This window comes from Streptomyces sp. NPDC002499 (assembly GCF_053595415.1).
Genome location: NZ_JBSFXO010000006.1, coordinates 169488 through 225671, shown reverse-complemented (window position 1 = coordinate 225671; position 56184 = coordinate 169488). Strand labels below are relative to the sequence as shown.

54 protein-coding genes and 1 pseudogene (1 of these 55 cut by a window edge) are annotated in these 56184 nt (G+C 70.2%); 32 read left to right on the top strand and 23 right to left on the bottom strand.

All coding sequences use genetic code 11. The features are described from left to right. The 3 genes from ACWD5F_RS18210 to ACWD5F_RS18200 form a co-directional block, all read left to right on the top strand. Positions 1 to 262, top strand: partial view of a protein kinase domain-containing protein gene (locus ACWD5F_RS18210; RefSeq protein WP_451255429.1) — the end only. The gene continues 1670 nt to the left of window position 1, outside the view; 262 of the gene's 1932 nt are visible here — the last part of the coding sequence; its start codon lies beyond the left edge, outside the window; it ends in the stop codon at positions 260 to 262. Further along, entirely contained in the window at positions 262 to 1056 is a 795-nt protein-coding gene (locus ACWD5F_RS18205) for an FHA domain-containing protein (RefSeq protein WP_401719570.1), read from the top strand. Before ACWD5F_RS18210 ends, ACWD5F_RS18205 begins: the two co-directional genes overlap by 1 nt. Before the next feature lie 161 nt (positions 1057 to 1217). Continuing rightward, positions 1218 to 1742, top strand: coding sequence for a hypothetical protein (locus ACWD5F_RS18200; RefSeq protein WP_451255427.1), 525 nt, complete (start codon positions 1218 to 1220; stop codon positions 1740 to 1742). A 214-nt stretch (positions 1743 to 1956) separates the two neighbouring features. Here ACWD5F_RS18200 and ACWD5F_RS18195 read toward each other — a convergent pair whose 3' ends face one another. After that, positions 1957 to 3258, bottom strand: coding sequence for a helix-turn-helix domain-containing protein (locus ACWD5F_RS18195; RefSeq protein ID WP_451255425.1), 1302 nt, complete (start codon positions 3256 to 3258; stop codon positions 1957 to 1959). A 214-nt stretch (positions 3259 to 3472) separates the two neighbouring features. Between ACWD5F_RS18195 and ACWD5F_RS18190 the strand changes: the two genes are divergently transcribed. Next, positions 3473 to 4225, top strand: coding sequence for a DUF4232 domain-containing protein (locus ACWD5F_RS18190; RefSeq protein ID WP_451255423.1), 753 nt, complete (start codon positions 3473 to 3475; stop codon positions 4223 to 4225). Between the two features lie 76 nt (positions 4226 to 4301). Here the strand turns inward: ACWD5F_RS18190 and ACWD5F_RS18185 are convergent, their stop codons facing one another. The 3 genes and pseudogenes from ACWD5F_RS18185 to ACWD5F_RS18175 form a co-directional block, all read right to left on the bottom strand. Beyond that, a complete protein-coding gene (locus tag ACWD5F_RS18185; RefSeq protein WP_451255975.1) occupies positions 4302 to 5084 on the bottom strand; it encodes an amino acid ABC transporter ATP-binding protein in 783 nt (260 codons plus the stop codon). 90 nt (positions 5085 to 5174) lie between these two features. Further along, positions 5175 to 5828, bottom strand: a pseudogene (locus tag ACWD5F_RS18180) (amino acid ABC transporter permease); the annotation flags it as partial. A gap of 6 nt (positions 5829 to 5834) precedes the next feature. Then, positions 5835 to 6653, bottom strand: a complete 819-nt coding sequence (locus tag ACWD5F_RS18175) for an ABC transporter substrate-binding protein (RefSeq protein ID WP_451255421.1) — start codon at positions 6651 to 6653, stop codon at positions 5835 to 5837. Positions 6654 to 6835: 182 nt separating this feature from the next. Between ACWD5F_RS18175 and ACWD5F_RS18170 the strand changes: the two genes are divergently transcribed. Further along, positions 6836 to 7546 carry a GntR family transcriptional regulator gene (locus ACWD5F_RS18170; protein WP_401719551.1) on the top strand — a complete coding sequence of 237 codons (711 nt, stop codon included), beginning with the start codon at positions 6836 to 6838 and terminating at the stop codon, positions 7544 to 7546. Next, complete coding sequence (locus tag ACWD5F_RS18165; RefSeq protein ID WP_451255419.1) at positions 7543 to 8427, top strand: urea carboxylase-associated family protein; 885 nt, start codon at positions 7543 to 7545, stop codon at positions 8425 to 8427. The genes ACWD5F_RS18170 and ACWD5F_RS18165 overlap by 4 nt, the downstream gene beginning before the upstream one ends. 96 nt (positions 8428 to 8523) lie before the next feature. On the opposite strand, the gene ACWD5F_RS18160 is transcribed toward ACWD5F_RS18165, so the two are convergent. Then, on the bottom strand, positions 8524 to 10785 hold the full coding sequence (locus ACWD5F_RS18160) for an MMPL family transporter (protein WP_451255417.1): 2262 nt from the start codon (positions 10783 to 10785) through the stop codon (positions 8524 to 8526). Positions 10786 to 10913: 128 nt separating this feature from the next. Between ACWD5F_RS18160 and ACWD5F_RS18155 the strand changes: the two genes are divergently transcribed. The 4 genes from ACWD5F_RS18155 (at position 10914) to ACWD5F_RS18140 (ending at position 13941) form a co-directional block, all read left to right on the top strand. Then, positions 10914 to 11567, top strand: coding sequence for a TetR/AcrR family transcriptional regulator (locus tag ACWD5F_RS18155; protein ID WP_451255415.1), 654 nt, complete (start codon positions 10914 to 10916; stop codon positions 11565 to 11567). Positions 11568 to 11629: 62 nt separating this feature from the next. Continuing rightward, entirely contained in the window at positions 11630 to 12202 is a 573-nt protein-coding gene (locus ACWD5F_RS18150) for an RNA polymerase sigma factor (protein WP_451255973.1), read from the top strand. Continuing rightward, positions 12199 to 12858, top strand: a complete 660-nt coding sequence (locus ACWD5F_RS18145) for a hypothetical protein (RefSeq protein WP_451255413.1) — start codon at positions 12199 to 12201, stop codon at positions 12856 to 12858. Before ACWD5F_RS18150 ends, ACWD5F_RS18145 begins: the two co-directional genes overlap by 4 nt. 252 nt (positions 12859 to 13110) lie before the next feature. Then, entirely contained in the window at positions 13111 to 13941 is an 831-nt protein-coding gene (locus ACWD5F_RS18140; RefSeq protein WP_451255411.1) for an alpha/beta fold hydrolase, read from the top strand. Positions 13942 to 14221: 280 nt separating this feature from the next. Here the strand turns inward: ACWD5F_RS18140 and ACWD5F_RS18135 are convergent, their stop codons facing one another. Next, on the bottom strand, positions 14222 to 14824 hold the full coding sequence (locus tag ACWD5F_RS18135; protein ID WP_451255409.1) for a TetR/AcrR family transcriptional regulator: 603 nt from the start codon (positions 14822 to 14824) through the stop codon (positions 14222 to 14224). A 124-nt stretch (positions 14825 to 14948) separates the two neighbouring features. Here ACWD5F_RS18135 and ACWD5F_RS18130 point away from each other — a divergent pair, with 124 nt between their 5' ends. Further along, complete coding sequence (locus ACWD5F_RS18130) at positions 14949 to 17213, top strand: MMPL family transporter (RefSeq protein WP_451255407.1); 2265 nt, start codon at positions 14949 to 14951, stop codon at positions 17211 to 17213. A gap of 50 nt (positions 17214 to 17263) precedes the next feature. Here the strand turns inward: ACWD5F_RS18130 and ACWD5F_RS18125 are convergent, their stop codons facing one another. Beyond that, positions 17264 to 17911 (bottom strand): Lrp/AsnC family transcriptional regulator, encoded by a 648-nt coding sequence (locus tag ACWD5F_RS18125; RefSeq protein WP_451255405.1) that lies wholly within the window; start codon positions 17909 to 17911, stop codon positions 17264 to 17266. 206 nt (positions 17912 to 18117) lie between these two features. On the opposite strand from ACWD5F_RS18125, the gene ACWD5F_RS18120 reads away from it, so the two are divergent. The 7 genes from ACWD5F_RS18120 to ACWD5F_RS18090 all read left to right on the top strand — a co-directional run bounded on the left by ACWD5F_RS18120 (position 18118) and on the right by ACWD5F_RS18090 (position 25184). After that, a complete protein-coding gene (locus ACWD5F_RS18120) occupies positions 18118 to 19704 on the top strand; it encodes an ABC transporter substrate-binding protein (protein ID WP_451255403.1) in 1587 nt (528 codons plus the stop codon). Positions 19705 to 19741: 37 nt separating this feature from the next. Beyond that, positions 19742 to 20830, top strand: a complete 1089-nt coding sequence (locus ACWD5F_RS18115) for an ABC transporter permease (RefSeq protein WP_451255401.1) — start codon at positions 19742 to 19744, stop codon at positions 20828 to 20830. Next, the gene (locus ACWD5F_RS18110; protein ID WP_451255399.1) at positions 20827 to 21717 is read left to right on the top strand and encodes an ABC transporter permease; all 891 of its coding nucleotides are present in this window, start codon (positions 20827 to 20829) and stop codon (positions 21715 to 21717) included. Before ACWD5F_RS18115 ends, ACWD5F_RS18110 begins: the two co-directional genes overlap by 4 nt. Further along, on the top strand, positions 21714 to 22499 hold the full coding sequence (locus ACWD5F_RS18105) for an ABC transporter ATP-binding protein (RefSeq protein ID WP_451255397.1): 786 nt from the start codon (positions 21714 to 21716) through the stop codon (positions 22497 to 22499). Before ACWD5F_RS18110 ends, ACWD5F_RS18105 begins: the two co-directional genes overlap by 4 nt. After that, positions 22496 to 23458: an oligopeptide/dipeptide ABC transporter ATP-binding protein gene (locus ACWD5F_RS18100; protein ID WP_451255395.1), complete on the top strand. Its 963-nt coding sequence runs from the start codon at positions 22496 to 22498 to the stop codon at positions 23456 to 23458. The genes ACWD5F_RS18105 and ACWD5F_RS18100 overlap by 4 nt, the downstream gene beginning before the upstream one ends. Before the next feature lie 82 nt (positions 23459 to 23540). Then, on the top strand, positions 23541 to 24668 hold the full coding sequence (locus tag ACWD5F_RS18095) for a M24 family metallopeptidase (protein ID WP_451255393.1): 1128 nt from the start codon (positions 23541 to 23543) through the stop codon (positions 24666 to 24668). A 57-nt stretch (positions 24669 to 24725) separates the two neighbouring features. Next, entirely contained in the window at positions 24726 to 25184 is a 459-nt protein-coding gene (locus tag ACWD5F_RS18090; RefSeq protein ID WP_451255391.1) for a DUF4440 domain-containing protein, read from the top strand. A 5-nt stretch (positions 25185 to 25189) separates the two neighbouring features. Here the strand turns inward: ACWD5F_RS18090 and ACWD5F_RS18085 are convergent, their stop codons facing one another. Further along, positions 25190 to 26359, bottom strand: coding sequence for a serine hydrolase domain-containing protein (locus ACWD5F_RS18085; protein ID WP_451255389.1), 1170 nt, complete (start codon positions 26357 to 26359; stop codon positions 25190 to 25192). Positions 26360 to 26651: 292 nt separating this feature from the next. On the opposite strand from ACWD5F_RS18085, the gene ACWD5F_RS18080 reads away from it, so the two are divergent. Continuing rightward, the gene (locus ACWD5F_RS18080; RefSeq protein ID WP_451255387.1) at positions 26652 to 27878 is read left to right on the top strand and encodes a serine hydrolase domain-containing protein; all 1227 of its coding nucleotides are present in this window, start codon (positions 26652 to 26654) and stop codon (positions 27876 to 27878) included. Between the two features lie 13 nt (positions 27879 to 27891). On the opposite strand, the gene ACWD5F_RS18075 is transcribed toward ACWD5F_RS18080, so the two are convergent. The 7 genes from ACWD5F_RS18075 to ACWD5F_RS18045 all read right to left on the bottom strand — a co-directional run bounded on the left by ACWD5F_RS18075 (position 27892) and on the right by ACWD5F_RS18045 (position 36544). Continuing rightward, on the bottom strand, positions 27892 to 28467 hold the full coding sequence (locus ACWD5F_RS18075) for a hypothetical protein (RefSeq protein ID WP_401719500.1): 576 nt from the start codon (positions 28465 to 28467) through the stop codon (positions 27892 to 27894). A gap of 56 nt (positions 28468 to 28523) precedes the next feature. Then, positions 28524 to 29924 (bottom strand): hypothetical protein, encoded by a 1401-nt coding sequence (locus ACWD5F_RS18070; protein ID WP_451255971.1) that lies wholly within the window; start codon positions 29922 to 29924, stop codon positions 28524 to 28526. A gap of 50 nt (positions 29925 to 29974) precedes the next feature. Further along, on the bottom strand, positions 29975 to 30784 hold the full coding sequence (locus tag ACWD5F_RS18065) for an ABC transporter ATP-binding protein (protein WP_451255385.1): 810 nt from the start codon (positions 30782 to 30784) through the stop codon (positions 29975 to 29977). A 55-nt stretch (positions 30785 to 30839) separates the two neighbouring features. After that, on the bottom strand, positions 30840 to 31685 hold the full coding sequence (locus tag ACWD5F_RS18060; RefSeq protein WP_451255383.1) for a zf-HC2 domain-containing protein: 846 nt from the start codon (positions 31683 to 31685) through the stop codon (positions 30840 to 30842). Positions 31686 to 31702: 17 nt separating this feature from the next. Continuing rightward, the gene (locus tag ACWD5F_RS18055; RefSeq protein WP_451255381.1) at positions 31703 to 32263 is read right to left on the bottom strand and encodes an RNA polymerase sigma factor; all 561 of its coding nucleotides are present in this window, start codon (positions 32261 to 32263) and stop codon (positions 31703 to 31705) included. Between the two features lie 118 nt (positions 32264 to 32381). After that, positions 32382 to 33152 carry a polysaccharide deacetylase family protein gene (locus ACWD5F_RS18050; RefSeq protein ID WP_451255970.1) on the bottom strand — a complete coding sequence of 257 codons (771 nt, stop codon included), beginning with the start codon at positions 33150 to 33152 and terminating at the stop codon, positions 32382 to 32384. A 167-nt stretch (positions 33153 to 33319) separates the two neighbouring features. Further along, complete coding sequence (locus tag ACWD5F_RS18045) at positions 33320 to 36544, bottom strand: alpha-L-rhamnosidase (RefSeq protein WP_451255379.1); 3225 nt, start codon at positions 36542 to 36544, stop codon at positions 33320 to 33322. Between the two features lie 516 nt (positions 36545 to 37060). Here ACWD5F_RS18045 and ACWD5F_RS18040 point away from each other — a divergent pair. Next, positions 37061 to 39694, top strand: a complete 2634-nt coding sequence (locus ACWD5F_RS18040) for a hypothetical protein (protein ID WP_451255377.1) — start codon at positions 37061 to 37063, stop codon at positions 39692 to 39694. Positions 39695 to 39780: 86 nt separating this feature from the next. On the opposite strand, the gene ACWD5F_RS18035 is transcribed toward ACWD5F_RS18040, so the two are convergent. The 3 genes from ACWD5F_RS18035 to ACWD5F_RS18025 all read right to left on the bottom strand — a co-directional run bounded on the left by ACWD5F_RS18035 (position 39781) and on the right by ACWD5F_RS18025 (position 42289). Continuing rightward, positions 39781 to 40011, bottom strand: coding sequence for a hypothetical protein (locus tag ACWD5F_RS18035; protein WP_451255375.1), 231 nt, complete (start codon positions 40009 to 40011; stop codon positions 39781 to 39783). Positions 40012 to 40463: 452 nt separating this feature from the next. Beyond that, entirely contained in the window at positions 40464 to 41129 is a 666-nt protein-coding gene (locus ACWD5F_RS18030) for a response regulator (protein WP_451255373.1), read from the bottom strand. After that, complete coding sequence (locus ACWD5F_RS18025) at positions 41126 to 42289, bottom strand: sensor histidine kinase (RefSeq protein ID WP_451255371.1); 1164 nt, start codon at positions 42287 to 42289, stop codon at positions 41126 to 41128. The genes ACWD5F_RS18030 and ACWD5F_RS18025 overlap by 4 nt, the downstream gene beginning before the upstream one ends. 261 nt (positions 42290 to 42550) lie before the next feature. Here ACWD5F_RS18025 and ACWD5F_RS18020 point away from each other — a divergent pair, with 261 nt between their 5' ends. Both ACWD5F_RS18020 and ACWD5F_RS18015 read left to right on the top strand, forming a co-directional pair. Then, positions 42551 to 43177, top strand: coding sequence for a hypothetical protein (locus ACWD5F_RS18020; protein ID WP_451255369.1), 627 nt, complete (start codon positions 42551 to 42553; stop codon positions 43175 to 43177). A gap of 141 nt (positions 43178 to 43318) precedes the next feature. Next, complete coding sequence (locus tag ACWD5F_RS18015; RefSeq protein WP_451255367.1) at positions 43319 to 43864, top strand: hypothetical protein; 546 nt, start codon at positions 43319 to 43321, stop codon at positions 43862 to 43864. 168 nt (positions 43865 to 44032) lie between these two features. On the opposite strand, the gene ACWD5F_RS18010 is transcribed toward ACWD5F_RS18015, so the two are convergent. Beyond that, positions 44033 to 44734, bottom strand: a complete 702-nt coding sequence (locus tag ACWD5F_RS18010) for a TetR/AcrR family transcriptional regulator (protein WP_451255365.1) — start codon at positions 44732 to 44734, stop codon at positions 44033 to 44035. Between the two features lie 166 nt (positions 44735 to 44900). On the opposite strand from ACWD5F_RS18010, the gene ACWD5F_RS18005 reads away from it, so the two are divergent. The 3 genes from ACWD5F_RS18005 to ACWD5F_RS17995 all read left to right on the top strand — a co-directional run bounded on the left by ACWD5F_RS18005 (position 44901) and on the right by ACWD5F_RS17995 (position 47029). After that, the gene (locus ACWD5F_RS18005) at positions 44901 to 45602 is read left to right on the top strand and encodes an SDR family NAD(P)-dependent oxidoreductase (RefSeq protein ID WP_451255363.1); all 702 of its coding nucleotides are present in this window, start codon (positions 44901 to 44903) and stop codon (positions 45600 to 45602) included. A gap of 382 nt (positions 45603 to 45984) precedes the next feature. Next, a complete protein-coding gene (locus ACWD5F_RS18000; protein WP_451255361.1) occupies positions 45985 to 46320 on the top strand; it encodes a winged helix-turn-helix transcriptional regulator in 336 nt (111 codons plus the stop codon). A gap of 289 nt (positions 46321 to 46609) precedes the next feature. Continuing rightward, a complete protein-coding gene (locus ACWD5F_RS17995; protein ID WP_451255359.1) occupies positions 46610 to 47029 on the top strand; it encodes a hypothetical protein in 420 nt (139 codons plus the stop codon). Positions 47030 to 47354: 325 nt separating this feature from the next. Here ACWD5F_RS17995 and ACWD5F_RS17990 read toward each other — a convergent pair whose 3' ends face one another. The 4 genes from ACWD5F_RS17990 to ACWD5F_RS17975 form a co-directional block, all read right to left on the bottom strand. Continuing rightward, entirely contained in the window at positions 47355 to 50189 is a 2835-nt protein-coding gene (locus ACWD5F_RS17990; RefSeq protein WP_451255357.1) for an ATP-binding protein, read from the bottom strand. 399 nt (positions 50190 to 50588) lie between these two features. After that, positions 50589 to 50987, bottom strand: coding sequence for a hypothetical protein (locus ACWD5F_RS17985; RefSeq protein ID WP_451255968.1), 399 nt, complete (start codon positions 50985 to 50987; stop codon positions 50589 to 50591). Beyond that, the gene (locus ACWD5F_RS17980) at positions 50987 to 51415 is read right to left on the bottom strand and encodes an ATP-binding protein (RefSeq protein WP_451255355.1); all 429 of its coding nucleotides are present in this window, start codon (positions 51413 to 51415) and stop codon (positions 50987 to 50989) included. Before ACWD5F_RS17980 ends, ACWD5F_RS17985 begins: the two co-directional genes overlap by 1 nt. Positions 51416 to 51461: 46 nt before the next feature. Continuing rightward, positions 51462 to 51869 (bottom strand): NUDIX hydrolase, encoded by a 408-nt coding sequence (locus ACWD5F_RS17975; protein ID WP_451255966.1) that lies wholly within the window; start codon positions 51867 to 51869, stop codon positions 51462 to 51464. Between the two features lie 109 nt (positions 51870 to 51978). On the opposite strand from ACWD5F_RS17975, the gene ACWD5F_RS17970 reads away from it, so the two are divergent. From ACWD5F_RS17970 to ACWD5F_RS17940, 7 genes are all read left to right on the top strand, one after another. Continuing rightward, on the top strand, positions 51979 to 52770 hold the full coding sequence (locus ACWD5F_RS17970) for a GntR family transcriptional regulator (RefSeq protein ID WP_392658883.1): 792 nt from the start codon (positions 51979 to 51981) through the stop codon (positions 52768 to 52770). A gap of 169 nt (positions 52771 to 52939) precedes the next feature. After that, positions 52940 to 53296 carry an SCO3933 family regulatory protein gene (locus ACWD5F_RS17965; RefSeq protein WP_451255352.1) on the top strand — a complete coding sequence of 119 codons (357 nt, stop codon included), beginning with the start codon at positions 52940 to 52942 and terminating at the stop codon, positions 53294 to 53296. Beyond that, complete coding sequence (locus ACWD5F_RS17960; protein ID WP_451255350.1) at positions 53296 to 54672, top strand: FtsK/SpoIIIE domain-containing protein; 1377 nt, start codon at positions 53296 to 53298, stop codon at positions 54670 to 54672. Before ACWD5F_RS17965 ends, ACWD5F_RS17960 begins: the two co-directional genes overlap by 1 nt. An 84-nt stretch (positions 54673 to 54756) precedes the next feature. Next, a complete protein-coding gene (locus tag ACWD5F_RS17955; RefSeq protein ID WP_451255348.1) occupies positions 54757 to 55389 on the top strand; it encodes a DUF2637 domain-containing protein in 633 nt (210 codons plus the stop codon). Between the two features lie 14 nt (positions 55390 to 55403). After that, on the top strand, positions 55404 to 55595 hold the full coding sequence (locus ACWD5F_RS17950) for a mobile element transfer protein (protein ID WP_062244619.1): 192 nt from the start codon (positions 55404 to 55406) through the stop codon (positions 55593 to 55595). Between the two features lie 16 nt (positions 55596 to 55611). Further along, positions 55612 to 55797 carry a hypothetical protein gene (locus ACWD5F_RS17945; RefSeq protein ID WP_451255346.1) on the top strand — a complete coding sequence of 62 codons (186 nt, stop codon included), beginning with the start codon at positions 55612 to 55614 and terminating at the stop codon, positions 55795 to 55797. A 33-nt stretch (positions 55798 to 55830) separates the two neighbouring features. Then, complete coding sequence (locus tag ACWD5F_RS17940) at positions 55831 to 56079, top strand: SpdD protein (RefSeq protein WP_451255344.1); 249 nt, start codon at positions 55831 to 55833, stop codon at positions 56077 to 56079. The last annotated feature ends 105 nt before the right edge of the window (positions 56080 to 56184 follow it).

Sequence of the window (56184 nt, the reverse complement as noted above, 5' to 3'; positions counted from 1 at the left end):
CCGCGACAACTCCCTGACGGACGACGGGAAGCCGGTGGACGTCGCCGGCACGAAGAGCTACTACGTGGCCGACGAGGCCGAGGACGACAGCTGCACCGTACGGACCCCGCACCGCACGTACACGGACTCCGTCGGCGACGAGACGATCGAGCTGTTCCAGCTGACGGTGTACGCGCCGGAGCCGAGCGGGCAACTGTGCGACACCGCGGTGGAGTTGGCGGGCGTGGCCGTGCGGAACATCGCGAAGCGGCTGCCGGAGTGATGACCGCGCATCCGTCGGCTCCGGGCGGCCGTTCGCTCCCCGCGAGCCACGGCAGTCTCGCCCGGGGCGCGTCCGCGCCGCTGCCGGGCACCGTCTTCGCGCTCGCGCTGACCGGCGGCATGACGCTGGGCCCCGGGGAAGGGCGTGAGGTCCTGTTCGGGCGCAACCGGCCCGAGGTGCACGTCTGTCTCGGCGAGGACGATCCCCAGGTGAGCCGCCACCAGGGCACGCTGACCCATCGCGGCGGCCGCTGGTGGGTGAGCAACGCGGGGCGGCTGCCGATCCGGTGCGCCGGTGCCCGGCTGCTGTTCCGGGACGAGGAGCCGCTGCCGCTGGACCTCGGCTACACCCCGCTGTTCGTCGGCGGCTCCCGCGGGCGGGAGCACCTGCTGGAGGTCTACGTCACCGGCCCCGAGGGCGAACGGCCCCAGCCGCGGCACGGGGACGTCACCCGCCCGCCCCGGATCTGGGTCCTCACCGAGCAGGAGAAGCTCGCCCTGGTCGTCCTCGGCCGGCGCTACCTGCTGCACGAGCCGCGACCACAGCCGCTGACCTGGCGTCAGACCGCCGCCGAACTCGCCGAGTTGCAGCCGGGCGCCGGCTGGACGGACAAGCGCGTCGAGCACCTGGTCAACGGCGTCCGCACCCGCCTGTCCCGGGACGGGGTGCCCTGGCTGACCCGCGAGGAACTCGGCGAACCGGTCGGCAACGCGCTCAACGACCACCTGATCCGGGCCCTGTTGACGTCGACGACGCTCGTCCCGCTGGACCTGGCACTGATCGACGCGGCCTGAGTCCGCCGCCGACACCGACCCGGGTGTCGATCTTCTGTAACAGAAACCGGCGGTTCACCTCGACCGTGCAACAGCGCCCGGCGCCGGTGAACCGCCTTGCCACGTACGGCATTTCACAGGGTGAGCCGCACGACGACCCCACGCCGAAAGGGCACCCCGACATGTCTCTCCGCCGTACTCGCACCCGCTCCCGTACCCTCGCCGCCGTCGGTCTGCTGGCCGCCGCCGGTCTGTTCCTCACGGCGTGCGACTCCGGCTCCCCCGCCGCCGAGTCCAGCCCGAGTGACGTCTCCAGCTCGTCCGGCTCCGCCGAGGACCCGCCCTCCAGCCCCACCGAAGACCCCTCCACCGGCTCCTCCTCGGTCCCTTCCTCCGCCCCTACCTCCGACCCGTCCGCCACCTCCGCCCCCTCCGGCGGCACGGGCGCCAGTTCCGACAACCGCGTCGACGGCACGGTCACCGGCAGGCTGACCTTCCTGGCGCCGGGGAAGCTGGAGGTGGACGGGCGTCCCTTCTACGTGGCCACGGACACGGAGATCCGGGGCGGCGACATCTGCGGCGACCCCGAGAGCCAGTCGGCGGAGAAGTGCACCGCCGACGAACTGGACGCGGTCGCCAAGGACGGCAACCTGACCGTCGAGGTCACCATCGAGAAGGGGATCGCCGGGCGGGTCACCCAGGTGTAGCTCACCCAGGTGCGGCTCGCCGGGGTGTCGGTCGACCGGCCGTGGCCACGCGCCCCCGCGGCCGCGCCTCGTGCGTCAGGCGCAGCGGCTGGGCGAAGCACCTCCAGGGGTGCGGGGTGATCTTCGGCGCCGGGCGCGAGGTCGGCGCCGCGATCTGGCCGTACGCCCTGGCCTGTGCCGAAGCAGCACCAGGATTCACTCGGGCGGGACCGGATCAGCCGGGGACGTCGGGATCGTAAGGGTGTCGGGTCCACTCGGAGCCACCGAGCGGATAGATGTACGCCGGCCGCCCCACATGCCCGCTCGTCCGGAAGGGGTTGCCCTTGTCGTCGACGCGGACCACACCGCTCCGGTCGCCGCTGGACCACTCCAGCTCCAGGTACCAACTCACGTTGTACGTCCGCGCGTCGGCGAAGACGTAGAAGACCTCGGGGTCCGACTCGCTCACCTTGTACGGGAAGTCGCGCTGCCCGGCCCTGGGCGCGAGCGCGGGCCGCCCGGCGTCGAGGTTCACCCCGAACGCCGTCGTGCGCACACCGCCACCGCACCCGTCGCCCATCGCGAAGTCGTTCCAGGCGAGCGGGGCGCTCTTGTCCACCACCCGCACATGCAGCGCCTCCAGGACGACCGTGGCCTTCCCGGTGCCCTGCACGGTCAGCGCGAGCATCTGCTCCCCGGCGGCGATCCCGCCGAGCGCCTTGACCCAGCCGCGCGCGTCCGGCTCGGACGGCGGCGGAGGCACCTGGTCGGCCTTCTGGTCGACCAGGTAGTGCTGGCTGCACTGGTCCTCCCACTTGTACGGGTTGACCGAGACGGTCGGCGCGGTGGCCCCGTCCTCGGTGCCGCCGCCCACCGCCCCGCCGCTGCGGGAGGCCGAGACGGAAGGAGTGGGACCGCCGCTGTGGGAGGCGGACGGCGAGGGCGACGTGCTCTTCGCGCCGGTCGGCTTCGTGGTTCCGGGACGGTCGGTCGCGGACTCGGAGGCGGCGGCGGCCCCCACCGGCTGCTTCCCGCTCCGGTCGTCCTTGCCGCCGCCGGGCACGAGGTTCACCACGAGCGCGGCCGCGACGACGGCGGCGACCACGGCGGCACCGGCGAGGACGACGGTACGGCGACGGCGGCCGGGGGGACGGGGGTCCTCCGGGGGGACGCGCCGGACGTCGGGAACGTCTGCGGGAGCTTCCTCGCCGGCAGCTGCCTCACTGGGAGCCACCTCATCGGGAGCTTCCTCAGCGGGAGCGTCCTGCGTGGCGGGAGCCGTCTCGCTCGGCTTCTGTCCCCGGCGGGCGTCCGCGAGGATCCACTGCCGGTGCAGCTCCACCAGTTCCTCGGGGGTCGCCCTGCACAGCCGGGCGAGCCGCTCCACGGGTGCGTAGTCGGTCGGTACGGCGTCCCCGTTGACGTACCGATGCAGCGTGGACGCGCTCATGTGCAGCCGCTTCCCGAGCACTCCGTAACTGAGCCCGGACCGCTCCTTCAACCGGCCGAGCAGCGCCGGGAAGTCGTCCCCCGTCACCGTTCCTCCCTCTCTCCACGTTCCGGCCCGTCATTCCAGGCGGAGGCTGTTCCCGCAGGTCAGAGCGTTCCAGGCGTTCCAGCGTTCCGGATCTCCCGGCGGTTGTGGCGGCCGGGACGGATCACGCCACAAGCTCTGGTCATCCAAGCACGCCGCTCCCGGCACCCGGTCGAGCGGCCTGCGCCACAGACCCGTACCGCAAACAGGGGATCACATGTCCACTCGTACCGACCGCACCCGTCTGCTCGCCGCCGCCGCGATCGCGGTCGCCACCCTGACCCTGACGGCCTGCAACGACGGCACGGGCACCAAGGACGAGGGCGCGGCCGACGTGTCCACGTCCACCTCCGCGCCCGCGGCATCCGACGCGTCCCCGTCCAAGGCGAGCGGAGGAACGGACTCGGGAGCAGGCAAGGCCGACCCGGCCGCGAAGGACTCGACGGGCGGTACGACGGGTTCGAACGGCAAGTCCGGCACGTCCGGCACCTCGGGCTCGTCGGGGTCCACCGGCGCCAAGACCTCGACCGGCGGCGGCTCGGACGACTCGGGCGCCCGGCTCAAGCCCTGCTCCCCCTCCGCCACGCGGACGACGGCCACGGCGGTCTCCCGCCCGCTGAACCACCTGCTGCTCAGCGTCACCAACACCGGTTCGAAGAACTGCGACCTCGTCTACTACCCGGCCGTCCAGTTCCAGGACGCCCAGTCCGTCCCGCCGGTCATCAAGGACTCCCAGCCGCAGGCCGTGGTCACGCTGGCCCCCGGCGAGTCGGGTTACGCGAGCGTCCTGCTGTCGGCGGCGGACGGCAGCGGCTCCAACGGCTACACGGCCAAGTCCCTGGCGGTGTACTTCAACACGGACGCGACCGCCGCCGCCCACCCGTCGCTGCCCTCGAAGGGCGTCTACATCGACGACTCGATCAAGGTCACGTACTGGCAGGCGGACATGGCGGACGCCCTGAACTGGTGACTGCGGCGGCTGCCGGTGACCCCCACCGGGTCACCGGCGGTTCGTGCACGTCGTGGACGCTCCGCGGTGCCAGGCGTCACGCGGAGCCGATCGCGGCGAAGAACCGTTCCAGGCGCGGTTCCCCGGAGTTGTCGAAGACCTCCTCGGGCGGCCCCTGGACCAGAACGCGGCCCTGGTCCATGAAGACCACCCAGTCCGCGACCTCGCGGGCGAAGCGCATCTCGTGCGTGACGACGACCATCGTCGTGCCGTCGGCGGCGAGTTCGCCCATCACCGACAGGACCTCGCCCACGAGTTCGGGGTCGAGGGCGGAGGTCGGTTCGTCGAAAAGGAGCACGCTGGGGTCCATCGCCAACGCGCGGGCGATGGCCACCCGTTGCTGCTGGCCGCCCGACAACTGGTGCGGGTACTTGTGCGCGTGGGCGTCCATGCCGACCTTGCGGAGCAGGTCCCGCGCCCGGTCCTCGGCGGCCGCCCGGCCGGCGTGGAGCCGCTGCTGGAGCGGGGCGAGGGTGATGTTCTGCAGCGCGGTCCGGTGCGGGAAGAGGTTGAACCGCTGGAAGACCATGCCCACCCGGCGGCGCTGCGCGGCGAGTTCGCGGTCCCGGCCGCCCATCGGCCGCCCGTCGATCTCCACGCTGCCGTGGTCGGGCTGTTCGAGGTGGTTGAGGGTGCGGACGAGGGTGGTCTTGCCGGAGCCGGAAGGGCCGATGACGGCCACCACCTCGCCGCGGTGCACATCGAGGTCCACCCCGTTCAGGACGGACACCGCGCCGAAGGACTTGCGCAGACCCCGGGCGCGTACGACCGCCTCGCCCTCGTGCGGGGTGCGGGGGCGGGTCCGCCTCGGTGCGGCCAGGGCCTCGGCCCCGACCCCGACCCCGACCCCGGTCTCCGGGATGCCGTCGACCGCCGTCTTCGTGCGGCGCTTACGCACGTCCAGGCGGCGTTCGAGCAGGGCGCGGAGCCGGTCGAAGAGGGTGACGAGCAGGACGTAGTAGACCGCTACGGCCAGCAGCGTCTCCAGGACCAGGAAGTTCTGGGTGTAGAGGCGCTGGCCGACCAGGAGGAGTTCGGCCAGGGAGATGGAGCTGACCAGGGAGGTCAGCTTGAGGATGCTGATGAACTCGTTGCCCAGCGCGGGGAGGGCGACGCGGAAGGCCTGCGGCACGACGACATGGCGCTGGACTCCCGCGTAAGGGATGCCGAGCGCCTGTGCCGCCTCGCCCTGATCCTTGCCCACGGCGAGCAGGCCGCCGCGGTGGATCTCGGCGATGTACGCGGTCTCGCTGAGCACGAGCGCGACCAGGCCGGCGGCGAAGGGGCTGGCGAGCAGGGGCCTCAAGTCCGGGAAGAGCTGCGGGGAGTTGTAGACGAAGATCAGCAGGACCAGCAGCGGCAGACTGCGGAAGAACCAGACGTACGCGCCGGCGAGCAGCCGCAGCGGACGCAGCCGGGACTGCTGGGCGAGGGCCACGAGCAGGCCGAGGGCGGTGGAGATCACCCAGGCGGAGACGGCGAGTTCGACGACGAGCAGCGCCGCCCGCCACAGGTCGGCATCGGCGAACAGACCGATGGTGTAGTTCCAGTCGAAGCTGCCCATCGTCCGTCAACTCCCTTCGGCCTGGCCGAGGTTGTACTTCTTCAGCAGCTCGGCGTAGGTGCCGTCCTGCTTGAGCTTGTCGAGCGCGGTGGTGAGGGTCTTCTTGAGGGCGGTGTCGCCGCGCTTGACCGCGAGGCCCGACTGGACGGGATAGATCAGGGACGTGGAGGAGATGGTGAGCCGGCCGCTCGTCCTGTCGGCGGCCGCCTTGGCCACGGCACCGTCGGTGACCTGGGCGTCGACCTGGCCGGACAGCAGCGCCTGGGTGCCCTCGGGATCGGTCCCGAACTCTCTTACGTCGACGGCCTTTTCGCCCTTGTCCTTGCACTCGGTGCCGGCCTCGCCGCGCAGCTTCTCGACGATCTGACCGCCCTTGATGACCGCGACGGACTTCCCGCACAGGTCGGTGACCACGGTCGGCCGGTAGCCGCCCGAAGACCGCACCACGATGGAGTTGCCGGTGGTGAAGTACGGGACGAAGTCGACCTGCTTCCTGCGCGCGTCGGTGATGTAGAGGTCGGACGCGATCACGTCGAAGTGGCCGGTCCCGAGCCCGGCGATCAGCTGCTCGAACCGCGTGTCCACGAACGTCGGCTTCAGCCCCGCCGCCTTCGCCAGGGCGCGTGAGATGTCCGGGTCGAAGCCCGCCGGGGTCTTGCCGTCGAGATAGGCGTACGGCGGATAGGTCAGGTCCGATCCCACGGTCAGGGTGCCGGCGGTCATCGTGCCCGAGTTGCCCGAGCTGTCCGAGGAGGAACCGCTGGAACAGCCGCACAGGGCGAGGAGCAAGCCGGCGGTGAGGGAGCGGAGGAGGGTCACGCGCATGAGGAGGCCTCTCGACCGGGGAACTGAAACTGTTGAACAATCTGGCTGCTGATGATGGTGACGCCTTGGTGTTTCAGTCAAGTAAAAGGTCGGAATTTCCCCGGAAGCAGGACAGGTGGCCTGCGTGCGTGGCTGCTCATGGCCCCTGTTTTGTTCAACAGATCGTGCGCTAGGGTGGGGGCATGTCGACTCTGAACGGCGCGGCGGCGGCCGCAGGACGGCCCGTCCTGGTGACCGACGTGCTGCGCGAACGCATCGTCGAGGGCGAGCTCCTGCCCGGCACCCCGCTGCGCGACGTCGCACTCTCCGCCGAGCTCGGGGTGTCCCGCAACACCCTGCGGGAGGCTCTGCGCACCCTGCACGACGAGGGCCTGGTGGTGCAGCAACTGCACAAGGGCACCGCGGTGAAGACCCTGTCCGCCGAGGACGTGACGGACATCTACGTCGCCCGCCGCACGCTCGAACTCAGTGCCGTGGACGCGAGCCCGCTCGCCCCGGAGCCGCTGCTCGACGCGATGGAGGCCAAGGTCGCCGCCGCCGAACTCGCCGTCGACGTCGAGGCCTGGGACAAGGTCGGCACCGCGTCCCTGCGCTTCCACCAGTCGCTGGTCGCCCTGCTGGGCAGCGCACGCCTCGACGGCTTCTTCCGGGTGACGATCGCCCAACTCCGCCTGGCCTTCGCGGTGATGGCGGACCAGGGCGCGTTCCAGGCGCCGTGGGTGGCCCGCGACCGCGAGATCTGCGACCTGATCCGCGGCGGCCGGCGCATGGACGCCACGGCCGCGCTGCGGCTCTACCTCGACGACTCCGAGCGGACGGTGCTGGACGCCGTACGCGCCAACTCCCGTACGGCCAACGGCCGTACGACCACGGCAGCGAAAGGCAAGCGATGACCTCCCGCACGGAATCCGCGACGACCGTGGCACCTACGGCGTCCAAGGCCGCGGCCGCCTACCAGGCCACCCAGGGCGGCGCCCTCGACGTCGACCGCGCCTTCTACGACCGGTTCGCCGGGGTGCGCCACGAGCTCGTGGACTCCTTCGAGATCCCGATCCGCTCCGGCCGCGCCTGGACCGTCCCGCAGGGCCATCTGTGCCGGATCGTCACCGTCGAGGGCCCGCAGGTCGGCGATCTGAACGTGTGGAACCTGCACGACCCGCGCGAGCGCATGTGGGCCGCCCGCACCCGCCAGTTGCAGCGCGCGCACCTCTCCACCTACGACCGCGTCTGGTCCACTCTTCCCTTTCTGCGGCCCCTGCTCACGGTCACCGCCGACACGCTCGCGGAGTACGGCGTGGACGGCGACGGCGGGCGCGTGCACGACCTGTTGGGCACCCGCTGCGATCCGTACGTCAACCGGATGCTCACCGGCGAGGACTTCGACTTCCACTGTCACTCGAACCTGGTCCGGGCCGTACTGCCGTACGGACTCACCGAGTTCGACGTGCACGACGTGCTCAACGTCTTCCAGTGCACGGGCCTCAATGACGACGACCAGTACTTCATGAAGGACTGTCCGGCCCGCGTCGGCGACCACTTCGAGTTCTTCGCGGAGACCGACCTGCTGTGCGCCCTGTCCACCTGCCCGGGCGGCGACCTGTCCGTCCCGCTGTGGGGCCCGGACGCCCGTGACCCGCTGGATGTCTGCCACCCCCTCGGCATCGAGGTCCTCCGCCCCGACGCCGCCCTGCTGGACGGCTGGGTCCCGCCCGCCAGGGCCGCCTATCGCAACCTGCACGGCATGCGGCGGCCCGAATTCGTCGACGGCGGCTGACGCCAGGACGAACCGGGTGGGCCGGACCGCCCGCCGGGCCCGCCTCCGTGGTGCGGAGGCGGGCCCGAAGCGGTGTCAAGGGAGTAGGCGCCGGCGTCAGACCTCCGTCGTGTCCTTCACGTACGGCGTTGTCGCGGGGGCGGATCCGGTGGCGGGCGCGTGTTCCGGGCCGCCCTCGCTGAGGCCGAAGCGGTTGTGGAAGCGGCGGAGGAAGCCGGGGGCGTACCAGGCCGAGCGGCCCAGGAGGCGCATCGCGGCGGGGACGAGGACACCGCGGACGGCGAGGGCGTCGATGAGGACGGCCAGGCCGCTGCCCAGGCCGAACATCTGCATGAAGCTGATCTTGGCGGTGCCGAAGGCGAAGAAGCTCACCGCGAGCAGGAAGGCCGCCGCGCTGACGATGCGTCCGGTGTGGCCGAGGCCGTCGGCGACGGCGGTCTCGTTGTCGGCGCCCTGGTCGTGCAGTTCCTTGATCCGGCTGGTGACGAACACCTCGTAGTCCATGGACAGTCCGAAGGCGATGCAGAACATCAGGACCGTCATCGACATCTCCATCGGCTGGGCCGTGAAGCCGAGCAGGGAGGAGAGGTTGCCGTCCTGGAAGATCCAGGTCATCACGCCGAGGGTGGCGGCCAGGCTGACACCGTTGAGGAGCAGGGCGCGCAGTGGCTGCACGACGCTGCCGGTGAAGAGGAAGAGCAGGACGAAGGTGGTCAGGGCGATCAGGGCGATGGCGATCGGGAGCCGGCCGCCGATGGAGTCCTTGGAGTCGACCAGTACGGCGTCGGTGCCGCCCACCAGGGGGTGGGTGCCGGCGGGCGGGGTCAGGGCCCGCACCTGCTCGACCAGGTTCTGGGCCGCGTCCGACTTCGGGGTCAGGGAGCTGACCACGCTGAGGCGCTGCGCGTCGGGCCGGCCGAGGGCGGGGCTCGCGGGGCCGGCCGCCGCGGACTGTCCGCCGGCGTAGGTTCCGGTGCTGGTCTCGACCCGGACGACGCCCTCGAGGCCGGACAGTTCGGTGGCGTACGACTCCAGCGGGGCCTTGCTCACGGGCTGGTCGATGACGATGTTGAGGGCCGAGGCCTCGCTGCCGTCGAAGTTCTCCCGCAGTGCCGTGGAGACCTGGCGGCTGGTGGTGTCCTTGGGCAGGACGCGCTCGTCCGGGGTGCCGAAGGTGATGCCGAGGAGCGGGCTCGCGGCGACCAGCAGGACGGCGAGGACGGGGAGCGCGGTGAGCGCGGGCCGCCGCATGACGGTGCGGGCGAGGCGGCCCCACAGCGGCGCCCGGGAGCCGGACCGGCCGGTCTGCGCGGTCCGTGCGGACTTCGCCCACGGCAGCCGGCCGCTGTTGACCCGGTGGCCGAGGACGTACAGCAGGGACGGCATCACGAACAGGGTGCTGAGGGCGGCGATGGCGACGACCCCGACCCCGGCGAAGCCGAAGGAGCGCAGGAAGTACTGGGGGAAGACCAGGAGCGCGGCGAGTGCGGCCGCGACGGTCGCCGCGGAGAACGCGACGGTCCGGCCGGCGGTGGCCACCGTGCGCCGTACCGCGTCCTCGACGCTCGTGCCTGCCGCGAGCTGCTCACGGAACCGGCTGACCATCAGGAGCGCGTAGTCGATGCCGAGGCCCAGACCCAGCGCGGTGGTCAGGTTGGTCGCGGTGTCGGCGACGCTGGTGACGCTGCCGAGCAGGAAGAGCTGGGCGAAGGAGCCGACCACGGCGATGATCGCGATGGCCAGCGGCAGCAGCGCGGCGACCACACTGCCGAAGACGAACAGCAGCAGTACGAGGGTCAGCGGGATGGCGATGGACTCGGCCAGCACGAGGTCGTCGACGACCTGCTCGGACAGTTCGCTGTTCACGGCGGCGCCGCCACCGGCCTCGACCGTGAGCGTGCCCCGGTCGGCGTCGCCGGTGTAGGCGTCGAGGATCTTCGTCGCGTTCTCCTTGCGCTCCGTCTCCGTGCCGGTCACATGGGCCAGCACCATCGCCTCGCGGCCGTCCCGGGAGAGCAGGGCGGGGCTGTCGGTGTCCCAGTAGGAGACGACGTTGGTGAGCGTCTTCTCCTTCTTCAGGTCGGCCACCAGGCTCCGGCCGCCGCGGGTGGCGTCGGGGGCGTCGACGCGGCCCTCGTCGGCCCGGACCAGCAGGACCAGGTTGGTCTCCCCGCCGAACTTGTCGTCGATGACCTTCGCGGCCTTGGTGGACTGCGAGGCGGGGTCGTCGAAGCCGCCGCCGAGCAGCTTGCCGAAGGCGCCGGCACCCAGCACGCCCATGAGAGCCACGGCCACGACGGCGACGACGAGGACCAGTCGGGACCGGCGTATCGCCAGGTCGGCCAAGCGTTCAAACACGGCGTTCTCCTCGATAGTTATTCGCTCTCGGGTTCGTTAGAAGTTGTAACGCACCGACGGAGGGAGTGTCAATAACCTTCGTGATAGCCTCTAACGAAACAATGCGGGGACGAGGGAGGGCAGGTCGCATGGCCGGAGCAGGGACGACGACACCGCGTGAGCGCTACCGCGCCCAGGTGCGGGCGGAGGTCAAGGAGCGGGCCTGGCAGCAGATCGCCACGGCGGGCGCCTCGGCGCTCTCCCTCAACGCGATCGCCAAGCACATGGGCATGACCGGACCCGCCCTGTACCGGTACTTCGCCAACCGCGACGAGCTGATCACCGAGCTGGTCAGGGACGCGTACCGGAGCCTCGCCGACGGGGTGGGCCAGGCGCGGGCCGCGGGCGCGGACGCGGTGGGGCTCGGGCACGCGCTGCGGGAGTGGGCGCTGGCCGATCCGCAGCGGTACTTCCTCGTCTACGGGACTCCGGTGCCCGGGTATCACGCGCCCGACGACATCACCGCGATCGCCGCGGAGATCATGGGGCATCTGCTGGACGCGCTCAACTCGCCCGAGGCACCGGCGACTTCGCCGGACGCTCCGCTCGACGCCCACCTCGCCGACCACCGCGACTGGGCCGGCGACCACCCCGCCCCGCCCGCCGTGCTCCACCGGGCCCTGACCTTCTGGACCCGCCTGCACGGCATCCTGTCCCTGGAGCTGGCCGGCCACTTCACCGGCATGGGCTTCGACCCCGCGCTGTTCTACGAGGCCGAACTGACCGCATTGTTGCGGCGCTGAGCCGAGTCGCAGCGGCGCTGAAAGGAAACGGCCGCTGCCGGACAGGACGGTTCGTGGAATCCATGACGGAAGAGGAGGCGCGCCGGAAGCAGCGAGCGCGCTTCGAAGGACTGGCGCACGTGGTGGCGGCACCGCTGCACCGCTATCTGCTGCGGCGGGCGCGCCCCGACCTGGTCGACGACATCCTCGCGGAGACGATGCTGGTGCTGTGGCGTCGTATCGACGACGTGCCCGGCGCCGGGACGGATTCCGTGCCCGAGCCCGATGACGTACTGCCGTGGTGCTACGGCGTGGCACGGGGATGTCTGTCCAACGCCCGCCGTGCGGACGGGCGTCGGCTCCGGCTGATGGAGCGGCTGATCCGGACGCAGGAGGCGCGGCCGCCGGCCGGGGACACCGATCACAGCGACCTGCACGCCGCGCTCGACACCCTCGCGACGCTGGACCGCGAGGTGCTTCAGCTGTGGGCGTGGGAGGGGCTCGCGCCGCGGCAGATCGCGGACGTCACCGGGATGACGTCCAACGCGGTCAGCATCCGGCTGCACCGGGCGAAGAAGAAACTCGCCGCGCAGTTGGGGCGAAAGGATACGGATCGGTCCGGACACAGGACAGATGAAGGAAGGAGCAGTCAGTGAACGACGACGAACTGCTGGCCCGGATGAAGGCCGCGGACCCGGCGCTGACACCCCAGGCTCCGCTGCCCGACATCACTCGTCTTGTGGAGACCACTGTGAACACCGACACCGCGCTCAGGTCGGCGACGAACATCTCCGGCGACAGCGCCGGCACCACCACTCACCCTGTGCGGACCCGTGCGGGACGGGGACGCCGTCAGCTCCTCGGGCTCGCGGCCGCCGGTCTGCTCCTGCTCGGCGGCGGCATCACCGGAGGAATCATGGCGAACAGCGGAAACGGCGGCGGCAACGGCAACGTCCCCGGTCACTCGGCCAAGACCGCCCCCGGTCTGACGCTCAGCGCCGCGGCGGGCGGTATCGCAGGCAAGTGCGTGGAACCCACCCCCGACATCCTGCGCACGTACCCGACCCTCTTCATCGGAACGGTCACCTCCGTCAAGGGCGCCACGGTCACCTTCCGTGCCGACCACTGGCTCAAGGGCGGTGACGCGGAGACGGTCGTCCTCGACAACGGCCCGCAGGACGTGGAGCACCTGACGTTCTCGAAGGGCGAGCAGTACGTCGTGGCCGCCAAGGACGGCGTGGTCCCGATGTGCGGCGCGAACTGGGCCTCGCCCGAGACCGTCACCGAGTTCCGCCAGGCGTTCGGTAAGTAGCCGCACGCGGACCGCTCCAGGCGCCGGGGAGGGACGCCGCGAGGTGCTCCCATGCGCCGTGCACGTCCTGTGAGCGATTGCGGCAGCGGACGGCCGGGCTGCGTGCGGCTTTGAGGTGTGCCCGCAAAGGCCCCGGCGTAGTGTGTTCGAGGTACATCCGGACCGCGCCTCAAGGCGTCAATTCGTCGGTCCCGCGTGCCCCGCGCACCCCCGAGCAGCCCGGGGCACGAACGGGCGAGCGGAGGATCAGGTATGGGTACAGTCACCACCGACGACGGCACCACCATCTTCTACAAGGACTGGGGTCCACGCGACGCCCAGCCGGTCGTCTTCCATCACGGATGGCCACTGAGCGCCGACGACTGGGACAACCAGATGTTGTTCTTCCTGGCGCACGGCTATCGGGTCGTCGCCCACGACCGCCGCGGGCACGGGCGGTCGAGCCAGACCGCCACCGGCCACGACATGGACACCTACGCCGCCGACGTGATCGCCCTCGCGGCCGCGCTCGACCTGCGGGACGCGTGTCACATCGGCCACTCCACCGGCGGCGGCGAGGTCGCGCGCTACGTCGCCCGCGCCGAGCCCGGCCGGGTCGCGAAGGCGGTGCTGGTGGGCGCCGTACCGCCGGTCATGCTCAAGTCGGAGTCCAATCCGGGCGGCCTGTCCCTGGAGGTCTTCGACGGCTTCCGCGAGGGGGTCGCCGGCAACCGTTCGCAGTTCTTCATCGACGTACCCTCGGGCCCGTTCTACGGCTTCAACCGGCCTGGCGCGAACGTCTCGCAGGGGCTGATCGACAACTGGTGGCGGCAGGGCATGATGGGCGCCGCCAACGCGCACTACGAATGCGTCAAGGCGTTCTCCGAGACCGACTTCACCCAGGACCTCCAGCAGATCGACGTCCCGGTCCTGGTCGCCCACGGAACCGACGACCAGGTCGTCCCGTACGACGACTCCGCGCCGCTGACGGTCGCGCTCCTGAAGAACGGCACGCTCAAGAGCTACGAGGGTTACCCGCACGGGATGCTGTCCACCCACCCGGAGGTTCTCAACCCCGACATCCTGGCGTTCCTGAAGTCCTGACAGTAGAAGTCCTGACAGTAGAAGTCCTGACAGCAGCAGCCCTGGCGGCGCCCCCTCCGTGTGACGGACGGGGCGCCGCCCCGGTGCGGGCGCGTGAAGCGGTCTAGGTCGTCGCGCTCCTGATGCCGAGCGCGACGAGCACCACCGAAGTGACCCTGGCCGCTGTGGCCGGCGTGAGGAACTGGCCGACGAACGACTGGTGGGGGACGACGGGACGGGAGCCGACGGCGGTTCCGCGCAGGCCTGAGTACGGGAACGTGCCGTCGCCGACCGCCCCGGGTCAGCCCCGCGCGCTCGCCGTCACCGCCGCGATGCCCCCGCTGAGGAAGGTCATCGCCGCACTGATCGCCTGGTCGCGGGCGGGTCCCTCGGGCTGGGCGAAGATCTCGGTGACCAGGGCGGCGGCCGCGGCGGCCGCGAGACGGGGGCCGATCCCGTCCGGGGACTGACCGGTGTCCTCGGCGATCATGCGGGCGCCTTCCTCGATGGCCGCCGTCATCCGCGCGGTGCGCACCGCGCGCAGTTCCGGGTTGACCTCGAACATGCGCCGTTCGAGCTCGTCGGTCCCGTCGTGGCAGGCCATCTCCTCGCGCAGCCAGCCCTCCAGGGCGTGCACGACGGTCTCGCCGGAGGCCCGCGTGCGCAGTGTGTCGGTCAGGTGCAGCGCCGTGGCGTCGAAGGACGCGAAGGCGATGTCCTGCTTGGAGCGGAAGTACAGGGTCACCGTGCGCGGGGACACCTCGGCCGCCCCGGCGATCTCCGCGATCGTCGTGTCGTCGTAGCCCTGCGCGGCGAACAGCTCGAAGGCCGCCTGGACGATCGCGGCCCGTCGTCTGGCCTTGCCGCGTTCCCGCAGGCCGTCCCCCGTCGCAACCCTGTCCATGGGGCCCAGCATACCCGGCGGACCGCATTTTTACTGCCCATGGTAAACATGCATTACGCTGTAAAAATCGTGCTGGACCGACGGGATCGGCAGCTGTCGAACCCCGGAACGAAAGAGACCTGCCGTGGCGAAACGCTTGTACGCGCTGGGACGTTGGGCGGCGCGCCGCCGGGGCCGGGTGCTCGCGGTGTGGGTGCTGCTCCTCGCCGTGGCCGCCGGTCTGGGCACCACCCTCGGCGGAAAGGTGACGACCGAGTTCTCGGTGCCGGGGGTCGAGTCCCAGCAGGCCCAGGACCTGCTGAAGGCGAAGTTCCCGCAGGCGGCCGGCGGCACGGCCCGGGTCGTGTTCGCCGCACCCGAGGGCGCGAAGCTCGGCGACGCGAAGGAGCGCCGGGCCATCGCCGCGACCCTCAAGGAGGTCGCCGCGGTGCCCGGGGTCATCAACGTCACCGACCCCGCCAAGACCGGAGCCGTGTCCCGGGACGGCACCATCGGCTACGCCGACGCCCTGTTCGGCAAGCCCGCGAACAGCGTGCCCCAGTCCGCCAAGGACCGGCTCGACGACGCCCTCGACCCGGCCAGGAAGGCCGGCCTGGACGTCGAACTGGGCGGCACCGTGTCCACCCCGCCGGCCGAGGTCGGCGGCCCCGCCGAGGTGGTCGGCGTGGTCGTGGCCTTCGTGGTGCTCGCGCTCGCGCTCAGCTCCCTCGTGGCGGCCGGACTGCCCCTGGTGACCGCCCTCGTCGGCGTCGGGGTCGGCGTGATGACCGTCCAGTTCCTGTCCCGGTACATCCAGATGACGAGCACCGCGACCGTCCTCGCCCTGATGATCGGCCTGGCGGTCGGCATCGACTACGCCCTGTTCATCGTCTCCCGCCACCGCGAACAGCTCGCCGATCCCGAGCAGGACGTGTCCGACTCGATCGGCCGCGCCACCGGGACCGCGGGCAGCGCCGTGACCTTCGCGGGCGTCACGGTCATCGTCGCGCTGGCCGCGCTCGCCACGACCGGCATCCCCTTCCTCACCGTGATGGGCCTGGCCGCCGCCGGGACCGTACTCCTCGCGGTCCTGGTCGCCCTGACCCTCGTACCGGCTCTGCTGGGCTTCCTCGGCGAGCGGATGCGACCCAAGAGCGCCGGCAAGAGCGGCGACAAGGGAGCTGACAAGGGCGCCGACAAGAGCAACTCCCTTGCGCGCAAGCCCGGTTCCTGGGGTCTGGCCTGGGGCCGTCTCATGACGCGCTTCCCCATTCCGGTCCTGGTCGTGAGCGTCCTCGGGCTGCTCGCCCTCGCCCTGCCCGCCACCGGACTGCGCCTCGGACTGCCCAGCAACGAGACCCAGCCCACCGCCAGCACCCAGCACAAGAGCTACGAACTCCTCACCAAGGGCTTCGGCCCCGGCTTCAACGCGACCCTCGTGGTCGTCGTGGACGGCACGCACGTACCGGCCGGGCAGCGCGACAAGGTCGTCGAGCAGGTCGCCGACACCGTCGGCAAGGACCCGGACATCGCGACCGTGGCCCCGCCCAACGCCACCCCGGACGGCGCGATCACCGTGATCGGCGTCGTGCCGAAAACCGGACCCGACGACCAGAAGACCACCGACCTCGTGCACCGGCTGCGCGACGACGCGGTGACCCCGGTGACCGACGCGGGCGGCACGGCCTACGTCGCCGGCGCGACCGCCGCCGGGATCGACGTGTCGGCGAAGCTGGCCTCCGCGCTGCCGCTGTTCGTCACGATCATCGTGGTGCTCGCGCTGCTCCTGCTGATGCTGGCCTTCCGCTCGATCCTGGTGCCCCTCAAGGCCGTTCTCGGCTTCCTGCTGTCGATCGCGGCCAGCGTCGGCGCGGTCGTGTGGGTCTTCCAGGACGGCCATCTCACCGGACTGTTCCAGGTCGCGGCGGCGGCGCCGATCGCGTGCTTCGTGCCGGTCCTGCTGATCGGCGTCCTGTTCGGCCTCGCGATGGACTACGAGGTGTTCCTGGTCAGCCGGATGCGGGAGCACTTCCACCACCACCGGGACGCGCGGGCCGCGGTCGAGCACGGCGTGGAGCGCAGCGGCCGGGTCGTCACCGCGGCGGCGCTCATCATGGCGGCCGTCTTCGGCGGCTTCATCTTCAACCACGACCCGACCGTCAAGACGATCGGCTTCGCGCTGACCATCGGCGTCCTCATCGACGCCTTCGTGGTCCGCCTCACGATCGTCCCGGCGGTGCTGAGCCTGCTCGGCCGGCACGCCTGGGCCCTGCCCAAGTGGCTGGACCGCGCCGTCCCGAACGTCGACATCGAGGGCGACTCCCTGCCCCCGCGCACCACGACCGGGCAGGCGGCGAAGCGGACGGCGGCTCCGGCCGACCCCGAGCCCGTGGGGGCCGACAAGAACTGATCAATGACTGATCAAGAACTGATCAGGCGGTACGGGCGTCCGAGCCGGAGTCACTCCTCCGGCTCGGACGCCCTTTGCAGGTCCGCCCGCCCCTCGGCCGCCCGGATGAAGCGGGTCATGCCGAACTGGCTCGTACCGGGGGCGTCCTGGGAGGTCACGCCGGCGGACTCGGGGGAGCGGGGCTCGGCCGGCAGGACGTAGGGCCGGCGCAGCACCTCGTCGAGGATGATCACCGTCTCCGTCGCGCGGACCGCGGGAATGGTGGAGAGCCGGTCGGTGACCAGGCGGTGGACGGCGGAGACGTCGGCCACCCGGATCTGGATCATGGCGTCGTGCTGGCCGGTGGTGACGGCGCAGTACTCCACCTCCGGCATCTGGGCCAGCGCGGTGCGGAACTGTTTCCACAGCTCCTGGCGGACCGTGACGAAGATCAGCGCGCAGATCTCCAGACCGACCCGGGTGTGGTCGACGCGGGCGCTGAAGCCGTTGATCACGCCGTCGGCGCGGAGGGCTTCGAGGCGGGTGTAGGCGTTCGCGCGGGAGACGCCGACACGCTCCGCGAGGGCGGCGACGGAAATACGTCCCTGGGAACGCAGGACGTCGAGGATCTTGAAATGCACCGAATCCAGGGCAAGACCGATGCCGATCCGTCCAGATCGGCGTTCGCCCGGGGTCTCCGGGGTCGACAGATCTTCCATGTTCGCGCCTCTCCGTCACATTTCGTCTCGCGCTGGTCCCGTCGGCCGAGAGTCCTGGTTATTTTCGGCCCACCCTAACGGCGAATCGTCCAGGACCCCTCCCGGCGTCCGCCCGTACCCGCCAGGCCTTCTTCCGCTCCGCCCCGGCTCGACCCCCGCTCCGCCCCTCGCGCAACCCTCGCTCCGCCCTGCTCACGGAGGCACGCATGCCCAGACTCAGTGCCGGGTCCTACCCGGCGGCACTCTCCCTCGTCGCGGTCGCGGCGCTCGCCCTGAGCGCCTGCTCCGGCGGTTCGAGTGCCTCCGGCTCGTCCGCCGGCAAGACCCTGGTCGTCGACACGTCGTTCAACCTGAAGACCGCCGACCCGGGCCGTGAGTTCGAGCCGACCGGGCAGATCGTGGACAAGGCGCTCTACGAGACGCTGCTGACCTTCAAGGGCGGCGACGTCACCAAGCCGGTGCCGGGCCTGGCGTCCTCGTACGAACTGTCCACGGACGGCAAGACGCTCACCCTGCACCTGCGGACGGGCGCGAAGTTCGCGGACGGCAGTGCGGTCACCGCCGACGACGTGGTCTTCTCGCTGAACCGGGTGATCGCGCTCAAGGGCAACCCGTCCTTCCTGCTCGACGGCGTCACCGTCAGCAAGACCGACGCCTCCACCGTCACCCTGGTGTCCAAGAAGGCGAACCCGGCGCTGCCCTTCATCCTCCCCAACCCCGCGCTCGGCATCCTCAGCGCGAAGACGGTCCAGGCCCACGGCGGGAGCGCGACCTCGGCGGACGCGGCGGAGAAGTACCTCAACACCAAGTCGGCCGGCTCCGGCCCGTACACGCTCACCTCGTTCAACACGAACACGCAGGTCGTCCTGGAGAAGAACCCCAAGTACACCGGCTCGGACAAGCCGACCTACGACAAGATCGTCCTCCGCAACGTCCAGGCGCCCACCCAGAAGCTGAACGTGCAGCGCGGCGACAGCCAGATCGCCCTCGACCTCACCTCCGACCAGGTCGGCGGGCTGACCGGCGGACTCACGGTGGACAGCGGCGCGTCCTCCGACGTGATCTTCCTGCTGCTCAACCAGAACACCAAGGTCAGCAGTACGACGGCCAACGCGAAGTTCGCCGAGGCGGTGCGCAAGGGCATCGACTACAAGAGCCTGCTCTCGCTCGCCGGGAAGGGTTCCGTCCAGTCCGCCGGGATCATCCCGTCGACGTTCCTCGGCGCGCTGCCCGCCTCGCAGGCCGCCGGCCGGGACCTGGCCGGCGCGCAGGCGGCCCTCAAGGCGAGCGGCATCAGCAAGCCGTCCGTGACCCTCGGCTACGCCAGCGACCTGACCGTCGACGGCCTCTCCCTCCAGACCCTCGCCGAACGGGTCCAGGCCCAGCTGAAGGAGGTCGGCATCACTGTCACGCTGGCCCCCGCGCCGACCACCACGGAACTCGACAACTACCGCAACGCCAAGGAGCAGGTGGGCCTCTGGTACTGGGGCCCGGACTACCCGGACCCCAGCGACTACCTCGCCTTCCTGCCCGGCAACCTGGTGGGCCTGCGCGCGGGCTGGAAGGCCGGCGCCGACCCCACCCTCACCGCGCTCGGCGACAAGGCCGCGACCACGATCGGCGACGACGCCCGCAAGGCGCTGTACGAGCAGATCCAGACCCGGCTGAACGCCTCCGGCCCCTTCATCCCGCTGATGCAGCCGAGCCGCAACACCGTCTCCGCCGCGTCCGTCACCGGCGTCGCCTACAACCCCGTATGGACGATCGATGTCGCCGCGCTGGGCGCCAAGTAAGGGAGCGGGCGGGAAAGTCGCGGGTGGCGCCGGTGACGTGGAAGGCGGTGACGGCGACCGCCTTCCCGCCGGCCGCCCGGCCGCCCGCCGTCGGCTCCTCGCCCGCCATCCCCTCGCCCGTTTCCTGCTCCGCCGCACCGCCACCGCCGTCCTGCTCGCCCTCGGCGTGACCCTGGTGACGTTCGTCCTCACCAACCTCGTCCCAGGCGACCCGGCGGCGGCGAACCTGGGGCAGCGGGCGATCGGCGACCCGGCGATCGTCGCCCAGTGGCGGCACGCGAACGGCCTCGACAAGCCGCTGCCCGTCCAGTACGTCACCTACCTCGGCAACCTGCTCCAGGGCGACCTCGGCGAGTCCCAGCAGAGTCACCAGCCGGTCCTCGACGACCTGTCGACGGCCGTCCCCGCCACCCTGGAACTCGCCGGGGCCGCGATCGTGGTCTCGCTGGTCGTGGGCGTGGCGTTCGGTGTCGTCGCGGCCCTGCGCCGGGACCGCTTCACCGACCAACTCCTGCGGGTGGTCAGCCTGTTGGGGGTGTCGGTGCCGACCTTCTGGCTGGCGCTGCTCGCCTTCTACGTCTTCTTCTACCGGCTCGGCTGGGCCCCGGGCAGCGGCCGCCTCGACCCCGGCATGACCGCCCCGCCGCACGTCACCGGCCTCTACACGGTCGACGCCGTACTCGCCGGACAGTGGCCGGTGTTCTGGAGCGCGGTGGGCCATCTCGCCCTGCCCGCCCTGGTGTTGACGGCGTACACCGTCGGCCTGCTCACCCGCTTCACCCGCTCCGCCGTCCTGGAGGTGCTCAACCAGGACTACGTGCGCGCGGCCCGCGCCAAGGGCCTGCCCGGCCGCACGGTTCTCTTCCAGTACGTGCTCCGGGCGGCCCTCGTGCCGGTCATCACGGTCGCCGGACTGGCCTTCGGGGCGCTGCTGTCGGGCACGGTCCTGGTGGAGTCGATCTTCGCCTGGCCGGGCCTCGGCGCCTACGCCTACCGCAGCGCGACCACCCTCGACCTGCCCGCCGTGATGGGCGTGGGCCTGGTCGTCGGCCTGGTGTACCTGACCGTCAACCTCGCCGTGGACGTGCTGTACGGCGTGATCGACCCGAGGGTGAGGGTGCAGTGAAACGCAGTCCTGAAGGGGGAGCGAAGTTCTCCCTGCTCCGGCGGCTGCCGCCCGCCTGGCGCCGGCCGCTCGCTGTCACCGGCGGTCTGGTCGCCGTGGTCTGGCTGGTCATCGTGGTCGCGGCCCCGCTGCTCGCCCCGCACGACCCCCTCGCGCAGAACCTGCCCCGGCTGGCGTCCCCCGGCTCCGGACACTGGTTCGGCACCGACGAGTTGGGCCGGGACGTGCTGAGCCGGGTGCTGTACGGGGCCCGGGTCTCCATCCCGCTCGCCCTCCTGCTCGTGGCCATGTCGCTGCTGGTCGGCGGGGTGTTGGGAGCCTGCGCCGGGTTCTTCGGGCGGTGGGTGGACGAGACCGTGATGCGGATCGCGGATCTCGTGTTCGCCTTCCCCACCGTCATCCTCGCGATGGTGGTCGCCGCCGCGCTCGGCGCCAGCCTCCAGAACGCGGTGCTGGCCGTCCTGGTGGTGTCCTGGCCGTCGTACGCACGCGTCACCCGGGGCCTGGTCATGGGTCTCCGGAACCGTGAATTCGTGCTCAGCGGACGGCTGTTGGGCTTCTCCGCCTGGCGGTCCCTGCGCGTCGACATCCTGCCCAACGTGCTCGGCCCGCTGCTCGTCCTGGCAACCCTCGACATCGGCACGGCGACGCTGCTGCTGTCCGGGCTGTCCTTCCTCGGGCTCGGCGCCAAGCCGCCGACGGCCGAGTGGGGCGCGATGGTGGCGGACGGCACCCAGCAGTTCGACAAGTGGTGGATCGGGGTCTTCCCGGGCCTGGCCATCCTCACCGTCGTCCTCGCCTTCAACTTCCTGGGCGACACGCTCCGGGACGCCCTCGATCCCGGCACCGCCCGCACGATCGGCGCGGAGAAGGAGCGGGTCGCATGACCGGCGGCAACGTGCTGGAGATCAGCGGCCTCACCCTCGACCTGGGCGGCCGACGCATCCTCGGCGGCGTCGACCTCGCGCTGCGGCCGGGGCGCGTGCACGGGTTGGCAGGGGAGAGCGGCTCGGGCAAGACCATGACCGGGCTCGCCGCGCTCGGTCTGCTGCCGCCCGGCTCGCGCACCGGCGGCCGGATCGAGCTGGAGGGCACCGACCTGCTCACCCTTCCGCCCCGCCAACTCGCCGCCCTGCGCGGCCGATCGGTGAGCATGGTGTTCCAGGACCCGTCCACCAGCCTGCACCCCATGCTCGGCATCGGACACCAGCTCACCGACCACCTACGCCACCACCTGAAGCTGGACCGCAAGGCGGCGAAGGAGCGGGCCGCCGAGCTGCTGACGCAGGTCCGTATCCCCAACCCCCGCGAGGCGCTGCGGCGTTACCCCCACCAGTTCTCCGGCGGGATGCGGCAGCGCATCGCCATCGCCATCGCGCTGGCCTGCGAGCCGAAGGTGCTGATCGCCGACGAGCCGACCACCGCCCTCGACGTGACCGTGCAGGCCGGTGTGCTGCGGCTGCTGCGCGGCCTCTGCGACGACCTCGGCCTCGCCGTCCTGCTGGTCACCCACGACCTGGGCGTGATGTCCGCGATCGCCGACGAGGTGAGCGTGATGCGCCACGGACTGGTCGTGGAGACGGGTGCGCGCGGCCAGGTCCTCACCGAGCCGCGGCACGAGTACACCCGTACGCTCCTGGACGCGCTCCCCGGAAGGAGCACCGCATGACGACCCGTATGGCCCCCGACCCGACGGCCCCTCTCCTCTCGGTCGACGACCTCGTCGTCCAGTACCACCGGCCGGGCGCACCGCCCACCCGTGCCGTCGCCGGGGTCAGCCTCCAGGTGCGGGCCGGTGAAGTCGTGGGCCTGGTGGGCGAGTCGGGCTGCGGGAAGTCGACGCTGGCCCGCGCGGTCTGCGGGCTCGTCCCGCCGGCGGAAGGACGGATCGTCTACGACGGCACGCCGGTACGTCCGTTGCGGGTGCGTCGGCGCGAACCGGCCCTGACCGGTATCCAGATGGTCTTCCAGGACCCGTACGGCTCCCTCAACCCCCGGCGCCGGGTGGGCGCGCAGCTCTCCGACGGCATCCGCACGGTGGCAGGGCGGGGCGAGGCGGCCGAAGGCGCCACCCCGGAGGACCTGTTGGAGCGGGTGGGGCTGTCGGCGGACGCCGCCGGGCGCTACCCGCAGGAGTTCTCCGGCGGCCAGCGCCAGCGCATCGCCATCGCCCGCGCGCTCGCCGCCCGCCCCCGGCTGCTGGTCGGCGACGAGCCGATCTCCGCGCTCGACGCCTCCGCGCAGCTCCAAGTGGCCACGCTGATGCGGTCGTTGGCCGTCGAGTCGGGCGCCGGGCTGCTGTTCATCAGCCACGACCTGTCCGTCGTCCGGCTGATCGCCGACCGGATCGCCGTGATGTACCTCGGGCGGATCGTGGAGACCGGCCCCACCGCCGAGGTCTGGGCCGAACCACGCCACCCCTACACGCAGGCCCTGCTGGCCGCCGTACCCAAGCCCGACGGAGCGGGCGTGCTGCCCGCCGAACTCCCCGGCGACGTGCCCGACCCGGCCGAACCGCCCACCGGCTGCCGTTTCCACCCCCGTTGCCCGCAGGCCTTCGACGGCTGCGACCGGGAGGAACCGCAGCTGATCGCCGGGGGCGTGGCGTGCCGGCTGTACGCGGCCTGACCCGGTCCGGGCCGAACGGTCCGGCCGCACGGACACCTTTCACGACCCCTCACGACCTCTCACGATCCCTCACGGAGGACCGATGCCCGACGACGGACAGCTCGCCGACCTGTATCCGGCCGATCGCCTCCACAGCGCCCGGGAGGCCACGGCCCGAGCCGGTCTGGACGCCCTGCTGATCTCGCCCGGCGCCGACCTGCGCTACCTGACCGGCTACGACGCCCTGCCGCTGGAGCGGCTGACCTGCCTGGTGCTGCCGGCCGACGGCGACCCCTTCCTCCTCGTCCCGGCCCTGGAGGAACCCGCCGCGCAGGCGTCCCCGGCCGGTGACCTGGGCATCGAGATCACCGGCTGGCAGGAGACCGAGGACCCCTACGCCCTCGTCGCGGCCCGGCTGCCCGCCCGCACGGCCCGGATCGGCGTCGACAACCACATGTGGGCGGAGAAGACCCTCGCCTTCCGTGCCGTACTGCCGGACGCCGAACAGGAGTTGGCCGGAGGAGTGCTCAACGGGCTGCGGATGCGCAAGACCTCGCAGGAGGCGGCCGCCCTGCGCCGGGCCGGGGCCGCCATCGACCGGGTGCACGCCCGTATGGGCGAGTGGCTGCGCGCCGGACGCACCGAACGCGAGGTCGGCCGGGACATCGGGGACGCGATGCTCGACGAGGGGCACGTCCGGGTCGACTTCGTCATCGTCGGCTCCGGCCCCAACAGCGCCAGCCCGCACCACGAGGTCTCCGACCGCGTGATCAGGGCCGGCGACCCCGTGGTCGTCGACATCGGCGGTACGACCAGGGACGGTTACTGCTCCGACTCCACCCGGGTGTACGCGGTGGGCGAGCCGCCCGCCGAGTTCCGCCGCCTCTACGACGTGCTGCTCAGCGCCCAACGTGCCCAGACCGACGCCGTACGGCCGGGCATCAGTGCGGGCCAACTCGACGCCGTGGGGCGGGACATCATCACCGACGCCGGACACGGACCGCACTTCGTCCACCGCACCGGACACGGCATCGGCCTCGACACCCACGAGGAGCCCTACATCGTGACCGGCAACCCGCTCCCGCTGGCACCGGGCATGGCCTTCTCCGTCGAACCCGGCATCTATCTGCCCGGCCGGTACGGGGCGCGGATCGAGGACATCGTGATCTGCACGGAGGACGGCGGCGAGCGCCTCAACCGCACACCCCGGGACCTGGTCGTCCTCCCCTGACCCGAGCCCCACCCGCGTCCCGTCGCTCATCGCACGCACCCACGCAAGGACCCCGCCATGCCCGCTTCTCCGTCCCGTTCCGCCACCCCCGCACCCGGCGGTGGTGCCCGCCCGGGTGGCGCGCCCGCCGAGCTGGCAGAGGTGTGGGCGGTGATCACGGGCATGTACGAGGGCTACACCGCGGGCGACCGCGAGCGCATCGACTCCTACCTCGACCCCGAGGCCACCGTCTGGGACTCGGCGACCCCCGAACTCCTGTGTGGCAAGGGCGAGTTGGACCGCGTCCGGGACGGCCGACCGACGGCCGACGGCGAACCCGCCGAGACCGGCCTCACGGCGTACGGCCAAGTCGTCGACGTCTTCGGTGACTTGGCCGTGGCCCGCTACTGGCTGCGGGTCCACTACCGCGCGGCCCCACCGGACCTGGCCCGCAACACGGCGATACTGCGGCGGGCCGACTCCGGCGGGCAGTGGCTCGTGGTCCACCTGCACGAGGACGTCCAGAGCACGCCGTAGAACAGCTACTTCTTCGTGGCGCCGCACAGTTCCGTGTCGATCAGCGCGTTCTGCGCCAGCTCCGTGGACAGGTCGGGCGCGCCGTCGCCGGTCGCCTCCAGGACGACGGTGTGGCGGCCGTCGGCGGTGACCCCGTCGCGGGTGGTGTAGCCCATGAGGTCGCCGGCGTGGCTGTAGTAGACGCCGCCGCAGGTCAGCGGGATCTCCATCAGGCCCAGGCCGTAGCGGGCGCCGGGCCAGACGGGGTCGAGGGAGGCGGCCCGTACCGTCGTCTTCATCTCGGCGAGCTGGGCCGGGCGCAGCAGCCTGCCGCCCAGGAGCGCCGAGAAGAAGCGGGTCAGGTCGCCGGTCGTGCTGATCATGGCGCCGGCCGCTCCGGCGGCCGTCGGGTTGAGGTCGGTGACGTCGATGGTGGGCCCGCTGTCACCGAAGTCGGAGTAGCCGTGCAGGTGTCGGCCGGGGATGCGGGCGGCGGTGTCGGGGGCCGAGGTGTCGCGCAGGCCCAGCGGGCGGATGACGCGCCGGGTCACCTCCTGCTGCCAGGTGTGGCCGGTGGCCTTCTGGATGATCATCCCGGCGACGATGTAGTTGGTGTTCGAGTACTCCCACTGGGTGCCGGGCGCGAAGTCCGGTGCGTGCCGCATCGCGATCCCGACGAGCTGCCGCGGGGTCCAGGTGGTGTACCGGTCGGCCTGGAAACCGTCGACGCTCGCGATCTCGGGGAAGTCGGCGGTGTAGTTGAACAGCCCGCTGGTGTGGTTGAGCAACTGCCGTACGGTGATGGCGTTTCCGTCGTTGCCGTTGCCGTCCACCAGGCCGGGCAGCCAGTGTTCGACGGTGTCGTCCAGCGACACCCTTCCCTCGCCGACCAGTTGCAGCAGCACGGTGGAGACGAAGGTCTTGGTGGAGCTGGCGATCCGGAACCGGTCCGTGGCGCGTGCCGCTCGCCCCGTGGCGGTGTCGGACACTCCGGCGGTGGCGTACCGCCGTCCGTCCGGACCCGTCGACTGGGCCAGGACGGCCACGGTCCCCGTCTTCTGGATGGCGTCCACGCTCCGCTGGAGGGTGGAGCGGCGGGACTCCGTGGCGTTCGTGGCGCTCGCGGCGGGCGTCACGAGCCCGAGCCCGAGGGCGGCCAGCGCGGCTGCGGCGGTGAGGTGACGGATCGTCATCATGGGCTGTCTCCCGGTGAGTTGGCGGTTCGGTGCACCGGGCCTCCGGTGTGCTCACCAACCTAGGAAGCAGCCGCACGGTGATCGATCCAGCTTGCGGGCCGGTCTGCCGTACAGCCTGCTGTACCGCCGCGACCTCACCCGCCGGCCGGATCAAACCTTGAACCCGTGCGGTACGTCCGAACGCCGGTCCGATCGAGTGGACTCCAAGGGGCGCGCACGGCGGGAGTGCCTCGCGGCGGACTCCGGATGGTGGCGTGACACCCTCAGCCCCGACCGGAAGAAGCACCCCCACATGCGACGTACCCCCTCCCGCCGCCTGTTCGCAGCTGTGCTGCTGGTGGCGTCCGTACTGACCCCGATGACGGCGGTCTCCGCCACCGCCGCCACCCCCACGGCTACCGTTGACTCTGTGGCTGCGGACCGGCACGACCATGACGAGTGCCCGTCGGGCGGCCTCGGCCATGACCTGACCGCCCGCCTTGACAAGGCCGTCGCGGACGTCCGCCGACAGGCCGGCATCCCCGGCGTCACCGTCGGACTGTGGATGCCGGGCAAGGGGTGCTACGTCCGCTCGACCGGCGTCGCCGACAAGGCCACCGGCGCGCCGATGAGCACCGACATGTACCTGCGGATCGGCAGCGAGACCAAGACCTTCACGGTCACCGCGCTGCTCCAGCTCGTCGACGACGGGCGGATCCGCCTCGACGACCCGATCGACCGCTACGTCCACGGCGTGCCGAACGGCCGCCGCATCACCCTGCGCCACCTGGCCGAGATGCGCAGCGGACTGTTCCCGTACAGCTCCGACCCCGACTTCGTGCACGACCTGCTGAGCGACCCGACCCGCTCGTTCACCCCGGACGAGCTGCTCGCGTACGGCTACAAGCACCGCAACACCTCCGCGCCGGGCAAGGTGTTCGTCTACAACAACAGCAACCTGGTCCTGCTCGGCCTGGTGATCGAGAAGGTCACGGGACACCACGTCGCCGACGTCATCGACCGGCGGGTGCTGCGCCCGGCCGACCTCGACCACACGCTGTTCCCCGACGGCCCGAACGTCCGTGAGTTCCCCGAGCCGCACCCCCGCGGCTACACCAACCAGACGCTGAGCGGCGAGGTCGTCGACTCCACCGACTGGAACCCGAGTTGGGGCTGGTCGGCCGGCGCGATGATCTCGGACCTGCACGACCTGCACCGCTGGGCGAAGATCGTCGCCACCGGCACGCTGCTCAGCCCGGAGACCCAGAAGCAGCGCCTGAAGACCCTGCCGACCGGATTCCCCGGGCTCGGCTACGGCCTCGGCATCTTCGACAGCGGCGGCTGGATCGGGCACAACGGTTCCATCCCGGGCTACGAGAGCGTGACCGTCTATCTCCCTTCGCAGAAGGCGACGTTGGTCGTCCTGCTCAACACCGACATCACCTCCGGCGGCCAGGAGCCGTCCTCGTTGGTCGCCCGCGCGGTCACCGAGATCGTCACCCCGGACAACGTCTACGACCGTCCGGTGCCCACGAGTTGACGGTTCGCGCCGCCTACCGCCTAGGTCCCGCGAGGGCGTAGGCGGTCGTGCCGCCCGCCAGGAGGAGCAGGGCCGTCCAGCCGGCCGCCGGGGTGCCCGGCGGCAGCAGCAGCCAGGACGTCACCCGCGTCGGCGTACTCGTGGCGGGCGGGGCGACGAACGACAGGGAGAGCCAGGCGAACGGCGGCGTCCACGCGTACCGGCCGCCCGACAGCGCCGCGCCCAGGGCGGCCAGTCCGGTCAGGCCCGCGCTGTCCCGGACGACGAACCCGGCACCGGCCAGGGGCGCGCCCATCGCCTGCACCGCCAGCAGCACCGCGGCGACGACCGTCCCGGCGAGCAGCACGTGCGCCGCTCTGCGCGGCACCCAGCGGATCGCGGCCGTCCGGTCCAGCGCGAGGTCCTGTCCGCCGAGCCCGATCGAGGCGGCCATCGTGCCCATGGCGAGGACGAGCACGGGCAGTCGCGGATCACCGGGCGCCCGGCCGCCGTCCGGGGCGAGCGCCCAGATCACCACCGTGCCGGTCACCACGGCGGCGAGCGACGCGGGGACCTGACGCGAGCGGGCGTACAGCGTCAGCCATCTCAACGCCGGCCATCTCGACGGGAGCCGTGCCGATGCCGGCCGTCTCGCGGGAGCGCGCCTCACCGGGCCGTGCCGCCGGACAGCACCTCGAACGGATCGCCCTCGCAGGACAGCGCGGTCGCGCGCATCGCGTTGATCCGCGCGAGCTGCTCGGACCACGGCAGCGCCTTGAGCTTCTTCCACACCGGGCGCGTCTCGGCCTCGACCTCGCGGCGCATGCTCGCCGACGTGCCGGGCAGCGGCTTCAGCTCCCCGAGGATCCAGCCCACCGCGACGGTCTGCGCGTAGTCGGCGCTCCCGAAGCCGCTCCAGCCGACGGGGGTGCAGTCCGGCGCCAGCCCCTTGGCGAGCAGGGCCCGGGTCAGCTCCTCGCCCTTCGCGTCGGCGACGACGGCGTCGTCGAAGCCGAAGAGCACGGTCGTACGGGACCACCGTGGCGTCGATCCGTACGGCAGTACGGCGGTGTTCTCGCGGACCGCGACCGGCGCCCGGTCGCCCAGCGCGCCGTGCAGCAGGCGCAGCGCCTCCTTGCCGGGAGCCGCCAGGCCGGCCAGCCGGTCCTGGTGCGCCCTGGCCACGCAGACCGGGCCGTCGCACACCGACTCGGCGGCGGCCCGGTCGACGACGTACATCCGGCGTGGGTCGGAGGGCAGGACGAGCAGGGCGAGCACCGCGCCCGCGACGACGGGTGTCAGGGCGAGCAGCCGGGCGCGCGGGGTCGCGGCGACCAGCAGCGCGAAGCCGGTCAGGGCCATGCCGAGGAGCCAGATCGTCTGGCCGACGTGCACGGGGGTGGAGACCGTGACGAGGACGTTGTGCACCTCCTCGACCTCCGGTGAGAGGAGGGAGACGCGTTTCGGCTGCGTGCTGTCGAACCCCGTCGCCGGGTCGATCGTGCTCGTCCGGCCCAGGGACATGTGCATGAGGGCGGTGAACACGAAGGCGCCGACGGCCAGCAGGGGCGGGGTGAGCGCGGAGGGCAGGGCCCGTCCGGCGCCCATGCCCAGCAGGGCTCCCGCGACGAGGAAGAGCGCGCCGATCAGGGAGATGGGCAGCCAGCCGAAGTGCAAGTAGTCGGTGTGGGCGGGCACTTGGACGCCGCCGACGAGGACGAGGAGCGCGAAGGCCGAGGTGAGCGTGATCGCCGTGGCGCCCGCCGGGACGGCCGCGCGATGCCGGGCGGGGCGCGGTGTGCTGGTCAGCAGCTCGATCATCTTCGAGCGGTGGTCGCGCAGACCCTGGAGGGCGCCGAACCCGACGGCGAGCGGCCACAGGTAGAACAGCAGGCTGCGGGTCCACATCGCCAGGGACGTCCACTGGGCCGTCCACGCGGTGGTGCCGTTCCACCACGAGGCGTTGCCCAGCAGGTAGAGGAACGCGAGCGCGCTCGTCAGGACCACGCCGCCGGCCCACGGGGCGACGGAACGTCTCAACTCGGTACGCAGGACACGGAAGTTGATGTCGACGCGAGGGACGCGCAGGTTCAGGTCGGCATGCGGGACACGTGCGTTCACCAGGAACCCCTCTCCCGCTCGGGGTTCTGGAGCAGCGCCGAGTAGCCGCGCTCCAGCGGGCTGTCGCCCACGTGCTCGGGACCGCCCGCGGCGGCCAGTTCGTCCGGGGTGCCCTGGAAGACCAGCCGGCCCTCGGCGAAGAGCACCACGTCGGTGCAGGCGGCGGCGACGTCCTCGACGAGGTGGGTCGAGACGACCACGCAGGTGTCCGCGCCCAGCTCCTGCAACAGCTCGCGGAAACGCAGCCGTTGGGCCGGGTCCAGGCCGGCCGTCGGTTCGTCGAGCAGCAGGATCGCCGGATCGTTGACGATGGCCTGGGCGATGCCGACCCTGCGCACCATGCCGCCGGACAGCGCCTTCATCCGGTCGTCGGCGCGGTCCGCGAGGCCCACCCGCTCCACGGCACGCTGCACCGCCCCGGGGATGTCCGCCTTCGGCACCTCCTTCAGCCACGCCATGTACTCGACGAACTCGCGCACGGTGAACCGCTTGTAGTAGCCGAACTCCTGCGGCAGATAGCCGATCCGGCGACGTACCGCCCGGTGCTCGCCCATGCCGCCGGCGGACTCGCCGAGCAGTTCGAGGGTGCCCTCGGCAGGGCGCAGCACGGTGGCCAACGCCCTGATGAGAGTGGTCTTGCCGGCCCCGTTGGGCCCGAGGACACCGTGCACACCGGTGCCCAGCGACAGGTCGAGCCCGTCGACGGCCATCCGCTTCCGGCCGACCCTGACCTTCAGCCCGGTGGCCCGGATCTGCCAGGCGTAGGGTGTCGGCGCGATGTCGGCCGCGCTCACCGCGGGCATCATGGAGCGCTCCTTTCACTTGTCTTCGTGGTGGGTTGTCCGACGGGTGCCTCAGTCGTCATCGATGCGCCCCCAGCACGGAGTACGCACCCCTGCGGGCGATCACGACACCCACACCGAGCGTGAGGACCAGCCCCCACACCGGCAGACCGCCCGTCTGTAGTGCGAAGGTCGCCCGGCTCGCGGCCACGGTCGGTGTCACGACGACGGCGGCCCATACGACCACCACCGCGACGGCGGCCCGGGTCACCCCGACGACACCGCCGAGCGCCAGGGTCGTCGAGGTGAAGGCCAGACAGGGCAGCAGCCACTGCGCGGCCGTCACGCCCGGCACCCCCGTGGCCCAGCCGGCCACCAGCAGCGCGGGCACGACCACGGCGAGCACGGACGCCGTGCGCCGCAGCACCAGATGGAGGCCGGCCCTGGGCACCGACGCCGTCAACTCGTAGGCCGGATCGAGCCCTTGCGACCACGAGGCCGCGACGCCGAGCACCGGCAGGATCGGCGCGAGCAGCAGCACCAGCGACACATCGCGGGGTCCGGAGCCGAGGCCGAAACCGCCGCCGACCACGTCCAGCAGGAGCGCGAGCAGGGTGACGCTCACGACCATGGCCAGCCACGGCACCATCGTGGGCGTCAGCCAACTCGACAGCCGTACCGACCGATACCGGCGGCGCGGTACCGGGGTGGTGGCGGCGAGCCGGGGTTCGAGGCCGGACCAAACGGTGTCGACGAGCTCGGCCACGGTGGGCGCGTGCGCGGTGACGGCGGCCGAGAGCCGGTCCCGGCAGATCCGGCACGCCTCCAAGTGGGCTTCCACGGCCCATACTTCGTCGGCGGCGAGGTCCGTGCCGCCGCGTGCGTAACCGTCGATGATCCGCGTCGACGCGTGTTCCACGTCCATGTCAGCGCCCTCCGCCCTCATGTCAGCGCCCTCCGCATCGCGATCCGGGCCCGGCGCGCACGGGTCTTGACCGTGCCTTCGGGCAGGCCGAGCAGGACGGAGGTCTCCCGGACGGAGAGCCCGTCGAGCACCATGGCCTGCAGTACCTGCCGCAACTCCGGCGCGAGGCGGCGCAGCGCGTCACCGACGTCTCCGCCGACGGTGGCCGCGAGGGCCTCCTCCTCGGCGGCGGGCGCCGCGTCGGCGGGAGCGGCGGCCAGGGGCGGCTCGGCGTGGTGGGCCCTGCGCCGGAAGGCGTCGACGAGCCGGCGTGCGGCGATCGTCCACAGCCAGCCGACGGCCGTCCCGCCCACCGAGGCGCCCGCGAACGCGCCGGCCGCGCGCCACACCGCCAGATACGTCTCCTGCATCACCTCGGCGACGATCTGCTCGTCGCCGCAGCGCCGGCGCAGCCGCACCGCCAGCCACGGCGCGGTACGCCGGTACAGCTCCTCGAACGCCGCGCGGTCACCCCTGGCGACCAGCCGGACGAGACGTTCCTCGTCCGGCTCGCCGGGTGCCTTCCTGACTGATCTCACACCGGCTAGACGCGGGACGAGCTCCGCGGGTTTTCACTACGAAGTGAGCCCCGTCACACAGTTGGCGTGGACGGGGCCGGGGACGGGGGTGGGGCCTGGGCCGGGGCGGGGCCGGGTCTCAGCACACCGGGAAGCCGAACTCGTATCCCTGCTGCTTGAGTTGGGGCAGGATCCGGCGCAGGGCCTCGACGGTCTGGGAGCGGTCGCCGCCGGCGTCGTGGAAGAGCAGGGTCGGACCGTTCGGCAACTCCCGCTGCACGGTGGCGACGATGGCGTCCGTGCCCGGCTGCTCGAAGTCCTTGGTGTCCACGTTCCAGCCCAGCGGGCGCATGCCGTGGGAGGCGGCGAGGTTGCGGCTGTAGGGAGTGAAGGCCCCGCCGGGCGCCCGGTAGTACATCGGCCGGACGCCCCCGGACGCCTCGGTGATCATGCGCTCGGCGTCGAGGATCTGCTGCGACTGGTAGGCCTGGGACTTCTTGTCCATCGTGGTGTCGTGCGACACCGAGTGGTCGCACAGCCGGTGCCCGGCGGCGACGACCTGCTTCACGAGGTCGGGGTGGGCCTGCGCCTGCGTCCCCACCATGCAGAACGTGGCCTTGACCCCGAACTCCTTCAGCACGTCGAGTACTTGGGGGGTCCACTCGGGGTCGGGGCCGTCGTCGATGGTGATGTTGACGCCGCGCGTCCCCTTGTCCGAGGCGTGCGCGATGGTCACGGCGACGCGCTCGACGTGGCCGCCCGCCGCCGAAGGCGCCGACGCGGCGGCCTTCGGCGACGGGGCACCGGCCTGCGCGGTCCAGGTCGAGGCGCCGGCGGCGAGCAGCGCCACCCCGAGCGCCGCGCCGAACACCTTGCCGTACCACCCGTGCCCGCCGCCGTGCCGCGCCATGTCCGCCCCGCTCTCCCGAAGTTCCTCGCCGATTCCCTGGTCACCCAACGACCAACTGGCAGGACGAGAAGCGGCGGCGAAGGGATGCGTCCGTTACCGATCAAGGACATATCCGGGGTGATTCACGGACGATCGACGGGCGGCGAGCGGTGGGTACCGGACGCTCGTCAGGTGGTGAAGCGGTGGGTACCGGAGCCGACCCGGTAGACCGCGCAGCCCTCCTCCTGCCGCAGGAACGTCCCGTGCGTGTGTCCGACCGCCGCCGGTCCTGCCGCGGGCACCCACACCTCCGCGGTCGTGTTGGGCGGCACCTCGCAGGTCAGGGTGAAACGGCCGCCCTTCAGGCGCCACCGCGTGGCGACCGGGCCGTAGAGCGAGGTGAACTCGGCGCGGGCGGAGGTGACGTCCTTGCCCGGGCGGGGCCGGACGACGATCTCGCGGTAGCCGGGCCCGCCCGCCGAGATGCCGGCGATGTTCGTGTACATCCATTCCCCCACCGAGCCGTAGGCGTAGTGGTTGAAGGAGTTCATGCCCGCGTCCTGGAAACTGCCGTCGGGCCGGATGGAGTCCCAGCGTTCCCACATCGTGGTGGAGCCCCGGTCGATCGGATATCCCCAGCTGGGGAAGGTGCGTTGCAGCAGGAGGCGGTAGGCGACGTCGGTGTGACCCGTGTCGGTGAGGACGGGCAGCAGCCGGGGAGTGCCGAGGAAACCGGTCGACAGATGCCAGTCCTTGGCCTCGATCAGCGCCACCAGCCGGTCCGCCGCGGGCCCCCGCGCCGCGTCCGGCAGCAGGTCCATCGACAGCGCCAGGACGTACGCCGTCTGCGTATCGCCCTTGATCCGGCCGTCGGCGGCGACGTAGGCGTTCTGGAAGGCCGTCCGGATGCGCCCGAACAGACCGCGGTACAGGCCGGCGTCCGCGTCCTCGCCGAGCTCCCCGGCCATCCGGGCGGCGAGGTCGGCGCTGTGCGCGAAGTACGCGGTGGCGACGACGTCCTTCGGCGTCTCGTCCTCGACGTTCAGCCAGTCGCCGTATCCCTGTGCCGGGCGCAGCAGTTGATCGCTGTTCCGTTCCAGGTACGTCAGCCAGGTCTTGACCGACGGCCAGGCGTCCCGCAGGACCTGCTTGTCGCCGTACGCCTGGTAGAGGGCCCAGGGGACGGTGACGCCCGCGTCGCCCCAGCCCGCGGTGCCGCTGCCGAGCGCGCCGACCGCCGGCGCCACGTCCGTGAACGCGCCCTCCGAGGTCCGTGAATCCCGCAGATCGACAAGCCACTTGGACAGGAAGCGGGCCGACTCCATCGTGTAGGCGGCCGTGGGCGCGAAGACGTTGATGTCTCCCGTCCAGCCGAGCCGCTCGTCGCGCGCGGGCGTGTCGGTCGGCACGGAGAGGAAGTTGCCGCGCTGCCCCCAAGTGATGTTGTGGTGCAGCTGGTTGAGCATCGGCACGTCGGTCTCGAAGTCCAGCGTGAAGGGGGCGGACGTGTGCATCACCCGCCCGGTGACGGCCTTCGCGGTCGGCGTGCCCGGGAACCCGGTCACCTCGACGTAGCGGAACCCGTGGAAGGTGAAGCGGGGTTCGTAGACCTCCTCCTTCCCGCCGCCCTTGAGGGTGTACGTGTCGGTGGCCGCCGCGGTCCGCAGGTTCGCGGTGTAGATCGTGCCGTCGGGGTTGAGCACCTCGGCGTGTCTGAGCCGGACGGTCCCGCCCGCGGCGCCGGACACCCGCAGCCGCACCGAGCCGACCATGTTCTGACCGAGGTCGAACACGTGGACGCCGGGCCTGGGTTGGGTGATCGCCTTCGGCGTCAGCTCCTGCTCGACCCGTACCGGGGCGTCCACCTGCGCGACGACCAGACCGGGCCCGAAGGCACCGGCGCCGCCCCTGCCCCGTACGCCGAGCCAGCCCGTGTCGTCGAAGCCGGGCGCAGCCCAGCCGGGAGTCTCCTTGCGGGCGTCGTACGTCTCGCCGTTGAGCAGGTCGGCGGCGACGATCGGCCCGGCGGCGGCCCGCCAGTCGCCGCCCGAGGTGATGCGCTCGCGCGTCCCGTCCGCGTACTCCACCTCCAACTGCGCGAGCAGCGCCGGGACCTGGCCGTACTGGCCGGGCCCGAACATGCCCACGTTGCCCGCGTACCAGCCGGGTGCCAGATACGCCCCGATCGCGTTGGCGCCGGGCCGCAGCAACTCGGTGACGTCGTACGCCTGGTACTGCACGCGGGTGCGGTAGTCCGTCCAGCCGGGGGCGAGTTCGTCGCGGCCCACCCGGCTGCCGTTGAGGTGGGCCTCGTACAGACCGAGCGCCGTGGCGTACAGCCGCGCGCGTGCCACCTTCCGGCGCGGCAGCCGGAACTCGTGCCGCAGCTGGGTCACGGCGTACGACACCGGGACCACCCGTCCCCACGGCCCCGCGCCCCACGCGGCGGCCACTCTCGCCGCCGGCCAGCCCCCGTCGTCGAACCCCAAGTCCCGCCAGCCCGAAGGGGGTTCATGATCCGTGGCTTTCCAGGAGCCGTCGGTGAACACCTTCTGCTCACCGGTCGCGGTACGGACCACGAGGACGGCGACGAGCCCCGCCGGGCCTTCGGTCGCGTTGGTCGCGGCGACGGCGATAACGTTGTCGCCCGCCCGCACCCGGTCCAGTACGTCGACCACGGCCGGGCGTTTCCAGTCCTCGTTGTCCGTGTCGAGGTCGGTGTGCGCCACCTCGACCCCGTTGAGGGAGACGGCGTACACGTTGTCGACGGTGATCGCCAGCGTGGCCGACGTGATCCCGTCCGGGAGTCGGACGGTCCGCCGGAACCAGCGCGTGGCCGCCGGCACGCTGCTCGTCGGATCGCCCTCGGGGAACCAGATCCACGAACCGCCCTCGAAGGACGGCGCGTCGACGAGGCCGGCCGGCGCGGAGATCCACTCGGCGGTCCACTCCCCGCCCGTCATGAGTCCGGTCTCCCACCACGAGGGCGTGCTCCAGCCGGAGACCCGGCCGTCGTCGTCCCACACGCGAACGGACCAGTGGTAGCGGGTTCTCGGCGCGAGTGCGGGGCCTCCGTAGGACACGAGGACGGACTCGCCGGACATGACCTTCCCGCTGTCCCAGACGTCCGGCCGGGACAGGCGTGACGCGGTGGTGGCGACCCGCACCTGATAGGCGCTCTGCCGCACGTCCACCTTGTCGGACACCAACGGCCAGCTCAGTCTGGGCCGTTGGGCGTCGAGGCCCAGCGGGTGCCGGACGTACTCCACGGTCGGCGCGGCGACGCGCAGCCCGCCGGCTGTCCGCGCCCGACCCTGCCCGGCTGCCGGCGCGGCCACCGCCGGTACGCCCTCGGCGGTCACCGCCGCGACCGTGGCGACGGCACCCGCGAGAATGCTCCTCCTGCTGATCACTACGACTCCTCACTCGCACGCACTGCTGGACCGGATGAATCGGATCCGGATCTGAATCGATTCATTCGTGAGAGGCGTGGGTAACGTAGAGCCGTGTGAGGTCGGGGTCAATCAACTGTGCAATTGTTTTTGTGGCCGGCTGTGTGGATTGAACGGTTTCAATCCACACGGGAGTTGGCGGCGTCGGGCGCCGGGAGCGAGGAGGTCGTGGGCCGAGATCCACAGGGTGTAGGGGTTCGCCAGTCCGGGGTGTGCGGCCGTCATGCGGTCGACGAGCCGCCCGGTGCGGAACTGCGGGCCAGGGCCGTCTCGAAGTCGGCAGCGGGCGCTGGGGCGAGGCACTCGCCGCCGCCGCGGTGCGCGCCGAACGACGCCTCGAAGCGCGTACGTGACGGTGCGAGCCCCCCAGGGCGCCCCGGGCGCGCTGGACCTTAGAGTGAGCTGATCGACTCCTGTGACGGATGTGCCGGGAGTCGGTCTCAAGGGGACTCAAGAGGAAGGCACAGGGGGCAGTCGATGGCGGGCTATGTGGGTGGGCTGCTGCGAAGACCGGTCGCGGCGGGAGTGAGTGGGGCGTTGGTGACGGCCTCGGTGCTGCTCGCGCCCCTGGCGAGTGCCGCGGACCGCGGACCGGCCACGGTGGGCGTGGTCTCCGCGGCACCGGAATCGGCCCAACGCGGCTCGCGCAGTGCCGAGTTGGGGGACGGCGGCCGCGTCGAACTCGTCGACGGACGGGACCTCCGGGTCACGACGGACCCGGAAGGCGCCGGGGGTCACCCCGCCCGCTACACGGTCGCCGCCACGAACGGCACGGTCTCCATGCGGCCGACCGGGAAGTCCGCGGCGGACCGCAGGGCGGCGACGCTTCCGCTGACGGCGACGGGCACGCGTGCTGGTGCTGGTGCTGGTGCTGGTGCTGCGGGTGCTGGTGCGGGCGCGGCCACGAGTACGGCCACCGCGCGCGGCGGTCTCGGTACGGCGAGCGCCGCCGCATCGACGTACACGGTGAAGCTGAGCATCACGCACGCCGACGTCCGGTCCAAGATGTTCTACGTCTGGGACCGCAGGACGTGGGCGTCGTACGCCGTCAACATCGGTACCTCGGGCGGCACTTCGAGCGTGAAGCTGCCTCCGGGCGACTACTTCTCGGTGGCGTTGCACGACGACTGGATGGAGCCGAGCTACCTGCTCACCCGTACCTTCACCGTCGGTTCGGCCGCCACCACGGTCACTTTCGACCAGCGTGCGGCCAAGGAGACCGCGATCCGTACCGACGACACCACCGCCGGCCGGGACTCCTCCGCCGTGTGGATCAGCGTGCCGGGCGGCGACCTGGCGGGCTTCGCCGGCGCGGGGCCCGACAAGGTGTACGTCACCCCGTTCTCGGTGCCCGGTGTCTCGCTGCGGCTGCACGAGGTGCTCGCCAAGAAGGGCGCCTCCGCGAGCGCCCCGAGCCCCTACCGCTACGACCTCACGCACAGCTTCACCGGTACGGTGCCCGCGTCGCCCGTCAAGACGGTCCGTACCGCCGCCCTGGCGAAGACCGTCACGAAGATCAACGCCCCGGGCACCCGCACCACCGCGTACCTGCAGAGCGTGCCGTCCTTCGGCGAGTGGACGGGCGTGTTCATCGGGGACTCGGTGCCGGCCGCCGGTTCGGTCACCGAGTACACCACCCCGGACATCACCTACAGCCGCCTGCTCAACTACGGCACCGGCGAGCTGACCCTGAACCTCCCCGACCGCACCCTGCCCGCCGGGACCAGCCCGGGCGAGGTGCTGGGCGCGGCCCCGCTCCAGCCGGTGCGCGGCCAATCGATCGGCTCACAGCGGTACTTCGGGAAGATCTCGCTGTACGAGGGAAGCGCCTTCGGCGACACCGAGGGCAACCCGGGCCTCGACCTCCGCGCGACCTACGCCTACAAGCTGACGTCCGAAGGCGTCACCTACGCCCAGGCCTCGGGCCTCGACAGTTCCCAGGGTGTGACGTCGTCGAGCCTGCCGTCGTTCGAGAAGACGTACAGCCTCGACCAGACCGTCCACCGCCGCGTCCCGTACGCCCGGTTGTCGACGGACGTGCACAACGAGTGGACGTTCCGCTCGGGTTACGCGGAGGGCAAGGAACTCCCGCTGATCGACGCCCCGTTGAAGGTCTCGGGGCTGGACAGTCTGGGGCGCGCGGCGGCCGGGACGGTCCGGATCGACGCGAGCGCGCGCACCCGCAACACGTCGTCGGAAGCGGCGAACACGAGGATCACGGGCCTCGCGTACTCCACGGACGACGGCACGCACTGGACCGACCTGCCCGTCGGGACCGACGGCTCCGCCACCCTGGACGTACCGGCCACGGCCTCCTACGTCACGCTGCGCGTCACCGCGGCCGACGACAAGGGCGGCAGCCTCGTCCGCACCATCGTGCGGGCGTTCGGGGGCCCGGCCCCGCAGAGCGACGAGACGGTGGGCGCGACGCGCATCTCGAACGTCGTGGTGAACGGCGGAAAGCCGGTGGAGCTGACCGACGAGCCGCTTCAGGAGTTCACCGCGAAGTTCACCGCGACCGACCCGTCCGGGATCGCGAGCGGCGACCTCTACCTCTACCGGGGCTCGTACACCACGCCCGACGCCGTCCTCTACGGCACCTGGCCGGCGACCTGCACCAAGCTGAACGCCACCACGTCCACCTGCGCGGCACAGCTGGCCTACATCCAGCCGCGCTGGACCCTCGGCCGCAACTCCCTCGCCGGTGCCTGGAAGGTCGCCGCCTGGGCCGAGTCCGCGGACGGCACGGGACACACCGATCTGCACGCCGCCAAGTCGGCCTCGGTGGTGCGCGATGCGACGGTGACGGTGAACGCGTCCCCCGAGCCGGTCACCAAGGGCAAGACCCTCACGATCACCGGCAAGCTCACCCGCGCGGACTGGGAGACCCTCGGCGGCTACCACGGCTACGCCGCCCAGAAGGTGAAACTCCAGTTCAGAAAGAAGGGCACCTCCACGTACACGACGGTGAAGACGATCACCACGAGCAGCACAGGAGCCCTCAAAACGACGGCCAAGGCCACGACGGACGGCTACTGGCGGTACGCCTTCACGGCCACCCCCACGACGGCAGCGGCCACGTCGGGCGGCGACTTCGTGGACGTCCGCTGACCTGATCGCACCTCGCCGGGCCCTGGATCGCTCCGGGGCCCGGCAGTCGAGCAGAGAAGGACGGCGGCCGTGGGCACGCCTCTTCCTCACACCCGTGGCTGCCGGCTGGCGACCCGGTAGATCAGGTACGTGATTCCGAGGATGAAGTCCACGGCCACCCACAACCCGATGATCAGGCCCACGCCGATGGTGGTGCCGACGTCGCTGGCGTCGTTGCAGAGCTGCAGTCTTGCGCCGGTCCTCCCCTGGCACGACTCAGGTGTGCCGTGGCCGCTCGCGGCTCCGGCGATCACCCAGATCAGGAACAGGATCTGCACGGCCAGGAAGACCCAGAAGAAGACGCGATGTCGCTTGCGGGGGAGGGGAGTTGCTGCCTCGCTCTGGTACGGGGATCGGCCAGGTGGGACGCCTTGCGGCTGTACCGGCCAGGGATGTGACGGTGACGCTTGCGCCTCGGGATTCCGTGGGCCCCAGCTCTGTGCTGGGGCGGTCTTGGGATGCCGAGCGTGATGCAACTTGCTCATGATCCGGCCCTTCTGGGCGTTGCTCATTCCATCGTCCGCCTCGGGGGTCGCATGTGCTCGCCGAGACACCTGGCTCGAACATTTGTCCGTTGACTGCGCAGGGCGTTTCCGACCTGCCGGGGCTCTTCCCCACCCGGCGCTGTCCACGACCCGAGATCGCGAAGTTCCAGTGGGCGAAAGGGACTTCGCCCGTCCGGGGGTGCAGGGCCGTTCCGGCCGACCGTCCGGCCGGTGACGGCGGAGGCTCACAGCAGCCCGAGATCCCGGGCGCGGAGCGCTGCCTGGGTGCGGTCGCGCAGGGCGAGGCGTTTGAGGATGCGGGAGACGTGGTTCTTGACCGTGCCCTCGCTGAGGTACAGCCGCGCGGCGATCTCCCGGTTGGTGTGCCCGTGCGCCACGAGCCGCAGGATGTCCGTCTCGCGCGGACTGAGGGAGACGGCGGGAGCCTCGGCGGCCGGCCCGGGTCGAGGCAGGAAGGCGGTCAGCCGGCGGGCGACGGACGAGTGGAGCTGGGTGACGCCCGCGTGCGCCAGGCGGACCGCGTGGGCGAGGTCCCCGGCCGGCAGGTCCTTGAGGAGATATCCGTGCGCGCCGGCCCGCAGCGCCCGCACGACGTACTCCTCGTCGTCGAACGTCGTCAGCATCACGACCCGGCACCCGGGCGCCCGGTCGCGCAGGACGGCGACCGCCTCGACACCGTCCATCGTCGGCATCCGGACATCCATGAGCACGACGTCCGGCTCCGTCTCCAGAGTCTTCGCCACGGAGTCCCGGCCGTCCACGGCGGTGCCGACGACCTCGATGCCCGGCCGGATGGACAGCAGGGAGGCGATGCCGTCCCGGATGAGCCGCTGGTCGTCCACCACCAACACCCTTACGGGCACCGTCTGTTCGGGCTCCTCGTCGTTCATGTCACCGCCTCCCCGTCCACCGAGGACGTCGCCGTCGTCCCGCGCGGGACCATCACCGTCACCCGGGTGCCGGCGCCCGGGCCGCTCTCGACGTCGACGCTCCCCGCCACCAGACCGACCCGCTCCCGCATGCCGAGCAGCCCGACCCCGGCGCCGCTCGTGTCCGGGGCGAAGCCGCGACCGTCGTCCGTCACCTCCAACTGTGCGGCGCCCCCGGCCAGCCGGACCACCACGGTCACCCGTGAGGCCCCCGCATGGCGGCGCGCATTGGTCACGGCCTCCTGCGCGGCCCGGTACAGCGCGGTCAACTCGCCCTCGCCGTAACCGTCTTCGTCGCCGCTCACCTCGACCGTGACCCGCGGCCGCGCCGCACCGTCCCGCGCCAACGCGGCGAGCGCCGCCGCCAGCGTGGGGCGCGTCGTCCCGTCCCGCAGAGCGCGCACCGACTGCCGTACGTCTCCCAGCGCGAGCCGCACCGAACGCCGTGCCTCGGCCAGCGCCCGCCCGGCCGCGTCGGGGTCCAGGCTCTGGAAGTCGGCGGCCATCTCCAACTGCACGGACATCGCGGTGAGATGGTGACCGAGGCTGTCATGGATGTCCCGTGCCAGCCGGTTGCGCTCGGTGGCGGTGGACAGTTCGGCGACCCGCGCGGCATACGCCTCCACTTCGAGCCGCGCGCGCTGCTCGCCGACGGCCACCGCCGCCATCGAGAGCGCCAGCACCAGCCCGACGCAGAGCATCAACAGGTCGGCCACGCGCTCCTGTTCGCGGTACCAGCCGGGCGCGCTCAGCAGGTACGCGGCGAGCAGCCCTGCCACGCACAGCGCGCCCAGCGTCACCGCGACGGCACGCCCGAAGGCGAAGTAGGCGGTGAACGGCACCAGCACGAACAGCACTTGGGCCAGTCCCGAGGCGTCCAGCAGCACCACCGCCCCGATCAGGGCACAGCGGGCCAGCAGCAGCGACACCCGGGCAACGGGCCACCGTCGCCCGACCGCCTCCAGGACGAACAGCGCACCGACCGCGGCGACGAAACCGCCCGTCCGCCAGGCCACCACCCCGGGCCCGTCGTCCAGACCGGCCGCCGCGGAGTACAGCCCACCCGCCAGTACGACGCCGTACAGCAGCGGCGACACCCACCGCACGGGCACATACGCCATCCTGCGCACCCCCTCGACCCGCTCCCGCCAGGCTAGGCCGCCCCCGACCGCCATGGGACATCGGCGACCACATCCCAGCCGGATCGAGCCCGACGGCACATGCCGAACGGCTCAACGTCGCCCGTACGACGGTGACTTCCGGCCGTCGACGCAGGACGTCCATCACCTCCCGGCGCCGACCGACCGCCTCCTACGTTGGCGACCCGGACCCGCGGTCCGAGCAACCACCCCACCCACCGTCCGAACAACGGGAGCAACCCCATGCCCTCATTCATCACCTCACCGCCGCCACCCACCTCGTCGACACTGCGCGCAGGCGCCCTGTGCGGCGTACTGGCCGGCCTGCTGATCGCCCTGCCCGGCCTGGTCGAGGCGTTCACCGGAGAGACTTCGGCGACCAGCGTCCCGCTCGCCCTCGCCCCCGCGTTGGCCCTGCCGCTGCTCACCGCACTGCACCAGCGCCAGGCCCCGGCCGCCGGGAGCCTGGGAAGGACCGCCGTCACCATGAACCTCATCGGCCTCGGCCTGTTCGGCGGCGCCGCGTTCGCGTCGAACCTGGTGCTCTTCTACCTGGACGACGACATCATCGACGAGACCCTGACCGGCCCCACCGTCCCCGCGCTCATCGGTTCCGCGGCCGTCTTCGCCGTGGGCTGCGCCCTGTTCGGGGCGACCATGATCCGCGCCCGGGTCTTCCCGAGGGTCCCGTCGTGGGGGTACGCCGTGGTGCTGCCGATCTTCGCGTTCCTGACCGCCCTGCCCGAATCCCTGCTCACCAGCACGCTCCACGTCCTGGTCGGCGCCATCCTGATCTGGCTCTCCACCGCACTGTGGCGCACGACCCCGGCCACGGAACACACCACGTCCCCGAACCGGGTATCGGCCTGAGCCGAACCTCTGCTCTCGCGCACTCTCAGCCTGGGAACCCAAGGACATCCAGGGACATTCAATGCTCGCCGCTGGACCTCCACCCGGGACTCCACCCATGGGTCCAGGTGCGAAAAGCCTTGTCCCAGCAGGCTTGAGGGCATGACAACGACCGACTGGATCATCGACATCGCCCTCGTCCTCGTCGTCTTCCGGCAGCTGCGGGAAGACAGGCTCGACCTCAAGACCTTCCTGATCCCGCTGGGCATCGTGGCCTTCGTGGCGCACAACTACCTCGACTCGATCCCCACCGCGGGCAACGACCTGGTGCTGATCGGATCCCTGATGGGTACAGGCGCCGTCCTCGGTATCGCCGGCGGCGTCTACACCCGGATCCGCTCCGCAGGCGGTCACCTCCTGATCAAGGCGGGCGCGGTCTCGGCGGTCCTGTGGGTGCTGGGCATGGGCGCCCGGATGGGCTTCCAGCTGTGGACCGAGCACGGCGGCGGTTCCGACGACGTCGCCCGGTTCAGCCTCGCCCACCACATCACCAGCGAACAGGCCTGGGTCGCGGCGTTCGTCCTGATGGCGCTCACCGAGGTGGTCACCCGGGTGGCCACGATCTACGTACGCAGCCGGATGGTCGACCGTGCGCAGCCGGCCGTGACGGCAGTCCCCGCCGCGTCCTTCTCCGGCCGCACGGCCTGACCGCGAGCCACGGATCTGCCGGCACTCCGACGACGATCGACAGCAGCGACTGATCCCGATGGACGACAGGAAGGCCCAGGTCGATGACCTGGGCCTTCCTCGCGCGCCATGGAGCGCTGAGCCCGTGACGGGCCCGGCGCCCTCCCTGAGTCGGCGGGGCCCGGGAGGTCAGCCCTTCGGGTCGGGTTTCCGCGCGACGGTGTCGCCTGCAGGCAGGGCGCGGAGCATGGCCCTGTAGAGGTCGTCGTGCGCGGGCGAGGCGGGAAGGGGGGCCCGGGCCGGAGCCTCGAAGGACTGGATCATCAGGGCTACGACGCGTCGCCAGGCGTCGGGAGCCGCGTCGCCGCAGGCGTTGACGACGCCGAGGTTGGCCATGTGCAGCAGCACCAGGTCGGAGGGGTCGAAGTCCTCGCGCAGCCGCCCCGTGGCCTTGGCGCGGCCGATGAGCTCGACCATGCCCTCGTACGCCTCGTTCCGGCGTTTCTCCATGGCCCTGGCGGTGGGGAAGCTCATGGTCAGGACGTCGGCGAAGCCGTTGTCGGCGGCCTGCATCGCGCAGGCGGCCTCGATGTAGCCGGTGAAACCGTGCCAGGGGTCGGGATCTTCGAGGGCGGTGACGACCGCGTCGGCGTAGGCATCCATGCGGTCGGAGAAGACGGCCGCGACCAGCGCCTCCTTCGTGGGGAAGTGACGGAAGACGGTGGCGATCCCGACACCTGTCTCGCGGGCCACGGAAGCCATGGAGGCACCCAGGCCGTCGCGTCCGAACACGGTGCGCGCGGCGGCGAGGATCCGCCCCCGGTTGCGCTCGACGTCACTGCGCACAGGCTGGGTGGCGGGGGCGTCGGAGTGCTGGTCGCCGGGGCTCATGGGAGCAGTCTAGCAATCGGAAAGCCCTATCCATTTCCTGTGCTACGGTGGTCGAAGTGAACCGGAAAGGGCTATCCGGATCTCAAAACGGATAGCCCACTCCACATCCCACCGTCTCTCCGGCGCCGCTCGAGACTCCTCGACGGCGCACCGCGAAAGGATCGCTGTGACCAGCATCGCCATTGTCGGAGCCGGCCCCCAGCTGGGCCTGGCCATCGCCCGCACCTTCGGTTCCCAGGGCTACGACGTCGCCCTGATCGCCCGCAACCGCACCAAGCTCGACGACCTCGTCGCCACCCTCACCGCGGAGGGCATCACCGCCGCCGCGTTCCCCGCGGACGTACTCGATCGCGACGCCCTCACCCAGGCGCTGAAGGACGCCGCCGCGCAGTTCGGCGGGATCGACGTCCTGGAGTACTCCCCCGTGGGCACGTTCGGCGTCACCACGCTGACCACTCCCTCCGGGACCGAACCGTCCCATGTGGAGTTCGAGATGAACTTCCAGCTGTACGGGGCCATCGCCGCCACCAGGGCGGTGCTGCCCGCGATGCGCGAGGCCGGTGCGGGCACCCTGCTCTACACCACCGGCGCCGGCTCGATCTGGCCCGACCCGCGGGTCGCCAACGTCAACGCCGCCGCGGCGGCGCTGCGCAACTGGGCGATGAACATGCACAAGGAACTGCTCGGCACCGGCATCCAAGCAGCCCATGTCGGCATCGACTCCTCGATCGGCGTCTCCGTCCTCCCGGGCGTGGAGGCGGCCCGGCCCGAGCAGATCTCGCCGATGTACTGGGAGCTGCACACCACCAGGCGCGACGACGACGAGCTCGTCTTCAAGCTCGATGACAAGGGCTTCCCCCGCGGCTGACACCGGACTGGTCCCGTCCCCTCGCCGAACCCGGATCGCGCCGCGGCTCGCCACGCCACGGCGCGATCCCCGAAGAGGGCCGACCGGTCGTCCCAGCATCCGCCCGCCGAGGAGACGCCATGACCTACGCGCGCGACCGCGAGACCAGACCGTGGCTCCCGCCGCTCCCCAGTGGGTCGCATTCCGCCGTCCGAGCACCGCGCATGCCGGATGCGGGGGCATCTCACACGGGGAACCGCCAAGCCACGCAGACCAGTCGTGACCGACGTCCCGACGCGGACCGCCGCCGGTACAACGCTCATGGATCCCTCTGCGCGACCGCGTCATGCGTATGAACCGGCCGACGCCCCCGACTCACGGGGGCGCAGCGCATCAGGACGCGATGTCCCGTACACAGGTCGACGAGGGCATCACCCGCGTCTTCCAGCTCCTCGGGAAGCGCTGGATCGGCCCCATCATGTCCGTGCTGATCACGGGACCGACGTACTTCGCCGACCTGCGCCGGGCGATCCCCGGAATCAGCGACCGCATGCTCTCCAACCGCCTGACCGAGCTCACCGCCACGGACCTCGTCGCGCGCACCGTGGACAACGGGCCGCCACTGCGGGTGTCCTACCAACTGACGGCAGGGGGTGCGGCGTTGGAGCCCGCACTCAAAGAACTCGCGAAGTGGGCGAAGACCCATCTCCCGGAGCACGGTCGGCCGCCCGACCGGTGAAGCCGTACCTTCATCTTCGGCGACAACAAACAACCCCCAGGCCGCTGACCTGGGGGCAAATTCTGGAGCGGGTGACGAGAATCGAACTCGCACTCTCAGCTTGGGAAGCTAAGGGCATTGGGGGCCTGCTCGGGGCTGACCTGCGGTGAATCAGCGCCGGGGCCTGGTGGGCGGTCGGTTGGTTCCCCGGTGTTCCCCGTGGTTCCCCGCCCGATCTGGCACAGGCCTGGCACGCGGCTCACGGCCTCACCGCGTGGCAATGTCAGTGGTGCCGTACACAATGCGCGCCATGAGCGATCACTACGAAGTTGTCTTCTCATGCTTCCTGAGCGCCGACACTCCAGCCTCTGTTCTGCGGGCGCTGCGCTGGCACATGGGCATGGAGGACGAGCGCCCGGAGGGCCTGGACGCAGAAGATCATCCTTACCCGTCGCTTCTCCCGGGCAGCAGCCCTCTACCGGGCGGAGACACCTTGTCTCTTCGCCACACCGCCCAGCAGTTCACGGAGTCGGGAGAGGGCTTCGTCTGGGAGCTGTTCGCCCGTCTCTATTGGGTCGATGACCTCACGCTTCACCTCGACGCCCTTCTGAAGCTGATCGCTCCACACGTCGTGTATCAGGGCTACGGCGGCCATATTCGCGACGAGTACGACACACACGTGAAGAGCTTCAACTTCCACGACGGCACATATGACCGCATCCGGCTCTGAGCAGACGTTCCGCCAGCCTCGATGATGAGAAACGCTCCCAAGTGGCATTGGAAACCACTCAGGGGCCCGACCCGCACTGCGGATCAGGCCCCTGAGTGGTACTTCACTGTCGGGGTGGCGGGATTTGAACCCACGACCTCTTCGTCCCGAAGCGACGAGGGTGGGGGCGCTGCCTTGAGCCGACTTCCCTCTGAATTGCACTGATGGTTCGCCGCCGTCCGTGTTTGTTCGCCGGTGTGCGTGAGCGTTGTCACTCAGTTAAACACTCATCCATACGGCAAAACGACGACTGCTCGTGCTGGGCTCCGTGCTGTGAAGATTGACGTTAGAGGCCCAACTGCGTCTTCAGAACTGCTGCCGCGAGTGAGGCGCCGATAGAATTCGCCATATCCCAGGCCCACCTCCCTGCTTTCGCAAGGTGTTGAAGAGCCTTTCCTTCGTCGCCTTGAGTGGCTGCTGCCTGAGCCTGAGCAACAGCAGCGATAGAGACGTCACGCTCGGGGTCATCTTCGTCTGTGCTTGCCGAACGCATCGCCCGCCTAAGATCAGCCAATTCGACGGAAAGGCGTTGCAAGTCAATTTCGCCTGCGGATCCTTGGAAGTTTTGGATCGTCACATCTTTCGCTTTGGAGTGCGGTCCCACAGCCCCGGCCTGACCGACCTCGTACTTGTCACGCATGTACTCTTCCCCTTTTACTACGATTGACGGCGCAGACGCGCCTTGGAAAATAAAAGTATTACTTGTGTTGCGCGGGACCTGTTCACTGTTGTTCGCGAATTTTTTACCCTCGGGCTGCTCTCTGCCCGTGGCAGCCTGCGGCAAACCTGCTTGGCGCATGATCAAAGGATCGAGCGGCGAGGGCCGTTCTGCAAGCCTCACTAGGTCCCTATCGAGGCCTGTAAGGTTGGCTGGCAATCGAGGAAAGTAGAATGCAGGGTAAGGCTCCAGGTCATTTGGAACTTTGTCCCAGCATTTAATCCACAAGGCTTCGTCGTTAACCTCGGATTCGGCGAGGGGGCGGTCCAAGTACTTCTGCATGTATTCGACGTAGGATTCACGCGTACCCGAGTGCAGTGCTGACAAGGCCTTGATCCACCATGTAACGGCGTTCGAAGGGAAAGAGACATCGGCAAATGCGGCACTTGCGCGTGATGCATTGCCATCGCAGAGCCAAGAAAAGGCACATTGAGCAGCCAGAGTAGGGTACCTTGCCTTCCCGCAGGCCTCAAGCCCCATTTCGGCGACTATTGCAGATTCCTGCCATTTTCCGGCCCTCTGCAAATCCAAGGTTTTGCAGAGGAAAGCATATCCAGGTCGTTGTTGGATTCTCTCAACAGATTTCCGGACTTTCTTCAGTGCATCTTCATTCCCTCTCCCGTGAGCCAAGAACAATGCCTGCTCGAAAAGTCTCCATGAGTACTGAACGCCGCCATCGTTCACCTTGTCGAATCCACTTAGCAGCAGATCGATTGCCTCTGAGCTGCGATTCAGGTAGGTGAGAATGTACGCTCCCAAACTATAGATAGGGATAGCTTGTGAAAGTTGCACTTTTTGAAGTGCTTCGTTCAGAACTCTCAATGCATCTTGAGGCTTGGAGGAATTGAAAGCCGCAAGAATTAGTTTCCTGTAAAAGATCCAATGCTCGTTCTCATGCAGGGAGTCTATTGCTTGGCGCGCCACAGATTCGGAGGCATTATAGCCTTCGAACTTTCCCGCCAAATCCATGCGGAGAAGCCATGCGCCTGACTGGCTCTGAGAGCGCGTTGCATAAGTAACTTGCCGATAGGCGAGTAGATCGTCGTCTCGCAGATTCCTCCTCATGAGAAGCCTAGCCAGGAGATATCTGAGGTTCGAGTATCCGCTTTCTGTGGCGGATAGTGCTGCCATCAATACAGAGATCAACTGCTGAGAGGCGTCGGAATCTTCGGGCATACGGGTGATGTTTTTGTAGCTCGCCAAAAGCTGAGACCTGTAATTGGCTGCGATCTCCTCAAATTCTTCCTCCTTTCCGATCTTCAAAAGGTGATAGCGGGCTTCAACGAAACTCGCTCCGTGTGCTAGTAGCGAAGCGGAGCGGTTCTGGCTCCTAAAATGTCGTGTAAAGTGATCGGCGGCCTGAGTATGTGCCACTCTGAGTCGGCGCGGTTCCGCGGTAAGCTGGGTCCTTACAATTTCACGCATAATCGGATTTAGACTGAACCAGCTTTTATTGCGTGACAGGAAGAAGCGCTTCGAGAGTAGTTGCTGAGCAACTTGAGGCTCCTCCACAATTCGAGATAGTCTGTCGATAGCGTCTTGACGGAAAGGTGTCCTGTAAACCGAGATCATCTGGAGGAGTAGCTTCGTATTTACTTCAAGGTGCTCTAGTGAGCGCCGAGCCAGCCTTACCTCAAGCTGCTTTACCAACGCCGGAGCAGCCACCTGATCGCGGACATCCCACGCCTCGGAGCCCAGTTGAATCAGTTGTTCAAGCGGCTCATCGGCAAGACATGTGACGAGAACTTCAAGAGCCCTTGGATTTCTGCCAAGCCATCGCACGACATCCAGACGCTTCTCTGTGTCGATTTCTTCTTGCAATCCTCTCATGGAAAGGAGATTGTCTAGAATCTGGACGCCTGCTATCTCATCCGGTGGATAGACGGTATGCAGAGCGACGTCTTCCATCCATGGACCAGCAGGCAAGGATCGGTTGGTGATGAGGAGGAAGCGGCCTGGGCCTGGCGTGCGTTGGGAGATCTGAGTAATTAGGCTCTGCAATTGTCTTGGTGGCAGCCCTGTTGTGGGGTCCAGGAGTGCCTCAATATTGTCGAGTACGATAAGACACTTTCTGCGGAGGAACGATAGAAGGCCGGCATGGAGATCGCCATCTGGTCGGCTCGAAATCTCATTTTCTCCGATTTCGTCCAGCTCGGTTGCGATTAGGATCAGGAGATCCTCCCAGCCGAGTCCGCCTTCCGGTGTAACTACCCGAATCGCAGGGCAATCCGCCCTTCGGATTACTTCGTTGGCGATTCGGGTCTTCCCTACTCCACCGAATCCTTCCAGAACGCATACGTGCGGCCCATTGCCCAACCAGTCGTCGCACAACCAGCCGATTAGTTCCTCCTGGGAAGGGCCCTGGGGCATGCGAACCTCCAGCTTGACTGTGTCGTGAATCACCCATCTTAGTCTTTCCTCCCAGTTGCAGTGCAGGCTTCCGGTGACCTTCCGCAGCGAGGTCGGCGTAGCGGCTTTGGGGTGGCGCTGCTTTGGTGCGAGTGATCATGGCCCCGTAAGCTTCCGGCGCGTCGGGCAGTCTGTGGACCTGCCCGGTAAAGCACGACGTTGGGGCCATGATCTTCGAGGCTCGCGCCAAAGTGGCTCCGTAAAGCCGTGGAGCCGACCGCCCCCGCCACGACGTACCCCTTCTCTGGCATCAGGTGGCTGCATGCTTGGAGCGCGGCACGGGCGCCGGCCGGGCTGGAGCGGGGCGGAGACAGGAGCGCAGGCCCGGCCGGGGGCCGGGCCGCGCGCGGGGAGCGGAGCGAGCCGCCTTGAACCTGTAAAGAAGGTTGTAACTCAGTCGGGCCCGTGGGGCGCCTGGGGCGCTGCGTGCGGTTTGAATTCCTGTGTGCAGGATGGAAGCTCAACGCGTCGGCGATGTGCCAGGGGTAGGAAGATCACGGGTCGGATCGTCCAGGTGATGCGGGTGTGGGCCTGGGTGAGTGTCACGGTGCATGGCTCGGCGCGTAAGAGGGCTTTCCTCGTGGTGATACGGCCGTCGTACAGCCACGCCCACGCGTCCTGAGACGCATCGGGGTCCAGTGCTGGTGAGATCGTGCGGAGTGCGACCGCCACCCATCTGTCGGCTTGTGGTGCCGTGTACGCGTCGAAGGACGCTCGGAGACTGGGTTGCGTCTGCTCGGTGAGGTCCTGGGTCCAGCACTCGCACCAGTAACCCCGTTGCGGCTTGTCCATCAGCACGGGTGTCCCCCGACCCCGGGGTCTGTGAAGAGTTCTGCGGTGACCGTGTGGCCGCCGTCGCTCTCGTGGACGACGACCCGGTGGGCGATCACGCTGACCATGCCCAGGCCTCGCCCGTGCTCGGCGTCCTGGTCCCGGCGCTCGACCTTCGGGGTGCTGCCGGCACCCCCGTCGTCCGTCACCGACAACGCGATCACCTGTGCCGATACCGCCAGGGCCAGATGGAAGCTGCCCGAGTGTTGGCCGCTGGCCGTGTGAAGGATCGCGTTCGCGCTCAGCTCGCTCACGATCAGTTCGGCGTCCTCGGCCCATGGCGATCCGTGCAGGATGTCGCGGGTCCAGCGGCGGGCCCGGCTGACCTCTTCCGGGAAACCTGGGCAAGTCAGTCCCCAGACCCGGGTTGTACTCGTATACTCGTGCATACAAGTTCCTTCGTGCTGGTAGGCCGCCATGTGCAGCGGGTTCGGGCTAGACGAGTTTCACGCCGTCATGGGCGCGGATGGCAGGCGGAGACGCCGCGTCCATCGCGTCCAGAACGCGGATGGCGTACGCCTCGTCGGCAAGCTCGGAGACTTCTTCCCGGGTGGCCCAGCGCAGGGCGCGGGTCTCGTCGCCGGTGGTGGGAGTGCCGTCGGCAGCCTGGCAGCGGAAGACCAGGGAGACGATCAGGCCCGTCATGTTCTTGTAGACGCCGGTCAGGGACGCCGGAAGGGCGATCTTGATGCCGGTCTCTTCGAGGACTTCGCGTTGCAGGGCCTCGGGGACGGTCTCCTCGCGTTCGAGGACACCACCCGGGGGCTCCCACTTGCCGTTGTCCCGGCGCTGGATCAGGAGGGCCCGGCCCAAGTCGTCGATGACGACTCCGGCGACGCTCACGGAGTGCGGGCGTTCTGTGCTCACGTTCCTCGGCCCTCTCGGATGGCTAGGCTCTCCACCGTAGCAACAACACTCACCCACACGTCTAGATACCTAAAGGAGTGCACCCGTGACCCCTGCTCTTCCCTCCGGCCAGCTCGGTGACCTCGACCCCACGAGCGATCGTGCGGTCTTCCGGCAGATCGCCGACCAGCTGCGCGAGGCCATCGACCGTGGACGGTTCAGAGAGGGCGAGAAACTGCCCTCCGAGGCGGAGCTGGTGGACCACTACGGGGTATCCCGGATGACCGTCCGCAACTCCTTCTCCATCCTCCAGGGCGAAGGACTCGTCCACGCCGAACACGGCAAGGGCGTCTTCGTCCGGCCCCGGCCACCCGTACGGCGGCTCGCCTCCGACCGCTTCGCCCGCCGGCACCGGGAGCAGGGCAAGTCCGCGTTCATCGTCGAGGCGGACACGGTCGGCAGCCATCCCCAGGTCGACAGCCTTGAGGTCAAGGAAGAGAAGGCCAGCCAGGACATCTCCACCCGGCTCGGGTCCGTACGGCGCGTGCTCGCCCGCCGGCGCCGATACCTGCTGGACGGGAAGCCGGTCGAGTTCGCCACCTCCTACCTCCCGCTCGACATTGCCCGCGGTACGCAGATCGCCGAGCCGAATCCCGGGCCCGGCGGCATCTACGCCCGACTCGAAGAACTCGGCCACCGCCTGGACCACTTCGAGGAGGAGATCCGGGCCCGGATGCCTTCGCCGGACGAGGTCAAGACGCTCCGACTGGCCTCCGGCGTGCCCGTCATCCATCTCGTCCGCACCGCCTTCGACACCGAAGGGCGGGCCGTCGAGGTCTGCGACACGGTCATGGCGGCAGACGCCTACGTCCTGTCGTACCAGCTTCCGGCGACCTGATCGTCCTGGTTTGCGGTGGTGCGCGGGGCGCTCTCTCGAACTCGTACACCTCAGCATGCATACTCGTATAGACGAGTGGGCAAGTTGTGTGGCAGGGTGATCGTCGTGAGCCCGGGAGATCGGGTTCACAGATCGCTACATGTATAGACGAGTAGATAGGGAAGCTGTCTTGCGTACCATCCGTGTTGAGACCTCCGCCGCCACGATCCTCCTCACCGAGGCACCTGAGCCCAAGGTCCGTGACCGTCAGACCGGCGAGATCGCCAAGGACGCCGTCAGTGGTGAGGCGCTGATGACACTCGGCGTCGTCTACATCGAGGACGGAGAGTCCTCGCTGATCAAGGTCACCGTGCCCGAGGGCGGTGTCTCCGAGGGCCTGAACCTGGGCGCTCCGGTCTCGCTGCCGGGGCTCGTCGCCCGGCCGTGGGAGTCCGTGTTCAACGGCCAGCAGCGTCACGGCATCGCCTACCGGGCCGCCGCCGTCACCCCGGCCGTGTTCCCGGCCGCCATGGGGGCCACCGCCTGATGACCGACCTGACGACACTCCTGGAGGTGGGTGGTCCCCTCGCCGCGCTCGGCGGCGGGACCGCCTACACCCGGGCCAAGTACCCGGCGGTCTACTGGTCCGCCGTCGGCGGCCCGATATCCACCGCGCGCCTGCTCAGTTCGTACACCTCCGTCATGGAGGCGTGCGGCTTGACCGTCGCCCCGTCCCGGCTGCGGGTCCTCGCCGTCAAGGCCACCACCCGGCGTGAGGTCCGGCCGGTCCCACCCCGCCGGGGCGTCATCCGGCCCACCTCGACCGGGATGCGCATCCGGCTGCGGCTCGCCCCCGGCCAGGAACCTGCCGACGTCGCCGCCTCGGCCGAACGGCTGCGGCATGCATGGGGAGTTCACGCCGTCTACGTCACCACCGTCAAGCCGGGTGTCGTCGAACTGCGGCTCGTAGGCTACGACGTGCTGCGGCGGGTGCGGATGCCCCGCAAGACCGGCTCCGGGTTCCTCAAGGTGCCGGTCGCCCTGCGGGAGGACGCAACTCCCTTCGTACGGGACTACCGCACCGTTCCCCACCAACTCACCCTCGGTGCCACCCTGTCCGGCAAGTCCATGTACCTGCGCCACATCGTTGCCGGACTGGCCCCTCAGCCCCTTGCCCTCGTCGGCATCGACTGCAAGCGCGGCGTGGAACTGGCGCCCTTCGCTCCTCGCCTGTCCGCCCTCGCCACCGATCCGGACGAAGGCGCCGCACTGCTGCCCGTGCTGGTGAAGGAAATGGAGGACCGATACGACCTGATCAAGGCCCGACAGGGCATCGCGCCCGACACCCCGGACGAGGAGATCACCTCCGACATCTGGGGCCTGCCCGAGAGTGAACGGCCCACCCCCGTCGTCCTGTTCGTCGATGAGGTGGCCGAACTCTTCCTCACCGCCACCCGCAAGGACGAGGAGCGCCGGGACGAGATGGTCACCCAGCTCATCCGCCTCGCCCAGCTCGGCCGCGCGGCCGGCATCTACCTGGAGGTCTGCGGGCAGCGCTTCGGCGCCGAACTCGGCAAGGGCGCCACCATGCTCCGCGCCCAGCTCACCGGCCGCGTCTGCCACCGCGTCAACGACGAAGCCTCCGCCAAGATGGCCCTCGGCGACATCGCCCCGGAAGCGGTCTCTGCCGCCTGCGCCATCGCCCCCGAACTGCCGGGCCTTGCCGTCGCGGGCGACACCTCCGGCGGCTGGTCCCGCATCCGCACCCCGTATCTCTCCCTCGGCGACGCCGCCGAGATCTGCCGGGAATCGGCGCACCTGGTCCCCGACCTGCCCGCGCTCAAGCCCTTCCGGCCCGCCATCCCCGTACGCCCCACCGAGACCCCGGCCCCGGCAGTCCTCCCGCACCCGGCGACCGACTAACGCACACCTCTGCACCCGGTCGGCGTGACCGCCTCACGCCACGTCCCTACCCCTGCCATGCCCGAAACCGAAAGGAGCCGGACCGTGCGCGCCCATCTGGCCCGTGTCGACGCGGTGTTGGTCCAGGCGCTCATCGCCGCCGCACTGTCCTTCGCCCACATCCACGACATCGCCATGGCGGCCGGACAGGACGGATGGAAAGCGTGGGCCTACCCGACCAGCGTTGACCTGCTGCTTGTCGCCGCATGGCGCCGACTCCGCACCGGTACGGCCAAAGCGGCGGCCTGGTGCTGGTTCGTCATCGCCCTCACCGCATCCCTCGGCGCCAACGTCGCCACCGCCGGACTCCTCGACATGACCGACGTGCCTGCCTGGCTGCGCATCCTCGTCGCGGGCTGGCCCGCGGTCGCCTTCCTCGGAGGAACTCTCCTCGCCCACTCGGCGCCTAAAACGGCCACCGAGGAGAACGGCACGGAACTCATCGAGGACCAGGAGGACGAGCCCGAAGCCACACCCGAGACGTCCGCCCAACCCGTCGCCATCGAGCCAGCACCGACCACCCCGCCCGTTCCGGTGCCGACCGCCCTGGTCGACCACGCCCGCAAAGTCGCCACCGAACACCACACCCGCACCGGTGTCCGGATCGACACCCCCACCCTCCGCGCCCGCCTCGGCATTCCCGCGCCCCTGGCCGAAGCCATCGCCGCCCAACTCTGAAGGGAGAACCCCGCATAACCGCCAACCGCCGCTTCCGCAACGTCACCCGCATCGGCCCCGTCCAGGTCGCCACCTCCTACGACGGCCGGGGCCGCGAGAAGCACACCGCCGCCTGCACCGCCCCGCGCTGCAACTTCTCCGCCGACTACGACAGCCGCGCCGCCGCCGAACTGGCCGCACGCACCCACCGCTGCCCCGTCCGCTGAAAGGACCCACCACCCCGTGACCGTCAGCCTCCCCCTCGTCGTCATCCTCGGCTTCTTCGCCTGGGGAGCGGTCAAGTTCCTCGGCGTCCGCACCTGGATCGTCGCCCTGATCGCCCTGTTCGGCTTCTGGCTCTCCCACACCTTCCTCGCCCCCGCCATCGAATCCGGCACACGCTCCGGCGTGACCGTCATAAACGGCTGACACATCTAGACGAGTAGATAAGGACTCCGGGCCATGTTCCTGCCCAAGTACCCCGACAACCCCACGCCGCCGCCGGCACACACCCACACCGCAACGACCGTCCCGGCGCCCGCCCGCCGCTCGCTGCCGTCGGTGTCCATCGATCAGAAGACGGTCGTCGCCCTGGTCGTCGGAGGAGTCGTCCTCACCGCGCTCCTGGCCGCCGTCGCCGTCACGGCCATCTCCGTCGCCGTGGCCGCCGTGGTCCTGCGCTCGATGCTCCGCGACCAGCACCGCCGCTGAAACAACGCCCGGCCTCCGGGGCGACGGCACACGACCAAGCATTACGCCGCCCCGGAGGCCTTCCTCCCGACCGAGCCAGTCAGAAGGGAAACGCCATCTTCACCC

Excerpts from the sequence above, each read along its gene's own strand:
- ACWD5F_RS18205 (WP_401719570.1), top strand. The coding sequence starts at position 262 with ATGACCGCGCATCCGTCGGCTCCGGGCGGCCGTTCGCTCCCCGCGAGC.
- ACWD5F_RS18200 (WP_451255427.1), top strand. The coding sequence starts at position 1,218 with ATGTCTCTCCGCCGTACTCGCACCCGCTCCCGTACCCTCGCCGCCGTC.
- ACWD5F_RS18190 (WP_451255423.1), top strand. The coding sequence starts at position 3,473 with ATGTCCACTCGTACCGACCGCACCCGTCTGCTCGCCGCCGCCGCGATC.
- ACWD5F_RS18175 (WP_451255421.1), bottom strand. The coding sequence starts at position 6,653 with ATGCGCGTGACCCTCCTCCGCTCCCTCACCGCCGGCTTGCTCCTCGCC.
- ACWD5F_RS18170 (WP_401719551.1), top strand. The coding sequence starts at position 6,836 with ATGTCGACTCTGAACGGCGCGGCGGCGGCCGCAGGACGGCCCGTCCTG.
- ACWD5F_RS18165 (WP_451255419.1), top strand. The coding sequence starts at position 7,543 with ATGACCTCCCGCACGGAATCCGCGACGACCGTGGCACCTACGGCGTCC.
- ACWD5F_RS18155 (WP_451255415.1), top strand. The coding sequence starts at position 10,914 with ATGGCCGGAGCAGGGACGACGACACCGCGTGAGCGCTACCGCGCCCAG.
- ACWD5F_RS18150 (WP_451255973.1), top strand. The coding sequence starts at position 11,630 with ATGACGGAAGAGGAGGCGCGCCGGAAGCAGCGAGCGCGCTTCGAAGGA.
- ACWD5F_RS18140 (WP_451255411.1), top strand. The coding sequence starts at position 13,111 with ATGGGTACAGTCACCACCGACGACGGCACCACCATCTTCTACAAGGAC.
- ACWD5F_RS18135 (WP_451255409.1), bottom strand. The coding sequence starts at position 14,824 with ATGGACAGGGTTGCGACGGGGGACGGCCTGCGGGAACGCGGCAAGGCC.
- ACWD5F_RS18125 (WP_451255405.1), bottom strand. The coding sequence starts at position 17,911 with ATGGAAGATCTGTCGACCCCGGAGACCCCGGGCGAACGCCGATCTGGA.
- ACWD5F_RS18120 (WP_451255403.1), top strand. The coding sequence starts at position 18,118 with ATGCCCAGACTCAGTGCCGGGTCCTACCCGGCGGCACTCTCCCTCGTC.
- ACWD5F_RS18105 (WP_451255397.1), top strand. The coding sequence starts at position 21,714 with ATGACCGGCGGCAACGTGCTGGAGATCAGCGGCCTCACCCTCGACCTG.
- ACWD5F_RS18100 (WP_451255395.1), top strand. The coding sequence starts at position 22,496 with ATGACGACCCGTATGGCCCCCGACCCGACGGCCCCTCTCCTCTCGGTC.
- ACWD5F_RS18095 (WP_451255393.1), top strand. The coding sequence starts at position 23,541 with ATGCCCGACGACGGACAGCTCGCCGACCTGTATCCGGCCGATCGCCTC.
- ACWD5F_RS18090 (WP_451255391.1), top strand. The coding sequence starts at position 24,726 with ATGCCCGCTTCTCCGTCCCGTTCCGCCACCCCCGCACCCGGCGGTGGT.
- ACWD5F_RS18085 (WP_451255389.1), bottom strand. The coding sequence starts at position 26,359 with ATGATGACGATCCGTCACCTCACCGCCGCAGCCGCGCTGGCCGCCCTC.
- ACWD5F_RS18080 (WP_451255387.1), top strand. The coding sequence starts at position 26,652 with ATGCGACGTACCCCCTCCCGCCGCCTGTTCGCAGCTGTGCTGCTGGTG.
- ACWD5F_RS18065 (WP_451255385.1), bottom strand. The coding sequence starts at position 30,784 with ATGATGCCCGCGGTGAGCGCGGCCGACATCGCGCCGACACCCTACGCC.
- ACWD5F_RS18060 (WP_451255383.1), bottom strand. The coding sequence starts at position 31,685 with ATGGACGTGGAACACGCGTCGACGCGGATCATCGACGGTTACGCACGC.
- ACWD5F_RS18050 (WP_451255970.1), bottom strand. The coding sequence starts at position 33,152 with ATGGCGCGGCACGGCGGCGGGCACGGGTGGTACGGCAAGGTGTTCGGC.
- ACWD5F_RS18040 (WP_451255377.1), top strand. The coding sequence starts at position 37,061 with ATGGCGGGCTATGTGGGTGGGCTGCTGCGAAGACCGGTCGCGGCGGGA.
- ACWD5F_RS18030 (WP_451255373.1), bottom strand. The coding sequence starts at position 41,129 with ATGAACGACGAGGAGCCCGAACAGACGGTGCCCGTAAGGGTGTTGGTG.
- ACWD5F_RS18025 (WP_451255371.1), bottom strand. The coding sequence starts at position 42,289 with ATGGCGTATGTGCCCGTGCGGTGGGTGTCGCCGCTGCTGTACGGCGTC.
- ACWD5F_RS18020 (WP_451255369.1), top strand. The coding sequence starts at position 42,551 with ATGCCCTCATTCATCACCTCACCGCCGCCACCCACCTCGTCGACACTG.
- ACWD5F_RS18015 (WP_451255367.1), top strand. The coding sequence starts at position 43,319 with ATGACAACGACCGACTGGATCATCGACATCGCCCTCGTCCTCGTCGTC.
- ACWD5F_RS18010 (WP_451255365.1), bottom strand. The coding sequence starts at position 44,734 with ATGAGCCCCGGCGACCAGCACTCCGACGCCCCCGCCACCCAGCCTGTG.
- ACWD5F_RS18000 (WP_451255361.1), top strand. The coding sequence starts at position 45,985 with ATGTCCCGTACACAGGTCGACGAGGGCATCACCCGCGTCTTCCAGCTC.
- ACWD5F_RS17995 (WP_451255359.1), top strand. The coding sequence starts at position 46,610 with ATGAGCGATCACTACGAAGTTGTCTTCTCATGCTTCCTGAGCGCCGAC.
- ACWD5F_RS17985 (WP_451255968.1), bottom strand. The coding sequence starts at position 50,987 with ATGGACAAGCCGCAACGGGGTTACTGGTGCGAGTGCTGGACCCAGGAC.
- ACWD5F_RS17980 (WP_451255355.1), bottom strand. The coding sequence starts at position 51,415 with ATGCACGAGTATACGAGTACAACCCGGGTCTGGGGACTGACTTGCCCA.
- ACWD5F_RS17960 (WP_451255350.1), top strand. The coding sequence starts at position 53,296 with ATGACCGACCTGACGACACTCCTGGAGGTGGGTGGTCCCCTCGCCGCG.
- ACWD5F_RS17940 (WP_451255344.1), top strand. The coding sequence starts at position 55,831 with ATGTTCCTGCCCAAGTACCCCGACAACCCCACGCCGCCGCCGGCACAC.